Here is a 51,151-nt window from a genome sequence, read left to right as displayed (position 1 = left end):
GTGGTTTGATCGCCAATTCAGGTACTAACTGATTGTTTTGCCTCGATCTGGCGTGAAAGCCACGCCCGACTGTAGGCAAGAACACGTCTGGCCATGTCAGTCGGGAAGTGGATAAAGCCATGGGCGGAAGAGGGCAGCAGATGTACTTCAACCGGCGCAGAATGCTGCCAGCGCTCAGCCAGTTCGAGCGTGTCGTCGCGTAGCGGATCCAGTTCACCGGTGAACATCAGTGCCGGCGGCAACCTGCTGAAGTCGCCGTACAGTGGAGAAAGCGGTGCCTGCCGGCGTTGCTCATCGCTCAATCCCGGTGTCAGCAAGCGCAGCGCCTGGGCCATGCCCGGGCCGTCGAGCACCAAAGTTTCAGCAGTAGCTGCGTGCACGCTCGGAGTACCCGCGAGGTCGTAGACACCGTAAAAAAGCAGCGCACCGCGGACCCGCTGCAGCAAACCGGGTGATGATTTAAGCGCCAACAGCGTTGCGGCGGCCAAGTGCGCGCCCGCCGATTCGCCGACAACGATCACCGGCAGGCCGGCGAACTCTGTGCAGTCGTCGCTCAGCAGCCAGCGAGCGGCGCAGAGGCAGTCCTCCATCAGCCCCTCAACCGGCGTATCGACCGCCAACCGATAGTCGACCGAGACCACGGCTACATTGCAGTCCTTGACCATGGCGATGTTGAGGTCGTCGTTCATCTGTGCATTGCCAATCACCCAGCCGCCACCGTGGTAATCGAGCACCACGCCTTGAGCGTTTCCTTGCGGGCGGATGATTCGGACGGGCACCGAAGCACCTTGCGAAAAAACCACTGTGTTCTGCGCTTGAAGGTCATGTTTGACCGGCTTGTCCGCGCTGACAATCTGACTGGCACGCAGCAGCCCTTGGACCAGACGTGGCGTCAGTCGATTGCGGATGCGAAACCGTGGCAGCCAGGCGAGCTTGCGGTTAAAGCGTTGCATCTGCGCCAGATCACTGTCGCTGAACTCAAGCGTGTTATTGGCCAAATTCCTTCCTCGAGTCAGAGGTTGTTGCGCAGGATCGAAAAATTGCGCCTCTCAAACCGTAGCGATAACTGCGTCGCGTCGGTCTGCCAATGTCTCCGGCACTGCCAGCCACAACAGCATAAACGCCAGCCCGGCAATCACCGCCAGGGTCAAAAACGCCGCGTTGTATCCGGCCTCTTGTAACACAATCCCCGCGACACTACTGCTCAATGCCGCGCCCAGGCCAAACACGGTCGAAAGGGCGCCGAGGCTGATGTTGAAGTGTCCGGTGCCCAAGGTCAGGTCTTTCACTACAACCGGGAACAGCGCGCCGAAGATCCCCGCGCCGATGCCGTCGAGCATCTGTACCGCCACCAGCCAGTAAGGATCCGCGGACAAGGTATAGAGCACGCCGCGCAACGGCAGAATCAGGAAGTCTGCGAGCAGCAGCGGCTTGCGTCCCCACACATCGGCCTTGGCCCCGACGAGCAACGCGACCGGCACCATGACCAGTTGCGCGGCGACGATGCAGGCCGAGGTCAGTGGCGTCGCCATCTGCAGATTGACCTGCGCCAGTTTCTGGCTCACCAGTGGCAGCATCGCCGCGTTCGCCAGGTGGAAGAGGGCACAACAGATGGCGAACATCAGCAACGCCTTGTTGGTCAGCAGCACCGCCAATCCCGAAGGCGCCTTGGCGTGTGTAGCGTCGCTGGGGTCAAGGCCTCGGGCGAGATCATGGTTGATCGCGTTGGCATCGACGAAGCTCACGGCGATCACACTGCATAGCGCCATGACCGCCATCAGATAAAACACCGCCACTGGCCCGAACAGGTAGGAAAAACCACCGGCCAGCAGCGCCGCGCAGGCGTTGCCGGCATGGTTGAAGGTCTCGTTGCGTCCGGTGCGCCGAGTGAACGCTCGTGGGCCGGTGATGCCGAGGGTGATCGCCGAAATGGCCGGGGCGAACACCGACGCCGCGGCGGCGCTCAAGGCTTGAGTAATCGCCACCAGACTGAAGGAGGTGACGAAGGGCAACACCAGACAGCTGCCGGTCACCAGTAACGCGGCAACCGCAATCACCGCCCGCTTACTCCGGGTGTTGTCGACAAGGGCCCCGGCGGGTGTCTGGGTGGCAAGCGCGGCGATCCCGGCGAGGGTCATCACCAACCCGATGCTGGCCGGCTCCCAGTGGTGAACCGCCAACAGGTAAATCGCCAGATATGGCCCTAGCCCGTCGCGCACATCGGCGAGGAAAAAATTGAGGCTGTCCAGCGAGAGCTTGTTGCGACGATCGGAGTGATTATCCACGCTGGCACCTTTGGTATCGAGGTCGCGCGAAAGGGCGCGATCTCCGTCAAACAATGCGGATTTGGTTGCACGCGGCGCCTATGTGGCCACTCGACTCCGATTCGAGTAACCACGCCGCGTACTCATTAGTTGATCCGCGGATGCTGCTGCACCAACTCCTTGCGCTTGGCTTCCAGTTCAGCGATCTCGGCGTCGATGTCTTCGATTTTCTGCTCGATGTTGTCGTGGTGTTCCTTGAGCAGTTCCTTGGCTTCTTCAAGGTCCGACGCGGCCGGTGCGGCACCGCGCAGCGGTTTGTTGGCGGTTTCCTTCATGGTCACGCCGGTGATCAGGCCGACCACAGCAATCACCATCAGGTAGTAAGCCGGCATGTACAGATTGTTGGTGCTTTCCACCAGCCAGGCCACGGCGGTCGGCGTCAGGCCGGCAATCAGTACCGAGACGTTGAACGCGGCGGCCAGAGCACTGTAGCGGATGTGCGTGGGGAACATTGCCGGCAGGGTCGAGGCCATGACGCCGATGAAGAAGTTCAGCAACACCGCGAGGATCAGCAAGCCGGAAAAGATCAGGCCGATCTTGCCGCTGTTGATCAGCATGAACGCCGGAATCGCCAGCAGGAACAGACCGATGCTGCCAACCACAATGAAGGGTTTGCGGCCGATCTTGTCGCTGATAAAACCAATCGCCGGCTGCACGAATAGCATGCCGACCATGATCGCGATGATGATCAGCACGCCACGGTTTTCGCTGTAGTGCAGGTTGTGCGACAGATAGCTCGGCATGTAGGTCAGCAGCATGTAATAGGTGACGTTGGTCACCGCCACCACACCGATACAGGTCATCAGGCTGCGCCAGTGTTTGGTCGCAACTTCCTTGAACGAAACTTTCGGGCCGCCCGCCAGGCCTTCGCGATCACCTTCCTCGAGCTTCTCGACATGCTGTTGAAACGCCGGTGTCTCTTCCAGTGCATGACGCAGATAGAGGCCGATCATGCCCAGTGGCAGCGCAAGGAAGAACGGCAGGCGCCAGCCCCATTCAAGGAATTTCTCTTCGCCGATGATCGTCGAAATCAGCACCACCACACCGGCGCCGAGGACGAAACCGGCAATCGAGCCGAAGTCCAGCCAACTGCCGAGGAAGCCGCGTTTACGGTCGGGCGCGTATTCGGCGACGAAGATCGACGCGCCGGTGTATTCGCCGCCGACCGAGAAACCCTGAGCCATTTTCGCCAGTAACAACAAGATCGGCGCCCAGATGCCAATCGATTCATAGGACGGAATCAGGCCGATGGCGAAGGTGCTCAGCGACATGATCACAATGGTCGCGGCGAGGACTTTCTGGCGTCCGTACTTGTCGCCCAGGGCGCCGAAGAACAAACCACCCAATGGACGGATCAGAAACGGCACCGAGAAGGTCGCCAGGGCAGCAATCATTTGCACGCCAGGATCGGCGCCGGGGAAGAAGATCTTGCCCAGCGCGTAGGCGACGAAGCCGTACACGCCGAAGTCAAACCATTCCATGGCGTTGCCCAGTGCGGCAGCGGTGATCGCCTTGCGCATCTTGGCGTCGTCGACAATGGTGATGTCTTTCAATCCGATGGGATTGACGGTGTTTTTCCTTGATTTCATGCGGGTCACTCATAGCTGAACGGATTCGATGCCATTGTTTTGCTGGCATAGGCTCTTTCCGTCAGATACAAGAAGACACGAAAAAATTCACTGCTCAGGGCACTTTTGTCGCTCGCCTGTGCCGATGCCCGGCTCAACGCGGCCGCCCACACGGCGGCGATTACGCAAAAGCACAAGACGTCAGGCTGAAAACCCGGATAATGGCCGCCAATTCGTTTCTGCTCTCTGGTAAACCCGCATGGAAATCAAGGTCAACTTTCTCGACAACCTTCGACTTGAAGCCAAGTTCGACGACTTCACGGTGATCGCTGATCAGCCCATTCGCTACAAGGGTGATGGCTCGGCACCGGGGCCGTTCGACTACTTCCTGGCGTCGTCGGCCTTGTGCGCGGCTTATTTCGTGAAGCTGTACTGCGAAACCCGCAACATCCCGACCGACAATATTCGCCTGTCGCAGAACAACATCGTCGACCCGGAAAACCGCTACAACCAGATCTTCAAGATCCAGGTCGAACTGCCGACAGACATTTCCGAGAAGGATCGTCTGGGCATCCTGCGTTCGATTGATCGCTGCACGGTGAAGAAGGTTGTGCAGACCGGCCCCGAGTTCGTGATCGAAGAAGTCGAGAACCTCGACGCCGATGCGCAAGCCTTGTTGATGCCACATTCGACCTCTGAAGCGGGTACCTACATTGCCGGTAAAGATCTGCCGCTGGAGCAGACCATCACCAACATGTCGGGGATTCTCGCCGATCTGGGGATGAAGATCGAAATCGCCTCGTGGCGCAACATCGTGCCCAACGTCTGGTCTCTGCACATCCGCGATGCGCATTCGCCGATGTGTTTCACCAACGGCAAGGGCGCGACCAAAGAGGGCGCACTGGCCTCGGCATTGGGCGAGTTCATCGAGCGCCTGAATTGCAACTTCTTCTATAACGACCAGTTCTGGGGCGAGGACATCGCCACCGCCGAGTTCGTGCATTACCCGAACGAACGCTGGTTCAAGCCCGGCCCGAAAGATGAACTGCCGGCAGAGATTCTCGACCAATACTGCCTGGACATTTACAACCGCGACGGCGAGCTCAAGGGCTCGCACCTGTTCGACACCAACTCCGGTAACACCCAGCGCGGTATCTGCTCACTGCCGTTCGTGCGCCAGTCGGATGGTGAAGTGGTGTACTTCCCGTCCAACCTGATCGAAAACCTGTTCCTGAGCAACGGCATGAGCGCTGGCAACACCTTGGCTGAAGCACAGGTGCAATGTCTGTCGGAGATCTTCGAGCGCGCGGTCAAACGCGAAATTCTCGAAGGCGAAATGGCTTTGCCCGACGTGCCGCAGGAAGTGCTGGAGAAGTACCCAAGCATTCTCGCCGGGATCAAGGGGCTGGAAGAGCAGGGCTTCCCGGTGCTGGTCAAGGATGCGTCGCTGGGCGGTGAATTCCCGGTGATGTGCGTGACCCTGATGAACCCGCGCACCGGCGGCGTGTTCGCCTCGTTCGGCGCGCATCCAAGCCTGGAAGTGGCGCTGGAACGCAGCCTGACCGAACTGCTGCAGGGCCGCAGTTTCGAAGGCTTGAACGACTTGCCGCAGCCGACTTTCTCGGGCCAGGCAGTGACCGAACCGAACAACTTCGTCGAACACTTCATCGATTCCAGCGGTGTGGTGTCATGGCGCTTCTTCAGCGCCAAGTCTGATTTTGAATTCGTCGAATGGGACTTCTCAGGTCAAGGCGAAAACTCCAACGCCGAAGAAGCCGCAACCCTGTTCGGCATCCTCGAAGACATGGGCAAAGAAGCCTACATGGCGGTCTACGACGACCTCGGCGCCAATGCCTGCCGGATCCTGGTGCCGGACTACTCAGAAATCTATCCGGTGGACGACCTGATCTGGGACAACACCAACAAAGCCCTGCAATTCCGCGCCGACATCCTCAACCTGCACAGTCTGAGCAAGGTCGGCCTGCGTAACCTCGCTCAAGGCCTGGAAAACAGCGAGCTGGATGATTACACCGACATCACCACGCTGATCGGCATCGAGTTCGACGACAACACGCCGTGGGGCAAGTTGACCATTCTGGAACTGCGCCTGCTGATCTACCTCGCCCTGCAGAAATTCGAGCAGGCCAAGGATCTGGTCGAAGCCTTCCTGCAATACAACGACAACACCGTCGAGCGCGGCTTGTTTTATCAGGCGGTAAACGTGTGTCTGGAAATGGAACTGGACGAAGACCTGGAACTGGCCGACTACGAGGCCAACTTCCGCCGCATGTTCGGTGACGAGCGCATGGACGCGGCGATTGGTTCGGTCAACGGCAGTGTGCGTTTCTACGGCCTGACGCCGACCAGCATGAAACTCGAAGGGCTGGATCGTCACCTGCGTCTGATCGACAGCTATAAGAAGCTGCACGCGGCGCGGGCTAATGCGGCGGCGTTGAATCGCTGATAGCAGACGGTCACTTTTGCTGAGTAAACCTGTAGTGAGGGGATTTATCCCCGATGGCGCGCGAAGCGGACCCGGCTTCTTCAACCGAGCAAGAAGCGGCCTGCTGCGCAGTCCATCGGGGATAAATCCCCTCGCCACGGGTGAGTGTTCTGGGGACATGGAGATACAAGGATGGAAGAGAAGGTCGTGAAGTCGAAGCTGGTCAACTTTCTGGTGGCTGACGTCGAGGTGGATTACGAAGGAGTCGGCGATTTCTACGATGTTGCCGGCAGTGGCCATGTCAGCGCGTTGGCCGGTGTGCTGGAGGGGTTCAAAGAGGTGTACGGCGGGCTGTGGGTCGGCGGCAAAATGACCCTGACCAATACCGCTGTGTACCTGAATGCCAACGCCATGAACCGCATGGTTCAGGACGGCACACTGGACATCAGAGTGCCGCTGGGGATGATCCGCAAGGTCACGCTTGAAGGTGGCTTCATCACCAAAATCGTCTGCCTGGATACGGATGCTGGCAGCATTCTGTTCCGTTGTTATGGGGCGAAGGACATCGTTGCACTGATCGAAAAGTCGATCCAGCCACGGGTTTCGACGGCGGTGCTCAAGCGCGGTGTTTAGCCGTTGGTCTATTGCGGCGCCAGATCGCCGTACCAATACGCCGCCGTCACACCCCCATCCATCAAGAAATCGCTACCTGTAATAAACGTGCCTTCCGGCCCCATCAACAACGCACCGACCGCGCCGACTTCATCTGGCGTGCCACCGCGTCCAGCGGCGCTGAGGTTGATCATGCGCTGGTAGCCCGGGCCGCGCGGGCCGCTCAGTTCGTCCCGCGCCAGCGGGGTGAAGATGATGCCCGGGCTGATGGTGTTGACCCGCGCCCCGCGCTTGCCCCAGCGTACGGCCTCGGCCATCACCCGCAAGGAATTGCCGCGTTTGGAGATCTGGTAGGCGTGCAACGGATCACTGATCTGATCGGCCTGCAGCATCGGTAACGCCAACAGTTCTTCCACCGGCGTGATGGCCAGCGCCTTGTTCTGCTCGGCACTCAAAGCCGGCAGGCGATGGCCAGACTGCGAGGCGATCACCACCGCCGAGCCGCCGTTGGCGATTACGTTGCCAAATTCCTCCAGTACCAGCGCCGTGCCATAAAGATCCACCCGAAGAATGGTCGCGACTGGCGCCTGCGATGGGGAAACGCCAGCGGCATGGATCACGCCGCTGATTTCGCCGATGGCGGCGGCGGTCTGCACCAGTGCCTGCACCGATTCGCGAGAGGCGATGTCGACAACCGTCGCGGTGACCTCAAACCCTGCATCGAACAGGACTTTGGCCGCCGCGTCGGCGTTCTCCTGCTTCAGATCGGCCAGCACCACATGCTTGCCGGCACTGACCCGGCGGGCGATGGCCTGGCCAATAGAGCCGGGGCCGATGACGACGATCACTTGCGCAGGATTTTTCATGGTGGGCAGCTCTTTTCAGGTGATGCGTCACCTTATAGGGCGGCTCATTGCTCAACAATACGGGTTTGATTGCTAGGGCTCATGAGCAGAACTCATCAATTGCCCTCAGCGTTTGCACTGCGCCTGCACAACCTGGCAGGTGTTCGGCGTACCTCCGGAGCGGCTCGCATAACGCATGCAGTTATTCAGTGATTTCTTCCGCGCCATGCTCAAGGTATCGCCCCAGGCCAGACCCCCTTCGCCGGAAGTGGGTACGGCTTTGGCGTAGCAGTTCGAACCGTTGGTGGCGTAGCGCTTGCTTGAACATCCCGCGGTCAGCGTCAGGGTGGTGGCGAGCAGGGTGAGCAGCAGCCATGAGGTGCATCGGCGTATGTTTGTTGCAGTCATCACGGTTCCCCGTTGGGTCAGGCGCATTGATTGCCTGTCTGTCAGGCGTTGGGCATTATCCCGCAATCGACATAAGGAAGCGTCCCCAATGCGTGCACCCACCCTCCACCTGATGTGCGGCAAGATCGCCTCGGGCAAATCCACACTGGCCCAATCACTGGCTGAGCAGCACGGCGCGCTCGTGCTCAGTGAAGATCAGTGGCTGTCGCGGCTGTATCCGGAGCAGATCAAATCCGTGGCGGATTACGTTCGATGTGCGCGGCAGATTCGCGGGGTGCTGGGGCCGTTGGTGATCGATGTGCTGACAGCCGGGGTTAATGTGGTGCTGGATTTTCCGGCCAATACCGTGGCGGATCGGCAGTGGCTGCGAGGGCTGGCGGATACTGCAAAAGTGCCGCATTGCCTGCACTATCTCGCGGTGGATGACGATACTTGCCGCGGCCGGCTGCATGCGCGCAATGCGCTGGCGGAGCATGAGTTTGCCGCTTCGGATGCAGAGTTTGATTTGATCTCCAGCTACTTTCAGGTGCCGGAATCGGGCGAGGAGATTGAGATCGTCATGCACCTAAATCGCTAGCAGGCTAGCTCCCACTTTGGATCTCTGGCAGCCGCCAACCCTGAGCTCATCGCAAAAACTGTGGGAGCTGGCTTGCCAGCGATAGGGCCGTGTCAGTCGCCATTACTCCTGGCTGACCCACCGCCATCGCTGGCAAGCCAGCTCCCACAGGGTTACCCGTTGCTCCCGAAATTTATGCAACAACCTGATGCCATACGGACAAAAAACGCAGCCCACGGCCCATTCGCGCAGGCATTTGCGTGCGCAGTCGTTCTGTCATATTCAGTATCAGTTGATTGCAGATAGTAGCCAGCCCAACGCTAATTCCAATGAGGCTGCACTGTGTTCCAACGTCTTGTGTGTTCGCTGTCCGTTCTGAGCCTGTCCATCGCTGCTGCCCACGCTGCCGAGCCCGTCGCGCTCGACACGCCGCGCCTGAAAAGCATCGACAACTTCCGTGACGTCGCCGGCCTCACCACCGCGTATACCACGGCCCATGACGGCACGATGCGCGGCGGTGTGTTCTACCGTTCCAACGCGATCACACCGTCAGCAGCGGATCTGGCGACGCTCAACAGCCTGGGCATCAAAGCCGTCTACGACCTGCGCACGCCGAGCGAAATCGCTGGCACGCCGGACACCCTGCTGACCGGCGCGACCTACCAGAACATCGACATCATCGGCAGCACCACCTCGGGTGCGAACATCACCACCGTGTCGTTCAAAAGCGCGGCCGACGCCATTGCCATGATGGAACAGACCAACCGTGCCTTCGTCAGCGACGCCGGGATGCGCGGTCAGTTCGGCAAGCTGTTCAACGAACTGGCCACCACCGACGGTGCGCAGCTGTTCCACTGCACCGCCGGCAAGGACCGCACCGGCTGGACCGCCGCTGTGTTGCAGAGCATCGCCGGGGTCGATAACGCGACCATCATGGCCAACTATCTGGCGACCAATGACTACACCGCCGCCCGCGTCGCCGCGACTCTTAAAGCAATGCCGCCAAGCATGGCCTCGGTCTACGCGCCGTTGCTCGGCGTGCAGGCTAGCTATCTGCAGGCCGGGCTCGATGAAGTCACCGCCGAATACGGCAGCATGGACAACTACCTCAAACAAGGCCTCGGTCTGTCGCAGGCAACTATCTACGTGCTGCGCGGCAAACTGGTTGAGTACAACAGTCTGCCGGGTCAGGCCGGGTTGACCGGCAACGCCGCTGCCGGTGCCGAATTGTTGCGCGAGTTGCAGAATTCCAGCCTGTCCGGCACCTACAGCGCCTACAACTACTACCTGCAATCGGCGATCGACGCCGGCACCCTCGGCGGTGTTGAATCCCAGGTCGGCGATCAGGTTCACGCTGACGCCGCCAGCTACCTGCTGCGGCAGAATGCGCTGATCGAGCAAGCCGCCGCGCCTTACGCCAGCGGCACCGATCTGAAAGTCGGCCAATACCGGTTGTGGACCACCGCGCTCGCCGGATACCTCGGCACCGACGGCTCGTCCCACGCCGAGAGCAGCAACGAACACAGCCAAGGCCTGATGGTCGGCATCACCCAGCGCTTCTCCGAACAACTCAGCGCGCGTGGCGGTTTCGGCTACAGCAAAGGCACCGTCGGCGGCGCGGGTGGCGAGGCCGATACCGACTTCACCTTCTTCAACCTCGGCGCGCGCTACGGCTTCACCAGCCTGGAACGGGGCTTGTTCGTCGACGCCAACGCCAGCGCCGGCTACGTCGATTACGACAGCAAACGCGAACTGGGCGGCGGCCTCGGCACGGCCAAGGGCGACACCCACGGCAACCTCACCGGCGCGACGCTGGCGCTGGGTTACCGCGCACCGGTCAACGGCATGGTCCTCGAACCTAGCCTCGGCCTGCGCGTCAGCCACCTCGACCTCAAAGGCTTCAAAGAGAAGGGCAGCGAACTGTCCCTCGACATCGACGACAACACCGCCACCCGCCGTAGCGCCGTCGCCAACCTCAACGTGGCGTTCGCCCCGGTCGCGATGGGCGCGTGGCAGCTGGTGCCAGGCGTGCAAGTCGGCTACGAACGCACGCTGGGCAACAACGACGTCAACAGCCAGAGCCATCTGCTGGGCCTCGACATCGAACAGCGCGCCGCCTTCGACAACCGCGACCAGTTCAGCGGCGGCGTCAACCTGATGGCCAGCCTCGGCGCCGTCAGCGTCGGCGCCGAAGTCGGTGCCAGCGGCGGTGGTGACAGCCACGGTTTCAGTGGCAGCCTGAAGGCCAGTTACGCGTTCTAAAGAAGGGGAGGACTAACAAGTCAGGGATGACCTCAATCCTCAAGGCACCCCAAAAACAGAAGGTGCCCCCCGAACCTGTGGCGAGGGAGCTTGCTCCCGCTGGGCCGCGAAGCGGCCCTGAAAACAAACCTTGTCAAATACACCCAACCAGCTCACCGACCTGACCATGCAGTTCCGCAGCCCTCCCACAACGCTCCCCAACAAACCCCAAAAACTCCCCCGCAGGCATCGGCTTCGCAAACAACCAACCCTGCCCGAAATCCACCCCACGACTGCGCAAATAATCCAGCTGCGCTTCCGTCTCAATCCCTTCAGCCACCACCTTCAAACGCAAACTCTTGGCCATGTCGATGATATGCGCGGTCACCGAACTCGCCTCCGGATCACGCCCGATAGTGTCGACAAACGACTTATCGATCTTCAACACATCCAGCGGCAGCTGCTGCAAATGCTGCAGGCTGGAAAACCCGGTGCCGAAATCATCGATGGCTGCCAGATGCCCCGCCTCGCGTGCCTGATTCACTGTCTGCCGCGCCGATTCGATCTGCACAAAACCGCGCTCCGTGGCCTCCAGCCAGATCTGGCTCGGCCACACATCAGCCTTGCTCATCGCCGACTTGAGCCGTGGCAGAAAGCGCCCGCTGCTGATATCCGCCGCCGCCAGATTGATCGCCACATGCAGGCTGCGTTCTTTCACCAGCAGCGGCCCGAGATCCTGCATGACGTGATCGATCACCTGATCAGTGATCGGCAGAATCAGCCCACTCTGCTCAGCCAGCGGAATGAACAGATCGGGCCGCACCAGGCTGCCGTCCGGATGCCGCCAGCGCACCAGCGCTTCGGCCCCGACACAGGCGCCATCGCTCAAATCAATGATCGGCTGATAGTGCACGATGAACTCACGATTACGCACCGCCAGTTCCAGCTCGGCCAGTGGCGACAACCGCTTGCGCGTACGCCGCACAATCACCAGCGCAAGCATCCCGGCAATCAACCCGCCGATCGGCAGCAACAGCATCTCCCGGCGCACCAGACCCAGCAGCAACTCATGGCGCGACACCGCCGCAATCGCCACCCAGTCACCGCTGTGCACCAACGTATACAGATAACCGTCCTCCAGCGCCGAAGCGGGGCCCAGGTGCACCCGACTCATGAAGCGCTCAGCCCCCGGCCGCGTCACGCCGACCAGTTGCCCGGCAGCGGTGCCGACCATCAAATGCACATCGTCCTCAACCAATACCTGCAAAAACTGCTCAGGGTCGACCAGCACATTGAACGCCGCATACTGCAGCGCCATCATCGGCTTGGCCGGCACAATCCGCGCCTGCACGCCGAGCGACACGCGCACCCCGTCAGCGGTGACAAAATCTTCCTTCCACGGCGTCACCCGATGGCCCACCGGCCCCCAAGAGCCACAGGCATAAACCTCTTCCTCGACATAGCCGATCGACTTCACCGCAAACGTGTTGATCGTCAGCAGACGCATCTCGTCGATGCTCTCCGGCGTACACGGCGCAAGGCTCGACGCGGCGACGCTCTTCAGCACCCCGGCGGCTTCATGGAAGGTATTGTTGGCGCGGCTGGAGGCCACGGACGCCAGCGATTCGAGACGTTGCTGCGCCGCTGCCAGGTTCAACACCCAGGCGACGTAACCCATCAAAAGTACTGGAAGCAAGACACACGGAAGGCCCAGGAGAATGCTCCCCCAGACAATGCGTTTTTTGTTCATTTGACGCCACCTTGGCCCACGGCCCGTGACGTGCGGCTGCACGGCTGATTAATCAGCGACTACAGATTAGCGCTGGCGCCATCGGCCGATCTTGCCGCAGATCAATACTCCTGCCGCCAACGCCTGTCAGCGTCGCGGGCGCGCGCCCGAGCGCAAATCCGCCGGACTGACCCCGTACGCCTGCTGAAAATACTGACAAAACCGCCCGACATTACTGAAGCCAAAGCGCAACGCCACCTCCGTCACCGACGCCGAATGCCGCTGACCCAGCGCCTCGAAAGCGCGCTCCAATCGCACCTGCCGCTGATACGCCACAATCGTCATCCCGACAAACCGCCGAAACCCATCCTGCAATGCGCGCTGACTGACATTGCTCAACCGCGCCAACTCAACCCCACTCACCAGTTGCTCCGGATGCGCCTGAATAAACTCCACCGCCAACTTCACATGCCGCGGCGCCACCCTCGGCGCGGGCTGGCGCAACACCTCGGTAAAATTGTGCGGCCACGCCTCCAGCACCGCATCAATCAACATCTCGCGCAACCGCGACGGCATCAGCGTGCCGCTGTTGAGCAACAAATCAAACTCCGTCCCCGTCGCCAGATCAATCAACGCCTTGATCCCCTGAAACGCCGCCGAGTGCAGATCCACCGCCGGCTCAAACACAATCTTCTGCACAATCGGCCGCCCCAACAACGCCGCCAACCGCTCCGTGAGCTGCCCCCGATTCACCGAAATCCCGTGCTGCGCATGATTGTCGAGAAACCGCATCGAACGGATATCCGCCTTATCAATCGCCAACCCCACCTGGGCCATGCCGACGGACTCGGTGCGGTGGTTGAACACAATCTTGCCCGCCGTGGGAATCACGAACGTGATCTCATCCTGCGGGTCGGGGAAGGTGACGGTGAAATCACCGTGGTAATGCATGCGCCGGAAACTGACGCCGTCGTGCCTGCCGTAGACGCCGCTGATGATGATGTTGGAGGGGATCGGCGGGGTGTCGGCGTAGCGATTGCCGAAGAGCCGGGAGAAGAGGGCGCCGAAGTCTTCGGAGTGGAGGTTTTCGGAGCGGAGGATGATTTTTTGGTGGGGGCTTGGGGACACCTTGGGGGGCACCTTGGGTTGGGGGCTCTTGGATAAGGGAGGCGGAGGGATGTTAGCAGTTTGGGGGTGACAGATTTGTGACCGAAAATGAGTCACTGGAAATAGGTACGCTTTCGGCCAAAAGCAGCCTTTCAGCCAAGTTTTGATCGGACTCAATTCCGCGGCTTTGAAAGTAATGCGTCGTAGCAGCAGTGGTTTCCCACCGAACGGGATAGAGGACATGATCAGATTCTGTCAGCTATTGCTGCTCGCAAATCTGTCCGTTTGATCGACACTCTTGTCAATTGCCCACTCGAGAAACCCGTCTATAGTCAATGCTGCATTCCGCACAGGTAGAAAGGTCAAGTCGATGTCAGCAGTCTTCTACGCTCGTAATGTTCCTGCGCCACCCTACGCGTTTCATGTTATGGCCAAGCCCAGCGGGGCTGATTGCAATCTGGATTGCGATTATTGCTTCTATCTAGAAAAGGCCGCGCTGTATCGTGACGAGCGTCGTCACCGAATGAATCTGGATGTGCTGGAAAGTTACGTCGCAAACTACATCGCTTCGCACACCGACCAGACCGAAGTAGCGTTCACTTGGCAGGGCGGCGAGCCAACACTGATGGGGTTGGAGTTCTACCAGCATGCGATAAGAATGCAGGCGGTTCATGGCGCTGGCCGCAAGATCACCAACAGCTTCCAGACCAATGGGTTATTGATCGACGACAAGTGGAGTCAATTTTTAGCCGAGCATGATTTTTTAGTGGGCTTGTCACTAGATGGTCCGGCCGATATTCACGATGAGTACCGTGTCACCTCCAGCGGTCATGCAAGCCATGCCTTGGTCCTGCGTGCCCTTGAGTCGCTGAAAAAATATAAGGTTCGTTTCAACATCCTCGCATGCGTCAACCGACGCAGCTCCCAGGATCCCCTCAGGGTGTACGAGTTCTTCCGTCAGCTCGGCGTCGAGTACATCCAGTTCATCCCCATCGTCGAAAGGCTTCCCGACGTGGCGGATGCCGCCATGGGTTTCACCTTGCACGGTCCGGACAGTGATCTGGTTTTGAGTGCTTCGCACAAGGCCGAACCAAATCTGACCTCCTGGTCTGTTGGCTCGGAAGACTACGGCACGTTTCTCAACGCGATCTTCGATGTCTGGATCAAGCGTGATGTGGGCCGGATTTACGTCATGAATTTCGAGTGGGCGCTTGCGAACTACATGGGCGAGCCCGGCGCGGCCTGTCACCACCAGCCCACCTGTGGCCGGGCGGTGGTCGTCGAGCATAACGGCGATGTTTTTTCCTGTGATCACTACGTGTATCCAAAATTCCGCTTGGGCAATCTCACCCAGCAGTCCCTGTCCACTTTGCTGCAATCCCCGGAGCAACAGAAGTTCGGCCAGGACAAGCTGACCTCACTCCCCAAGCAGTGCCAGCAGTGCAACATGTTGAAAGGGTGTTGGGGCGGCTGCCCAAAACATCGTTTCATCGAAACAGATGAAGGCGAACCGGGGCTCAACTATTTGTGTAAAGGCTACTACCAGTTCTTTGCCCATACAGCGCCTTATCTGCGAGCCATGTCCGGATTGATTGCTCAAGGCCGTTCACCCAGCGAGATCGTGGGTGCCACGTTGATGATTACCAGGCTTGGCTGAGTTTTATCAGCTGATTGCCTGAGACTTTTGAATGCAAAGGGAGTTGATGCATGTCCAAACCGAGTAAACCGTCATTCATGCTGGCCACCGCGTTACTTGGCAGTGTCGGCTCGCTGACCGCCCAAGCCGCCCCCGCAACAGCGGGCGCCAGCCTGCCGCTGCCGACAGCACCGTTCGGTGGCACCGTCGGTGAAACCTACAAAACGTCCAAGTCCGACTTTCCGCAACCTGTGACCCCGCCCAAGGATGCACCGAATGTTTTGGTCATCCTGATCGACGATCTCGGGTTCGCCGGTACTTCGGCTTACGGCGGCCTGACGCCAACGCCCAACTTTGATCGACTGGCCGAGCAAGGCGTGCGTTACAACGAGATGCACAACACCGCGTTGTGCTCACCGACTCGCGCCGCGTTATTGTCTGGGCGCAATCATCATCAGGTCGGGATGGGCGGCATCACTGAAGGCGCAACGGGGTTCCCGGGCTACAACAGCGTCTGGGAGGACAACAACGCCGCCATCGGTCAAGTGCTCAAAGATCACGGCTACACCACCGCTGCGTTCGGCAAGTGGCATGACACGCCGGACTGGGAGACCAGCTCGGCCGGGCCTTTTGATCGTTGGCCAACGGGCAAGGGCTTCGGTTATTTCTATGGTTTTCAGGGGGGCGAAACCAGTCAGTTCTACCCTCAGCTTTTTGAAAATACCGTGCCGGTAGAGCCGTCAAAAACTCCGGAACAGGGCTACAGCTTCAACGAAGACCTGGCCGATCACGCGATCAACTGGCTGCGCGAGCAACAATCGGTAGCCCCCAAAAAACCTTGGTTCGTCTACTACGCTCCCGGTGCCATGCATGCGCCGCATCAAGTTCCTGCGTCCTACATAGAACCGTTTAAAGGCAAGTTCGACATGGGCTGGGACAGCTATCGCGAGATGGTGTTTGCCCAACAGAAAAAACTGGGGATTGTCCCTGCTTCAGCCAAGCTCACCCCGCGCCCCGCAGAACTGCCGGCCTGGGACACGTTATCCGACGATCAAAAGCGCTTGTACAGTCGGCAGATGGAAGTCTTCGCCGGTTTTCTGACTCAGACTGATGAGCAAGTAGGGCGAGTACTGGATGCCGTGGCTAAAAGCCCGAATGCCGATAACACTCTGGTCATGCTGGCACTGGGTGACAACGGCGCCTCTGCCGAAGGCGGATTGAATGGCACGGTCAACAACATGGCCACGCAAAACGGTATCCCGGACAACGTGCCGAACATGCTGAAAGTCATCGACGAAATCGGCAGCCCCAAACATGAGAATCACTTCTCAGTGGGCTGGGCATGGGCTGTGGACACGCCGTTTCAGTGGACAAAGCAGGTGGCGAGTCACTTCGGCGGCACGCGCAGCGGTTTCACCGTCAGTTGGCCTGCCCGTATCAAGGCGCACGGCGAGGTGCGTGACCAGTGGCATCACATGATTGATGTGGCGCCGACCATCTACGAGGCGGCCGGCATCAAAATGCCGGAGACCGTCAACGGGCAGAAACAGGTTCCGCTGGCGGGTGTCAGCATGCTCTACAGCTTCAACGATGCCAAAGCGTCGACCCGGCACACCACCCAATATTTCGAAATCATGGGCAATCGCGCGATCTACCATGACGGCTGGGTAGCGGCCGCCCGCCACGGTTTGCCGTGGGAATTGCTGGGGCGCAAGGGTGACTTCGAGAACGACAAGTGGGAGCTTTACGATCTGAGCAAGGACTTCAGTCAGGCGGATGACCTGGCGGCGAAGAATCCGGCCAAACTCAAACAGCTTCAGGCGTTGTTCGAATCCGAGGCCAGGAAGTACAACGTACTGCCGCTGGACGACCGTTTCGTGGAACGTGGAAATGTTCCGGACCGCCCGAGCCTCTCACGCGGGCGTGACCATTTCACGTTCTATCCAGGAACTGTGCGTGTGCCGGAAGGGACAGCGCCGAACGTCAAGGCTCGCTCTCACACGGTGACAGCTGTGTTTGAAGTCGACGCGAAAACCGAGGGCGTCATCGTCGCCCAAGGGGGCAGCGCCGGATACACGCTGTTCGTCAAGGACGGTTACCTGGTGTACGAGAACAACTTCTTTGGCAAGGAACGCGATCAGATCAAATCCCCGGAAAAACTGCCTGCAGGGAAGGTGGTGGCCGAATTCCAGTACACGCATGAAGACAAGACCTTTGGCGGTGGCGGTACTGGTGTGCTGCTGATCAATGGCAAGGAGGTCGGGCGCGCCCATTTTGCCCACGTGCCGCCGATCCGCTACAGCGCAACCGAGACCTTCGACATTGGTCGCGATACTGGCGAAGCAGTCTCCAACGACTACGAGGGGCCGTTCCCGTTTACCGGCACTCTCGAAAAAGTGGACATCAACATCCAGCCACAGCAGTTAAGTGCAGAGGCTCAAGAAAAAACTAAAAAGCTGGAACGTGACGCAGCCATCGCTACGCAATAAGGAGCAGCTATACCGGAGCCTGAGTCAGGCTTCGGTTTGTTCCGTTATTTATAAACGCGGATGGTAGCTTCTGGCGAAAGCTGACGATTCTCGCGTGTCGGTTTCTGGCAGATCCCTCCTTGGGCGCTCACCATAGAGCGCCAAGGAGGGAGCGTTCGTTATGCCGTCGGCACAACATTATCCAACGCCTGATTCACCGCCAATTCCCCCAGCATCACCACCTGCGCAATGCCCAGCAGCGTCTTGCGAATCGGCCCCTCAACCAGCGCCGCGACATCCCCCAACATCACCGTCGCCGAACCCAGTGATTCACTGGCGTTCGCCAATAATTCCTCGGTGGCAATTTTGGGGTTGGCGAGGAACATGGCGTTGGGTGTGTAGGGCGTGGCCATGATTTGGCTGGCGGGGTTCAGGTAGTGGTCGAGGGCGCGTTCGGCGGCTTCGCTGAGTTTTCGGGAATCGGGGGATTCGTAGGGGGAGACCGTTTCGGTTTCGGGTGGGTTTGGTGTGACCTTGAACATAGTGACGCTCCATATGTGGCTAAGGGAACCATCACATTCGCTACCAAACGAGGGTGGTGGCCATTACGAAGGTTGGTAGACCGGCACACATGGAAAAACCGGCGCGCTCGAAAGCGCCCTGCGCATGGCCACCATAAAACACAGGCGCCAGAAAGCATCTGCGTAAGGTGACGTTTTGCGCCATGTGTGAAACCGGGCTACCAAACCCGATCGCTGCTTTTCAGCGACCGACCCACGATAGAACCCGCACCCTGGGCGCACAAGCCGGCGGATTCTGGCGTAGTCGTAGGCAATGGCGCAAGGCGTTGTAGCCTTGGGGACGTAACACCGGGTGTCATATAAACAACTCTGTTTAAACGCGTCATCGCGCGCCATTGGTAGGGTCGCCCTCGGCCAGCATGTGTTTCATGTATTCGCGTTCTGGCGCGCCGGGCAGGACGCCGGTGGTGATAGCTTCGAGCACGGTGATGTGTTGTTCGTTGAAGACGCTGACTTCGGCTGTTGCGTGGCCTCGCTCGTCGATGCTGGTGATGAGCCAGTGGCAGGTGATGGTTTCGCCGGGATAGACGGGGCGCTTGAACTGGAGGTTCATGCCGGTGGCGAGCCAGCCGATCTGGCCGCCGATTTCGGTCATCAGGCTGGCCGTGAGCAGGCCGTGGGTGATCGGCGCTTTGAATGCTCGCAGTTGCGCATAGTGCGCGTCGCAGTGGACGGGGTTGTAGTCGCGGGACAGTTGCGCGAAGTGATGGACGTCGTCGGGTGTGAAACGGCGGACGACGTTGAAGCGGTCGCCCACCTTGAGGCCTTCGGCGGCGCGTTGTCTCGGGGTTTGCATGGGGGCCTCCTGCTGCTGGCGGTTGGTTAAAAGGTGTGTTCGGGGCCGGGGAAGGTGCCGGCCTGTACGTCGTCGGCGAAGTCTCTGGCCGCCGTTTGCAGGACGCTGCGCAGGTCGGCGTACTGTTTGACGAAGCGCGGCAGACGTCCCTGGCGCAGGCCGGCCATGTCTTGCCAGACCAGCACTTGCGCGTCGCACTGATTGCCGGCGCCGATGCCCACAGTGGGGATCGCCACCGCTTGAGTGATCGCTGCGCCAACGTCGCCGGGCACCATTTCGATCAGCAGGGCGAACGCGCCGGCGGCTTCCAGCGCTTTGGCGCTGTCGATCAGGCGCTGCCCGTCTTCGCCCCGACCTTGTACACGATAGCCGCCCAATTGATGTTCCATCTGCGGGGTGAAACCGATGTGGGCCATGACCGGGATGCCCGAGACGCTGAGCTTGGCGATGTGTGGCAGCAATTCGACACCGCCCTCGATCTTCACCGCATGGGCGCCAGCCTCCTTCATGAAACGCACGGCGGTTTGCAGGCATTGTTCGGGTGAAACCTGGTACGAGCCGAAGGGCAGGTCGGCGATGACCAAGGCCCGCCGGGTTGATCGGGTGACGGCGCGCACCAGCGGGAGCAGTTCGTCGACGGTCACGGCCAAGGTCGAGTCGTTGCCAAACACGTTGTTGGACGCTGAGTCGCCGACCAGCAGGACGGGAATGCCGGCGTCCTCGAAAATTACTGCGCTGTACATGTCGTACGCGGTCAGCATCGCCCATTTGCGCCCTTCGACTTTCATCTGTTTGAGCTGCGGGATGCGCAGGCGTGTTGCCGGCTTGGTTAGGGCAGTGGTGTCGTAGGGTGAGGTGTGTTCGGTCATTGGCAGATCTCGTCAGGAGGAAGAATCAGGCGTGCAGCTGTTCGATCAGCAGCCCCAGCGCAATCGCAATCATGATCAGCCCTGAAACTCGACTGACCCTGCGTGCCGCTGCAGGCCGGGCGCGCAGTACCACCTGTGAGCCAAACCCGACCAGCAGATAGATCACCGCGCAACTGGCGGTATGCACCAGGCCGAGCGCGACCATTTGCAGCGGCACGGGCCACGGCGCGCCGGCGTCGGTGAATTGCGGCAACAGGGCGAGAAACAGCAAGAACACTTTCGGGTTGAGCCCGCTCACGCAAAGACCCTTCAAGGCCCAGCGCGCCCATGAGTCGCTGGTCTGGCTCGCTGCGGCGTGCGGAGTGGAAGGGCGGGCGAACAGATTGGCGCCCAGCCACAGCAGGTAACCGGCGCCGGCTACGGTCAGTGCTGTCAGGGCCAGCGGATGTCCGGCGATCAGCGTGCCTACCCCGGCCGCCACAATCAGCGTCGCGAGTAAGTGCCCGGACAGCAGACCGCCCACGGCGGGGAGTACGACGCGGTGCTTCAAGCCTGCGGAAATCGCGTAGGCCCAGTCGGCACCGGGGGTGATCACAAACAGAATCGATACCGCCCAGAAAGCGGCGAATACGCTGAAGGTCATGGCGTCACCCATGGCCGTTGACGTGGCGTTGCTTTGCTCATGTTGGTTTTCCATCAATCAAGTGCCGCGCCGGTTGCAGCGGTGCGGCAGTTTTTGGTTGAGGGAGAATAAGCAAACTCGGCTAGAATATTTTTCCAAAGATGGTCGTCATGGCGCATCAGATTAGAAGGTTTTATTGCGTGGACAGAACTGATCGGAAGATTCTTGCTGAGCTGCAAAAGGATGGTCGGCTGTCGGTCACCGAACTGGCCGATCGCGTGGGCCTGAGCCTTTCACCCTGCCACCGCCGCGTGCGGGCGCTGGAAGAGTCCGGGGTGCTGCTCGGCTACCGGGCAAAACTCGACCCCGCCGCGCTGGGCCTGAACTTTTCCGCGATGGTCTTCGCCACGTTGCGCGAAGGCGACCGGCAAGCGGTGGAGGCGTTCGAGGCGGCGCTGGTGGAGATTCCGCAGGTGGTGGATGCGCAACGGTTGTTCGGCGAACCGGATTATTTGCTGCACGTCATCGCTCAGGATTTGCCAGCGTTTCAGCGCCTGTATGACGAGTGCCTTTCGACTTTGCCGAATGTGCAGCGGCTGACCTCGACGCTGGTGATGAAGCGCGTGGTGCAGGATCGACCGTTGCCGTTGTAAACAGAGTGATACGATCGTGGCGCGCCACCCACGCCAAAGAGCAGAATCGGTCACCATGAAACCCAGTTTCGAAAAAATCCCCACTGAAGCCACTGCCTCTTGGACGATGCTGAACCGGCGGCTGCCAGAGGCAATTCCGTTTGAATGGCATCACCATCCCGAGTACGAACTGACGCTGACCTTGAACAGTCGTGGCCATCGCTATATCGGCAATGACGTCGCGCCTTACGATGACGGCGATCTGATTCTGGTCGGGCCGAATGTGCCGCATAGCTGGTCGTCGGCGGAGCGGGTCGACGCCGGGCAACCGCATGTGGCGTTGGTGATCTGGTTTTCGGCGGCGTGGGCGGAGTCGCTGGTGACGTTGTTTCCGGAGATGGGGTCGCTGCGGCAATTGCTTGTGGCGGCGCGGCAGGCATTGAGTTTCAGTGCGGCGGCGTCGCGGGAGATTCGGCCGCTGATTGAGGCGATGGTCGAGCAGGAGCTGCCCGAGCGTTTGATCGCGCTGCTGACCGTGTTGAGCAAACTGACACGGGACGTTGATGCCAGGCAAATCCTGTCGGCGCCGGACTCTCAGATTGGCAGTCAGATCGTTGAGGATCCCCGTATACATCGGGTTCTGGATTACGTGCATGGACACTACGCCGAAGCCATCAGCATTCCGGCGTTGGCTGAGATGGCGTGCGTCAGCGTGTCGGCGTTTCATCGAATGTTCCGTCGGCATACGCGCTGCACGGCGCTGGACTACATCGTACGGCTAAGAGTCGGACATGCCTGTGCGCTGTTGATGCAGGGACATTCGACGGTTTCGCTGATTGCCGAGGCAGTGGGATATTCGTCGCTGGCGCTGTTCAATCGGCAGTTCAAGGCGTTGAAGGGGCTGACGCCTTCGGAGTTTCGTCGTCAGCACGGTCATCACTTTCAGTAAGCAGCGCGCCGCTACAACGCCACAATCGTATTACTCGACGCGGCAAATCAGGCTGCCGCCGACACCATCGGAAGTGGTCCCATACCTGCACCCACAACAAGGTCTGCAGGTCCCACGATGAGCAAATACCAGGCATTCGAGAGCGCAACGCTTCCGGAGAATTACCGCGACAGTATCGTCAAAATGAAACGCACCTTGCGCGCGCAGATTGGCGATGTGCAGGGGCTGTTCGCCGAGGTCAGTGAGTTTATTGCCGGCGAGATTGCGTCGGTCAAAGCCCAGGAGGTGCAGACCGGGTCGGGCTGGCCGGTGCTGGAGTTCGCTGATATCGCCGCTGGCACAGTGACTGCCGAGCAGTTGGCTTTGATCAAGCGTCGCGGTTGCGTGGTGATCCGCAATCACTTCCCCCGCGAGCAGGTGCTGCAGTGGGACCAGGGCTTGCTGGATTACCTCGACAGGAACCGGTTCGATGCGGTTTACCGTGGGCCGGTCGACCAGTTTTTTGGCAACCTGGAGGCTTCGCGGCCGGAGATTTTTCCGATCTATTGGTCGGCGGCGCAAATGCAGTTGCGTCAGCATGAGCGGATGGGCACGGCGCAGGCGTTTCTCAATCGGTTGTGGAAGACTCATTCGCACGGTCAGGAGTGGTTCAATCCGGACATCAACGCGCTGTATCCGGATCGGGTACGTCGGCGTCCGCCGGGCACGCACTCGAAAGGCCTTGGCCCGCACACCGATTCCGGGGCGCTGGAGCGCTGGCTGCATCCGGCGTATCTGAAGGTCTTCGACAAAATCTACAGCAACGACTTCGCGGCCTACGACCCGTGGGATGCGGCGTTTCGTACCGAGGTCGATGAATACGCCTACAAGGACACGGTGAAGTGTTCGGCGTTTCGCACGTTTCAGGGCTGGACTGCGCTGTCGGATATGCAGGCCGATCAAGGCGTGCTGCACACCCTGCCGATCCCCAAGGCGATGGCGTACCTTCTGCTGCGGCCGCTGCTCGATGACGTGCCAGAAGACGAATTGTGTGGAGTGGCGCCGGGCAAGGTGCTGCCGGTATCGCGGCAATGGCATCCGTTGCTGGTGGAGGGGCTGAGTCCGATTCCGGATGTGCAGGCCGGCGATTCGGTTTGGTGGCATTGCGATGTGATCCATAGCGTCGCGCCGGTGGAGAATCAGCAGGGCTGGGGCAACGTGATGTACGTGCCGGCGGCGCCGATGTGTGCGAAGAATCTGCGCTATGCGCGGGATGTGTTCAGGGCGTTTGAGCGGGGTGCTTCGCCGGATGATTTTCCGCGGGAGGATTATGAGCGGGCGTGGGTGGAGCGTTTTGCTGTGGAGAGTCTGAACCCGTTGGGGCGTGCGGGGCTTGGGCTGGAGTAGGTATTTGGAAATTGCGGCCGATTCGCGGCCCCTCCGGACGGTGCGATGTTTCGTTAAAACTTTCGCCATGGGTGTTGTGTTGTCTGATCGCTGGCGGTGGTCTCGGGTAGTTTGTTGGCTGAGCTGGCGCCTTCGCGAGCAGGCTCGCTCCCACAATGGTCTTGCGGTGTTCGCGAATGTGGTGGCGGGCACAAAACCTGTGGGAGTGAGCCTGCTCGCGAAAAGGGCACCCGCGGTGCCTGGACTTATTCATCACCATTCTGGACACAGTGTTTGTCCAGCCGACCGATTTTTGCCGTGCGCTTGAACCCCTAACATCGTCTCCACTCCGTGAACAAACACGGTTCCCCACGAGACGGTGAACATCATGAAACTTGCAAAAATCGCTCTTCTTCTGGTCCTTGGCGGTATTGGCGCGCAAGCCTTTGCGGCGGATGAAACCGCACAAGTCGAGGCGTACAACTCCGCCAGCCAACTCGACATTGCTCACGTGGTGTCGATCTCCGACACTGCCAATCAGTGCGGCGTGGTGCCGGTGCAGATGACTTATGACGACTCAACCGGCGCGCAACACGTCGTGCAATACCAAGTGATGGGCAGCGGTTGCTCTAACGGTTAATGGTCGATGCCGGTGCTGGAGGGTCGACACTCCAGGTCTGCGGCACTAAGCATCAGCGAGTTGCTTGGCCCCAGCCATGTCTTCATCGGATGCCAGCAGTTGCGGGATGGCGGTTTTCAGGAACTCCACCCAAGTCTTGATTTTGGCGTCGACGAATTTGCGCGACGGGTAGATCGCGAACAGGTTGTATTCCTCCAGGCGGTACTGCGGCAGTACCCGCACCAGCGTTCCGCCGACCAATCCTTCGACGGCTGATGCCAGCGGCTGAATGCCGATGCCCATGCCATTTCTGATCGCGGTGGCCATGCCGTCGGCGGTGTTGATGTGGAACGGCGAGTCGGGGATATTCTGGGTTTCCATGCCTTGTGGCCCTTCGAACACCCAGTTTTCTGCGGGCATCACCGTGTTGACGATGCGCAGGCAGTCGTGCGCGGCGAGGTCGGCGGGTGTGGCGGGGTGGCCGCGTTTGGCCAGGTACGACGGCGAGGCGCAAAGGATGCTGTAAGTGGTGCCCAGGCGTTGCGCGACGAAGCCGGAATCGGGCAGGTCGCGGGCTAGCACGATGGACATGTCGTAGCTTTCTTCGAGCAGGTCGGGCAGGCGATTGCTCAGGGTCAGGTCGAACATCACCGTCGGGTGAATCTCGCGGTAGCGGGCGATCGCATTGATCACGTAGTGGTTGCCGATGGCGGCCATGGCGTGGATCTTCAGGCGCCCGACCGGCAAAGTCTGCGCGGTGCCGGCTTCTTCGTCGGCTTCGCGCAGGTCATCGAGGATTTTTTCAGCGCGCTGCAAATAACGTACACCTGCTTCGGTCAGGGCGAGGCGGCGGGTGGTGCGGTTGATCAGGCGTGTGTGCAGCCGGGTTTCGAGGTTGGAGACGGCTTTGGACACGTTGGTCGTGGTGGTGTCGAGTACATCGGCCGCGGCGGTGAAGCTGCCGCTCTGGGCCACGGCGACGAAGCAGCGCAGGGTCTGAATGACGTCCATCGTTGTGGTTGGCTCTGTGGCTGGGATGGCCATTCTAGGGTTTGTCGTGGGTGGTGTTGCAAATGTTTGCGAACGAGGGGCGCGCGCATGGCGGGTGAAGGGCTTGAAGACATTCTGGCGCCGGGGCTTTCGGTAGTGTTCTGCGGGATCAATCCGGGATTGCTCGCGGCGGCGCAGGGGCATCATTTTGCCGGGCGCGGGAATCGCTTCTGGCGCACCTTGCATCAGGCCGGGTTCACCCCGTATGAAGTGCGGGCGGAGGAGGATCGAAGCATCCTGCAATTTGGCTGCGGGTTGACGGCGGTGGTCGAGCGGCCGACGGCGCGGGCGGATCAGTTGGCGGCGCAAGAGTTCGCCGCTGCGGCCCTGGGCTTTGAGCAGAAAATCAGCTGCCATGCGCCGCGCTGTGTGGCGTTTCTTGGCAAGGCTGCTTATGCGGCGTTGTCGGGGCAGAAGGTGGTGGCGTGGGGGGCGCAGGCAAGGACCTTTGGTGGCGCGCACGTGTGGGTGTTGCCCAATCCCAGTGGGCGCAATCGGGCGTTCTCCCTTGAGCAACTGGTCGCGGCATATCAGGAGTTGCATGAGTCCCTGATCGCTAGAGGGTAAATCATGCGTCCAGCGTTTTTCGGTTGGCCAGCTACGATTGATGCAGTCAAATCGCCGAGGAGGACGCCCGCCATGAAGCCCGAAAACCCAAACATCGACGCCTCGGCGCTGATCGACGCTCGAATCGCCGAACTCGCCGATTGGCGCGGCGCCATCCTCGGCGAGATTCGCAAGGTCATTCGCCAGGCCGATCCCGAGGTGGTGGAGGAGTGGAAGTGGCGGGGCGTTCCGGTGTGGTCGCGGGGCGGGATCATTTGCACCGGGGAGACTTACAAGGCGGCGGTGAAGATGACCTTCGCCAAAGGCGCGGCGCTGGCCGATCCGGCGGGGTTGTTCAACGCCAGCCTTGAGGGCAACACCCGCCGGGCGATTGATTTTCACGAGGGCGACCCGGTCGATGAGCAGGCCCTGAAAGCGCTGATTCGCGAGGCGATTGCGTTGAATTTGTCGAAGTGAATCGCGGCGTTTGCCTTGGCTCAGAAATAACTGGCTGTTTTAAAACAAATTTTTTTGCATTCAGGGCTTCCCAGATCCAAAAAAGGTTGGTAAATTGCGGCCCATTCTCGCAGAGCTTGTTACAGAGCTTGAGATACAGGGGCGTCGCCAAGCGGTAAGGCAGCAGGTTTTGATCCTGCCATGCGTTGGTTCGAATCCAGCCGCCCCTGCCATATTCAGAAAAAACGCCAGTCCGAAAGGGCTGGCGTTTTTTTATGCGCGCGATTTGGGTCTGGCATCGACAGTGGCCTGAGCCGGAGCGGGGACTGATGTAAACTGCCCGCGCAAAAGTCCCGGTGCGTCGTTGGCCGGCGACCCTCAATCTCTCCAGACAAGAGACTTTCATGGCTAATCAAGACCTCAGCTTCACCCCTGATCCGGATGCAGATTCGATTTCCTCCGACGTTGTCGGTTTCAACGGCATTCTGGTTTCGACCCAGATCCCGACCCGCGCCGACGGCAGCCTGGAGCTGGGCGACATCACCCTGCAAAGCGAATGCACCCTGCAGGCGCTGAAAGTAGCGCTGGAGCGGGCCGGCAGTTCGATGGATCGGGTCATGCACCTGACCATCTACCTCACCGACATGGCCGACCGCGCGGCGTTCAACGAAGTCTACAAGCGCTTCTTCGCCAAGCCATGGCCCGTACGCGCGGCTGTGGGCGTGGCGTCGCTGGCGGTGGAAGGCATGCGCGTGGAAGTCACCGCAATGGCCGCCAAGGCCTGATCTAACGCCAGAACCTCTGTAGGAGCTGACGAGTGCAACGAGGCTGCGATCTTTTGATCTTGAAAATCAAAGTCAAAAGATCGCAGCGTGCCGCGGCTCCTACAGAGGCAGGGTGAGTTGCCGTTTGGCAGCGATCTCCTGATCTAACGCCAGAACCTCTGTAGGCGCTGACGAGTGCAACGAGGCTGCGATCTTTTGATCTTGAAAATCAAAGTCAAAAGATCGCAGCGTGCCGCAGCTCCTACAGAATCGGGGTGAGTTGCCGTTTGGCAGCGATCGTCTGATGTAATGCCAGAACCTCTGTAGGAGCTGACGAGTGCAACGAGGCTGCGATCTTTTGATCTTGAAAATCAAAGTCAAAAGATCGCAGCGTGCCACAGCTCCTACAGAATCGGGGTGAGTTGCCGTTTGGCAGCGATCGCCTGATCTAACGCCAGAACCTCTGTAGGAGCTGACGAGTGCAACGAGGCTGCGATCTTTTGATCTTGAAAATCAAAGTCAAAAGATCGCAGCGTGCCGCAGCTCCTACAGAATCGGGGTGAGTTGCCACTTGGCAGCACAGGCGTGCCGCTCGGGCGTTTCGCGGCTACAATGCGCGCCTTAACCGTGACAGCCTGACTAAAAAAACTATGTCCTTGCCCAAGCATCATCTGGAATTGCTCAGCCCCGCCCGTGACGTGGCGATTGCCCGCGAGGCGATCCTGCACGGCGCCGATGCCGTGTACATCGGTGGCCCGAGCTTCGGCGCGCGCCACAACGCCTGCAACGAGGTGAGTGAAATCGCCGAGCTGGTGGAATTTGCCCGCCGTTATCACGCGCGAATTTTCACCACCATCAACACCATCCTGCACGACAACGAACTGGAGCCAGCGCGCAAGCTGATCCACCAGTTGTACGATGCCGGTGTCGACGCGCTGATCGTCCAGGATCTGGGCGTGATGGAACTGGACATCCCGCCGATCGAGCTACACGCCAGTACCCAGACCGACATCCGCACCCTTGAGCGGGCGAAGTTCCTCGATCAGGCCGGCTTCTCGCAACTGGTACTGGCCCGCGAGCTGAACCTGAAAGAAATCCGCGCCATCGCCGACGAAACCGATGCGGCCATCGAATTCTTCATTCACGGTGCGCTGTGCGTGGCGTTCTCCGGGCAGTGCAACATTTCCCACGCGCAGACCGGGCGCAGCGCCAACCGTGGCGATTGCTCCCAGGCCTGCCGTTTGCCGTACACCCTGAAAGACGAAAAGGGTGGGGTGATCGCCTACGAAAAACACCTGCTGTCGATGAAGGACAACAACCAGAGCGCCAACATCCGCGCGCTGGTCGAGGCCGGTGTGCGCTCGTTCAAGATCGAAGGTCGCTACAAGGACATGGGCTATGTGAAGAACATCACCGCCTATTACCGCCAGCGCCTCGACGACGTGCTCGAAGATCGCCCGGACCTGGCCCGCGCTTCCAGCGGCCGTACCGCGCACTTCTTCCTGCCGGACCCGGAAAAGACCTTCCACCGTGGCAGCACCGACTACTTCGTCACCGATCGCAAGATCGACATCGGCGCGTTCGACTCGCCGACCTTCACCGGCCTGCCAGTGGGCACCGTCGAGAAAGTCGGCAAGCGTGACATGCAGGTGGTGACGCAGGAACCGCTGTCCAACGGCGATGGCCTCAACGTGCTGGTCAAGCGTGAAGTCGTGGGTTTCCGCGCCAACATCGCCGAGCCGAAGGGCGAGTTCGAAGAGGACGGCGAGAAGCGCTATCGCTACCGCGTCGAGCCGAACGAAATGCCCGAAGGCCTGTACAAGCTGCGGCCGAATCATCCGCTGAACCGCAACCTCGACCACAACTGGCAACAGGCGCTGCAGAAGACCTCTGCCGAGCGTCGTATCGCATTGAGCTGGGTCGCACGTCTGCGTGAAGAACAGCTGGAAGTGACCGCGACCAGTGAAGAGGGGATCAGCGCCAGTGTGACCCTCAACGGCCCGTTCGGTGTCGCTAACAAGCCGGAGCAGGCGCTGGAGCAATTGCAGGATCTGCTCGGTCAGCTCGGTACCACGCAGTACCACGCCACCGACATCAAGCTCGATGCACCGCAGGCGTTCTTCATCCCGAACTCGCAGCTCAAGGCCCTGCGCCGCGAAGTGATCGAAGCGCTGACCGCCGCCCGTGTCGCGGCGCATCCGCGTGGCAGCCGCAAGGCTGAAACCACGCCGCCGCCGGTGTACCCGGAGTCGCACCTGTCGTTCCTGGCCAACGTCTACAACCAGAAGGCGCGCGACTTCTATCACCGTCACGGCGTGAAGCTGATCGATGCGGCCTACGAGGCGCACGAAGAGGCTGGTGAAGTGCCGGTGATGATCACCAAACACTGCCTGCGTTTCTCGTTCAACCTGTGCCCGAAACAGGCCAAAGGCGTGACCGGCGTGCGCACCAAAGTCGCGCCGATGCAGCTGATTCACGGCGACGAAGTGCTGACCCTGAAGTTCGACTGCAAGCCGTGCGAGATGCACATCATCGGCAAGATGAAAGGCCACATCCTCAACATGCCGCAACCGGGCAGCGTGGTCGGCCACATCAGCCCGGAAGACCTGCTGAAAACCATCCCGCGCGCGCCACACTGAGTGACGGGCGGGCGTGGCGCTACGGTGTCACGCCTGCTCCGGCTCTCGCTCCGCCAGCTCCTCAAGCAGGTCGGCTGACGGTACAAAGAACAACCCCCCGGTGACTGCGGTGCTGAAGTCGAGCAAACGGTCGTAGTTGCCGACGGGTTTGCCGACAAACATGTTCTCCAGCATCTGCTCGATCGGTTCCGGCGAACGCGCGTAACCGATGAAATAGGTGCCGAACTCGCCAGCCCCCGGACGACCGAACGGCATGTTGTCGCGCAGGATTTTCTGCTCCTGGCCGTCCTTGGTGATGGTGGTCAGGGCGCTGTGGGAATTGCTCGGTTTCACCTCTTCACCCAATTCGATGTCGGCCAGTTTGGTCCGGCCGATCACCTTCTCCTGAGCTTCGACGCTCAAGGCATTCCAAGCGTCCATCTTGTGCAGGTACTTCTGCACCAGCACATAACTGCCGGATTCGAACGCCGGGTCTTCGTTGCCGATCAGGGTGAAGTGGTCTGCCTTGCGGCCCACCGGGTTCTCGGTGCCATCGACAAAACCGATGATGCTGCGCATGTCGAAGTAGCGGAAACCCTGCACCTCATCCACCACGGTGATCGCGCCATTGAGTGCGCTGCACAGCTGCGTTGTCAGTTCGAAACACAGGTCCATCTGATCGGCACGGATGTGCAGCAGGATGTCGCCCGGGGTCGCCACAGCACGGCGGCCCTCGACGCCGAATTCGCGGAATGGATGCAGCGAAGCCGGGCGCGGACTACCGAACAGGGCGTCCCAGGCGTTGGCGCTGAACCCACAGACACACGACAGGTTACCGCTGGGCACGCGTTTGCCAACCGAACGGGTGAGGGCGGCGATGTCGCCGCACCAGCCGCGCACCTGGCTGGCGGCGTCGCTCCCGGGCAGCAGCGTGGCGACGATGAAGATCGCGCTGCTGGTGATCGGGTTGCAGATTGCTTGCGGCTCGGGTGTCTGGGTATCCATTGATGAGGTCATAGTCGGTTCCATATGCGCTGGGCCAAGGTCGGCGCTCAGTATGAAACCAAAAACGTTTCATCGATATCTCAGAAGCGACCGAGTCGATAGGCATCCAGTGTCGGCAAGCCGGAGTTCGCTGAGGGTGATACCAGATGCGCGACCATCTCTGCAGTCACCGCCGCTTGAGTCAGCCCCAGATGCTGATGACCGAATGCGAGCAGTACCTTGCCGTCGCAGACCTTGTCGATGATCGGCAGCGAGTCCGGCAGCGACGGACGAAAGCCCATCCACGGCGTCGCGTCTTCAGCGTTCAAATCACGGCGGAACAAGCCCTTGCTCAAGCGATGCAACTGCCAGGCGCGTTCCATAAACGGCGGGCGCTCCAGACCGGCGAACTCTACGGTACCGGCCAGGCGCAAGCCGCCGGCCATCGGCGTCATGATGAACTTGCGCTCCAGCGAGGTAACGGCGAACGGCAGGCGCTCGTGCTCGTGGGGCAACATCAGGTGATAGCCGCGCTCGGTGTCCAGCGGCACGCGTTTACCGGTCAGCGCGGCGGTGAGTTTCGCTGAGTGCGCGCCGCAGGCAATCAGCACCTGTCGCGTGGTAAAACGGCCCTGATCGGTGCGCAGCGACACGCCATGCTCCTGCAACTGGCCGTCCTGCACCTCTTGTTGGAGGAACTGCACGCCGGCTGCTTTCGCCGCGCTCACCAGTTCACACACCACCCGGAAAGGGTCGAGAAAATGCCCGGTGCGCGGGTAGAACAACCCGCCCTGAATCTGTTCGCTGAGCTGCGGCGCGCTTTCTCGCACGGCGCTGGCCGACCAGAAATCCACCGGCACCTGTTGCTGACGCATGCGCGCCTGCAAGGCGTCGATCGCTTGCCGCGACTCGGCGCGCTCGAACACCAGCAGCGAGCCGTCCTCCTTGAGCAGGTCGGGGCGGGCGATGCTCTGCAACAGGCGCTTCCAGGCATCGAGGCTGCTTTCGTTGAGCGCGCGCAAACCGGCCACGGTGCGCTGAAACGGCGCCGGACGCAGGTTCAGCAACAATCGGCTGAACCACGGCACAGCGCGCGGCATGTACTTCCAGTCCAGGCGCAGCGGCCCCATCGGGTCCATCAGCATCGCTGGCAGACGCTTGAGGATCGACGCATCGGCAATCGGAAACACCTGCTCGGTGGCCAGATGCCCGGCGTTGCCAAACGAGGCGCCCTGACCGGGCGGCTGCTTGTCGATGACCACCACCCGCTGACCCTGACGCGCCAGCTGCAGGGCACAGGCGACGCCGATGATGCCGGCGCCGATCACCGCGATATCGGCGTTGTCCGCTGTGAGGTTGTCGGGCATGGTCAGGCTTCCCTCTGACCGTCGAGCAAGCGCCGCAATTGCAGCGGATTCGCTTGTTTCAGCGGCGGCGGCAACAGGCTGTCGGGGAAGTCCTGATAACACACCGGCCGCAGGAAACGCAGAATCGCCGCCGTACCGACCGAGGTGCTGCGCGAATCCGAGGTGGCCGGAAACGGCCCGCCATGCACCATCGCATCACACACCTCGACCCCGGTCGGCCAGCCGTTGACCAGCAGGCGTCCGGCCTTGCGTTCCAGGGTCGGCAACAAGGCCCGGGCGCGATCCAGATCGGCGTCATCCAGGTGCAGGGTGGCGGTCAGTTGGCCTTCGAGGTGTTCGCAGACCTGACGGATTTCATCGTCGTTGGCGCACTGGACGATCAGTGATGCTGCACCAAAGATTTCACCTTGCAGGCGTGCGTCGGCGAGGAAGTCCTGCGCCTGGGTCACGAACAGCTGCGCCTGACACTGGTTTGGCCCTTCAGCCGCTAGACCGATGGCCACGCGTTGCGCTTGCGGATGTTCGGCCAGCGCGCCGACGCCAGTTTCATAGGCGCGGAAGATTCCCGGCGTGAGCATGGTCTGCGCGGGACTGCGCTGGATCAGCTCGGCGGCCGCTGCGATGAAAGCGTCCAGTGCCGTCCCTTGGCGAGCAATGACCAGCCCGGGATTGGTGCAGAACTGCCCGGCGCCCTGAGTCAGCGAGGCGACAAAACCCTGCGCCAACGCCTCACCGCGTGCGGCAAGCGCTGCGGGAAACAGCAGCACCGGATTGATCGAACTCATTTCCGCGTACACCGGAATCGGCTCGGGCCGTGCCTGTGCCGTTTTACTCAGGGCGAGACCGCCACTGCGCGAGCCGGTGAAGCCCACCGCCTTGATGCGCGGATCGCTGACCAGGGCGATGCCGACCTCGTTGCCGGAACCGAACAGCAGCGAGAACACGCCGTCGGGCAAACCCGATTTTTTCACTGCACGCGTCAGCGCCTGGCCGACCAGTTCACTGGTGCCGGGATGCGCGCTGTGCGCCTTGACGATCACCGGGCAACCGGCGGCGAGTGCCGAAGCGGTGTCGCCGCCCGCCACCGAGAACGCCAGCGGAAAGTTGCTGGCGCCGAACACCGCCACTGGCCCCAGCGCGATCTGCCGCTGGCGCAAATCAGAACGTGGCAGCGGCTGGCGCTGGGGTTGTGATTGATCGACGCGAACGTCCAGCCACTCGCCAACACGCACGGTGCGGGCAAAGGTGCGCAGTTGCCCGCAAGTGCGTCCGCGTTCGCCCTGGATGCGGGCGCGTGGCAGGCCGGTTTCGGCCACGGCACGGTCGATCAGCGCATCGCCAAGGGCTTCGATCTCATTGGCGATGGTTTCGAGAAATTCGGCGCGAGCGTTGAGGGAGGTCTCGCGATAACGATCAAACGCTTGCCACGCCAGTGTGCAGGCCTGTTCGACATGCTCGCTGCTGCCCCCGGCATAGGCCGGTTCCAGCACCGCGTCAGTGGCGGGATTGATCGCGCGGATCGCTTCACGGCTGCCGGCAATGGCTTGGCCGCCGATCAGCATGTGGCCTGTCAGAGTCATGGCGCTTCCTTGATAAAAAAGGTGAAGCCCCGGCATCACACCGGGGCAGGGACTGCGGTCAGGCGAGGTTCTGTTCGGCGGACCAGTTTTTGTACCACTGGCGGAACAGCGCGTACTGGGTCTCGGCGTAACGGCGCTGGGCATCGCTCAAGGCGTCGGTTTCGTTGAAATGCAGGGCGTATTCGCGGTCGCCGTTGAGCACCATCAGGTGCTTGTAATACAGCACCAGGTCGCAGCCTTCATCGAACGACGACAGCACTGCCAGCGCCGCTTCCAGTTCGCGCGCCAGACGCCGGGCCTTGGCGTCGCCCTTGGCCGCTTGCTTGCTCAGCGCCACCAGTTGCAGCACTTCGCGGGGCAGGGCGTTGCCGATACCGGTGATCGCGCCGGTGGCGTTGCAGTTGACGAAACCGTGCACCACTTGCGTATCGACGCCGACCATCAGGGTCACGGCATCGTCCTGCGAGGTGATGTTTTCGGCGGCGTAGCGCAAATCGGCGCCACCGCCGAACTCCTTGAAGCCGATCAGGTTCGGGTGTTCACGGCGCAGTTCGAAGAACAGCTCGGCGCGGGTGGCGAAGCCGTAGTAAGGGCTGTTGTAGATCACTGCCGGCAGGTTCGGCGCGGCGTTGAGGATCGCGGCGAAGTGAGCTTTTTGCGCGGTGGCCGAGGCACCACGGGACAAGACGCGTGGAATCACCATCAGGCCATGGGCGCCGACTTTCGCCGCATGTGCAGCGTGGGATACCGCTTCACGGCTGTTGACCGCGCCAGTGCCGACGATGGTAGGAACCCCGGCGGCCACCAGACGCGCTACGCCTTCCTGACGCTCGGCCTCGGTCAGCAGCGGCCAGTCGCCCATCGAGCCGCAGTAGACGACGGCGCTCATGCCGATATCGATCAGCTCGCGACCCTTGGCCACCAGGGCGTCAAAGTCAGGTTTGCGCGCGGCGGTGCACGGGGTCATCAGCGCGGGAATGCAGCCAGTGAAGATGTTATCGCTCATTGTTGTAGCTCCTCGGGACATTCATTCGGATCGGTAGAAAAGCGGGGCACTCAGATGCCCCACGCGAAAGGGTCCTGCTCGTCGATCAGCAGAGTGGCGTCGGCGGTCATGTAGGCGCGGCCGGTAATGAACGGGCGCACGCGCTCGCCATGCCATTCGAAGCAGCCTTCGAACTGGCTACCGGTGATGCTGGCCTGGGTCCAGACCTGGCCTTCAGCGAGTTTGCCGTCAGCGGCCAGGCAGGCGAGTTTGGCGCTGGTGCCGGTGCCGCAGGGCGAGCGGTCGTAGGCCTTGCCCGGGCACATGACGAAGTTGCGGCTGTCAGCCTTGGGGTCGTCGGCAAACAGCTCGACGTGGTCGATCAGCGCGCCGTCCTCACCGTGAATGCCTTGGGCTTCCAGGGCCTTGAGCATCGCCCAGGTGTAATCGGTGAGGGCTTCGACGTTGCTCATCTGCAGGTCCTGGCCGTGCTCGGAGACGAGGAAAAACCAGTTGCCGCCCCAGGCGATATCGCCGACCACGCGACCGTAACCGGGCACGTCCACCGGCACCTGTTTGCGGTAGCGCCAGGCCGGGACGTTGCCCAGGGTTACCGCGCCGTCCTCGTGCAGGGTGGCGCTGACCGGGCCGACCGGGGTGTCGATCTTGTGCACGCCCGGTTCGATGCGGCCCAGGTAATGCAGCGAGTTGACCAGGCCGATGGTGCCGTGGCCGCACATGCCGAGGTAGCCGGCGTTGTTGAAGAAGATCACCCCGCAAGTGGCATCCGGCGAGACCGGCGCGCAGTACAGCGCGCCGACCAGTACGTCGTTGCCACGCGGTTCGAGCAGGCAGGCGCGGCGCCATTGATCGTGGCTTTCGCGTAGTGCGTCGCGCTGCTCGGCGATGCTGTTGCCGGGCAGCTCGGGGAAGCCTTTCATCACCAGGCGCGTGGGTTCACCGCCGGTATGGGAATCGATGATGTGCAGTCGTTTCATGAACGCATCCCTTCAATCAAAGTCAGGCGTGAGCAGGGCGCTGGCCCTGTGCCGAATGGGTGGAGGATTCAGCGGCTTCGCTTTCGTCGTCCTCGGTTTCCAGACGAATCAGGTGTGCCGGTACGCCGGTGGCGGCGCCCCAGTAGTAGATGCCCAGCGCGCAGACCGCGACGATCACGGTGTCGAACGGATGGCTGAGTACGCCGATACCGCCGAAGCTGCCGAGTTTGGAGAGGACGATGGTCACCGCGTAGAAGCCGATCAGCCACGCCGACGAGCGAACTTGCTGGCCGAGGTTCAAGTGCGCGGTCGGCACCATGCGCCCACACAGCAGATAGATGACGAACATCAGGATCTGCAAACCGAGCAACCACGACACGGTGCCCCAGCCCGACCAGTAGACGATCAGTGCGGCAATGATGAACGACAGCGGCCCGAGCACACGCATGCCCTTGACCCGGAACGGACGCGGCATGTCCGGCGCGTTGCGGCGCAGTGCGGCCACCGTCACCGGGGCCACCGCATAGCTCAACACCAGCGCGGCGGAGACCACGTTGATCAGCGCTTCCCACGACGGGAACGGCAGGGTCCAGAACACCGACAGGCCAAAGGTCAGCCACAGCGCCGGGCGCGGAATGCCGGATTTTTCATCAATGCGGGTGAAGATCTTGAAAAAGGTCCCGGTCTGCGCCCAGCCGTAGATCACCCGTGGCGTGGCGTTCATGTAGATGTTGCCGCAGCCGCTGGGCGAGATCACCGCATCGGCCACCACCAGATACGCCAGCCAGCCGACGCCCAGTGCCAGGGCGATGTCGCGATACGGCAGGGCCAGTTCCTTGGCGACGCCGGCCCAGCCATTGGCGAGCATTTCGGTCGGAATGCCACCGAGGAAAGCGGTTTGCAGCAACACGTAAATCGCGGTGGACAGCAGCACCGAAAGGATCAGCGCAATCGGAATCGTGCGTTGCGGGTTCTTCACTTCGCTGGCCACGGAAATGATCGGCGTCAGGCCCAGATAAGCGAAGATCACCCCGCCGGCCGACACGGCCATTTCGATGCCGGACAGGCCGAACGGCGCAAAGCCGTGCACCTGGAAGTTGGCCGGTTTGAAGAAGGTGAACAGCACGCCGATCACCAGCAGCGGCACGATGAACTTGAACACGCTGACCAGATTGTTGGCCATGGCGAAGGTCTTCACGCTGCGGTAGTTGAGCAGGAAAAACAGGCACAACAGCCCGAACTGCACGAACCAGCCAAGCACGGTCGGGTCGCTGGAGCCGACCTTGGTCAACTCGGGAAACCACGCTGCCGCATATTGCCGCGAGGCAACCACTTCGATCGCCACCAGACTGGAAAACGCGATCAGCGTGATGAAGCCCATCAGGTAGCCGAGCAGCGGGCCGTGGGAGTAAACCGGGTAGCGCACTACACCGCCGGCACGGGGCAGCGCGGCGCCCAGTTCGCAGTAGACGATGCCCAGCAGCAACACGGCGAAACCGCCGAGCAACCAGGAAAAGATCCCTGCCGGGCCGGCGATGGCCGACACGTGACTGGCCGCGAACAACCAGCCCGAACCGAAGATCGCCCCCAGTCCGATGAACGTGAGGTCTATCAGTGAAAGTTGCTTCTTGAACTTGCCTTGGCCTGTCATAGCGTCGCCTTCTTGTTGGTTGTTGGAGGGGCGTGCAGTGGCGCTACAGTGAACTCAACAGGCGATCCGCGATTGATGTTTTTTGCCGGTGACGATGACGAAATCAGCACAGTGGTCAACGGCAAAGGCCCGGCTCGACAGGCTGTCGGCCATCGGGCAATCTGCGCGCAAGCCAATGCGCACCGTGGGGAGTGACAGTCATGACGCAGAATGCGTTTGCGATCCTGAGCCAGCAGAACGAGGCGAGCCGACCGCAGAGCCTCGACGATCTGCTCGCCAGCATGGCGCTGCTGTTGCCCATGCTCGACGTGATTCCCAACGCGGCGATCTTCATCAAGGATCTGCAGGCGCGCTATGTCATGGCCAACCAGACGCTGGTGCAGCGCTGCGGTTTGAAAGACCTGCGACCGTTACTGGGCAAGACCAGCGCCGAGGTGTTTCCGGCGCAATTGGGGCCGGGCTATACCGAGCAGGATCGGCGGGTGCTGGAAGAAGGGTTTGTGTTGGAGGATCAGTTGGAGCTGCATCTGTACGGCAGCCGCGAACCGGGTTGGTGCCTGACGCACAAGCGCCCGCTGTACGACCGGGATAATCGGATCATTGGCCTGGCGGGAATTTCCGTCGACCTGCAAACCGCCAGCGAAACCCATCCGGCGTATCAGCGACTGGCGGCGGTGGATGAATACATTCGGGCGAATTTCAATCGCCGGGTCAGCCTCGGCGAACTGACGCGCATCGCCGGGATTTCAGTGGCGCAACTGGAGCGCTACTGCAAGCGCGTGTTCCACCTGACGCCGCGGCAGATGATCCAGAAAGTCCGTCTTGAGCATGCGCATCGGCTGTTGCACGGCGAGTTGCCAATCACCGAAGTGGCGCTGCAGTGCGGCTATACCGACCACAGCGCGTTCACCCGGCAGTTCAAGGCGTCGACCGGATTTACCCCGCGCCAGTATCGGTTGGCGACGGAGCAGTGAGGTTTGCCCGTCAGGCCTTGACCCAGCGCTGCCGGCTCCAGGCGCTCAGTGAATCCACGCCCAGCACCAGAATCAGCATCGCCAGAATCACCGTACTCGCCTGCGCTTCCTGAAACAGGCTCAGGCTGACATACAGCATCTGCCCCAAACCACCGGCACCGACGAAGCCCAGCACGCTGGCCATGCGGATGTTGTTTTCCCAGCGATACAGGCAATACGCGAGCAATTGCGGGGCGAGGTTGGGCAGGGTGCCGTAGCAGAACGCGAGCACCGGGTTGCCGCCTTGCAATCGGATCGCTTCGGCCGGTTCTGGCGGGGTGTTTTCCAGCGCTTCGGCGAACAACCGGCCGAGGACGCCGGTGGTGTGCAGGGCCAGCGCGAGGGTGCCGGCGTTCGGGCCGAGGCCGGCGGCGAGCACCATCAGCGCCGCCCACACCAGTTCCGGAATCGCCCGCAGGCCGTTGAGCAGCAGGCGCGAAGCGCTTTGCAACGGCCAGCCGAAACGCCCGGCCGCGGGCAGCGCGAGGAGAATGCCGAACACCGCCGCGAGCAGGGTGCCGAGGGCCGACATGGCGAGGGTTTCCAGCGAGCCCTTGAGGATCGCCTGCAAATGCGTGGCGCTCAGGTCCGGGCTGAGAAAGCGCTGCGCGTAGGCACCCATCTGCTTGAGGCTGGTGGCGCTGCCGAGTTCACCGAGGTCGAGTTCGAGGTAACCGAACGAGGCGATGACTGCGACGCCAATACCGACGATCAGCAACAGATTGATCAGGCGATTCATGTCAGCCTCCAGCGCAGCAGACGGCTGAGTTGGTCGGCACCGAGCACCAGAATCAGGAACGTCAGCAACATGCTCGCCACTTCACCGCTGGCGAACATGCGCAGTGACAGGTCGATCTGTTGGCCGAGGCCTCCGGCGCCGACAAACCCCATCACCACCGACGCACGAATCGCGCACTCCCAGCGATACACCGTGTACGACAGCAACTCGGCCGCGACATTCGGCAGAATCCCGTAGGCGAACGCCGCGAGTCGTCCGCTGCCGGCCTGCATCAAGGCGTGCGCCGGGCGTTGGTCGGTGGATTCGAAAATTTCCGCGTAGACCTTGCCGAGCATGCCGCTGTAGGTGATGGCGATCGCCAGCACACCTGCCGCCGGGCCGAGGCCCACGGCACGCACAAACAGCAGTGCCCAGACGATCTCCGGCACGCTGCGCAAGAAGATCAGCAATCCGCGCACCGGCCAGCGCAGCAAGCGCCCGACCCGACTGGGAATGCCGCTCCGGGACGCCGCAGACAACGACAGTGCGCGGCTGGCAATCAGGCTCGCCGGCACCGCCAGCAGCAGCGCCAGAGCCATGCCGGCGGTGGCGATGGCCAGTGTTTGCAGGGTGGCTTTGAACAGTAACTGGAGAAAGTCGTGGTCATGCGCCGGTGGCCAGAATCCGGAGATGAAGCGGCCCATTTCGGTCTGGCTGTCGCTGTGCAGCAACACCCCAAGATCCAGTTCGCTGAGCTGGATGCCCGGCCACAGCAAGGCCAGCGCCAGCAGAGTCAGCAACAAGCGCGGCGCGGCGGCCGGGTCGCGTGAATCAGCCCTCAGCATCGCGGGATCTGCACAATCAGCGGCGCACTGGGCGTCGTCGGGCTTTGCAATTGCTCGTTGGCGTACAGCGTGTCGAGCATTTCGCGGCTGACCTGTTCGGCAGGGCTGTCAAACAGGATCTGGCCGTCGCGCAGGCCGATGACCCGCGGGAAATGCGCCAGCGCCAGTTCCACCGCGTGCAGGCTCGCCACCAGTGTGACGTTGTGCGCCCGCGCGTGCTGCGCGAGGATCGACAGGGTGTGCCCGGCGAGCACCGGGTCCATCGCCGACACCGGTTCGTCCGCCAGCAGAACCTCCGGCGCCTGATACAGCACCCGGGCGATGCCTACGCGCTGCAATTGGCCGCCGGACAATTGCTGGCAGTAAGCGAAGAGTTTGTCGCCCAGATCCAACCGGGCGAGGGCCGCACGGGCGCCGGGAATGTCCGTGGGATGCAGCAGATTCAGCAGGCTTTTGCCCAGGCTCCACTGCCCGAGTTTGCCGGCCAGCACCGCCGTCACCACCCGTTGGCGCGGCGGCAGCGGCGGTGCTTGGTGAACCAGGCCGATGCGCGCACGCAGGCGTTGCCGTTGATGGGCGGATAGGTGCCAGGGACGCTCGCCCAGCACCTCGATTTCACCGCTGCTGGGGCGCAACGCGGTGGCCAGCAGATTCAACAGACTCGACTTGCCAGCCCCGGAAGGGCCGATGATCGCTACCTGTTCACCCACGCCAATCTGCAGGTCAACGCCGCGTAACGCGTCGACCCCGTTGGCGTGGTGCAGGCTGGCGTGTTTGAGGCTCAGGGTCATTTCAGCAGGTCGGCAGCGCGAGCGGCTTCCTCGATGCCCTTGTAGTTCTCGGGTTTGGTGTCGATGAAGCGGCTGGCCGCCTGCAGATCAAGAATCTTCTTCTGCTCAGGGTTGGCCGGATCGAGGTCGAGGAAGGCTTTCTTGATCTTCGCCGCCAGCGCCGGGTCGAGGGTGCCGCGCACGGTCCAGTTGTAATCGAAGTAGGCCGGGGTGGTGGCGAACACGTGGACTTTGCTGGTGTCGACCTTGCCGGCATCCACCAGTTTCTGCCAGACGCTGGCATTCAGCACGCCTGCGTCGACCTTACCGGCCTGGACCCAGGCCACGGTGGCGTCATGCGCGCCGGAGTAGGCGACGCGGCTGAAATAGGCTTCAGGCTTGATGTTGTCGTTCTTCAGCATGAAATAACGCGGCATCAGGCTGCCGGACGTCGACGACACCGAGCCGAAAGCGAAGGTCTTGCCCTTGAGGTCGGCCAGACTCTTCACGTTCGGGTCGGCGGTGATGAACTTGCTGGTGAACTGCGCATCCTGCTCGCGCTGCACCAGCGGGATAACCGGGGTGGTGGCGTCGGTCTTCAGGCGCGCCTGAACAAAAGTGAAACCGCCCAGCCAGGCCATGTCTAGGCGATCGGTCGCCAGCGCTTCAACCACCGCCGGATAGTCGGCCACGGGAACGAACTGCACTTTCATGCCCAACTGCTGCTCCAGATACGCGCCCAGCGGCTCGAACTTGCGCAGCAATTCGGTCGGGGCTTCATCGGGAATCGCGCTGACCCGCAACACATCGGCGGCATGCGCCACCAGAGCAGAAAAAGACAGGGCCAGACCAGCAGTCAGTGCCAGGGTTCGTTTGAGCATGGAAATCTCCGTTTCATGAGCGTCGCATTCTAAGTGCAGGGCGCGAGGTGTCGCGCTCGGGCGCTCAATCAGGTTAGACGAAACGGCGAGGTTATACGCAGCCGGGCAGTCAAAGGCCAGCGCGGGTACCCGGGGATGTTTTGCTCCACGTTTCATGCCAGCGGATGGGGCTGAGATGAAACAACTGATTCAGGAACGCTCGGTGCCGCTTTGGCGGTCGCTGATGCGCTGTCGGGTGTCTTGGTCGATCAGCTCGCGCAGGGTGGCGAAAACCGGGTCGGCGCTGGTGTATTTCTTTCCGTAGCCCAGATTGAAACCGTAGTCGAAATCCGCCGGGTTCAAACCTTGATTGTGCTGCAACAAGGTCTCCAGCTTATCCAATGCCTTGACCGCTTTGGCTTCGGCGGACTGCGCATTTTCGTAGTCGTCCCACAGCGCCAGAATCTCGTTGCGCAGTGCTTCATCGAGCGAACGGGTCAGCAGCAGAAGGTCGTTGCGCTCCTGTTCGCCCTTGTCGGGGAACGCGGCTTGATTGACCGCAGGAATATCGCCATTGATGGCTTCGCCCATATCGTGAATCACGCACATCTTCAGGACTTTGAGCAGGTCGAGGCCGGCCAGTTGATCGGCGAAGACAATCGCCATCAGGCACAGGCGCCAGCTGTGTTCGGCGGTGCTTTCGGTGCGGCCGCTGGAGGTGTGCGCGCTGCGCAGGATGTCCTTGAGTTTTTCTGCTTCGCGCAGAAAATCGAGGCGGCCCTTGATGATTTCGAGGTTCATGTGTCTGCCTGGCTGAATACGCCGAAAAGCTCAGCCTAGAACTGAAGACACTTGGCGTCCACGCATAAAATATGCGTTCAGAGGGTTTCCACCAGACGCGCGGCGCTGCCGTCAGACAGCGCAATGCGCGTCCAGCGGCACAGGCTGGGACGAATCGGCACGAGGTCGGAGGCATTGCTGCCGGTGCTGAATTCCACGGCCGGCGGCGCCTGAATCTCGTGCCAGCCAGTGCTCGTCAGGGCTGACTCTCTAAGCACAATTTCCGGCGTTGCGAAGCGCCACAGCGACTGTCCCAGCAACGTACTCAAGGGCTGGGTGAACTCGGCAGTACGCGCAGGAGAGCAGGCCAGCAAACGGTGGGTGAGGTCGCAGATCAGGTGCATCGGCCGCTGACTTTCCCCGACCAGACGCGCCAATACCTGATCGGCCGCGCTGTCCAGGCGCGCAGCCAGCAAGCGCTCCAGCTGTTGCTGTGCGGCCGGCTCCAGCGCCTGCACACCGCTTTCCCAGCGGGAAATGGTCGACTGGGTGACGTTGAACAACTGCGCCGCATGCGTCTGTTTGACGCGATGCAGCAGGCGCCAGCGTCGCAAGGCGATACCGGGCAGGGCGGGCTTCAATAGCAGGTCTGACATGGAGGGTGTCGGGAAAAGGTGGCCGGCCGGACAGTCTGAAGACTGCCGACCCCCGGTGCAAATCCGCCAGACGATCAGGCCGTTTCGCGCAGCCTGGCGATCACCTTGATCTCGAACTGAAACCCGGCCAGCCAGGTCACGCCGACCGCAGTGATCGTCGGATACGGCGCGCTGCCCCAGAACTCCGGCACCACTTCCCAGATGGTTTCGAAGGTCGATTGCGGATCGACCATAAACACCGTGACGTCGACCGCGTCGGCGAAGCTGCCACCGGCGGCGTCGAGAATCGCATTGAGGTTGTTGAAGGCCAGGCGCACCTGGTCCTGCAGATCCGGCTCGGGCGAACCATCTTCACGGCTGCCGACTTGTCCCGAGACGAACAGGAAACCGTTGGAACGAATCGCCGGCGAATAGCGATGACGCTCGTAAAGCGCATGGCGGGCTGGCGGGAAAACGACGTCGCGCTGGGTCATGGGTGTCTCCATCATTGTTTGGTCATTGACGATGGAGTGACTTTAGGGACTTGCGCAGCCGCGATAAACGCGCAACCTTGGCGTTCACTGTTTGCAAAATCCAAACAATCCGAGGGCGCAAAGTGGACCGTTTCGATGCAATGCAGGCGTTCGCCCGGGTGGTCGAGGCGGGCAGCTTCACCAAGGCTGCCGAGACCTTGCACATGAGCAAGACCACCGTGACGCAACTGGTGCAGCAACTGGAGGCACGGCTGCGGGTCAAGTTGCTCAACCGCACCACACGCAAGGTCAACGTCACTGCTGATGGCGCGATTTACTACGAGCGAGTGATCAAGTTATTGGCCGATATGGACGACGCTGAAACCGGTCTGTCCGGCGCCTCGGCATTGCCCCGAGGGCGCTTGCGCGTCGATGTGCCAAGTCCGCTGGCAAGGCTGATCCTGATGCCGGCGTTGCCTGAGTTTCACGCGCGTTACCCGGATATTCAGATCGACATGGGCGTCAGCGACCGCATCGTCGACATCATCGATGAGAACGTCGATTGCGTGGTGCGCGGCGGCGAATTGCTCGATCAGTCACTGATGGCGCGGCGGGTTGCCGATCTTCAGCTTGGGGTCTTCGCCGCGCCGAGTTATCTGGCCCGCGCCGGCACGCCGCTGCACCCACGGGAGCTGGAAGACTCGCATCATCGGGTGGTCGGCTTTCTTTGGGCGCGCACCGGCAAACCGGTGCCATACGCCTTGCACCGTGACAGCGAACACCTGCAGATCAAGGGGCGTCACGTGCTGGCGGTCGATGACGGCAATGCCTACCTTGCGGCAGGTCTGGCCGGCATGGGCGTGCTGTGGTTACCCAGGTATATGTCGGACGCACATCAGGCCCGGGGTGAGTTGGTGCCGCTGTTCGAGGACTGGCAACTCGAACCGATGCCGCTTTATGTGGCATATCCGCCGAACCGGCATGTCAGCCTGAAACTGCGGGTGTTCATCGACTGGATCATCGAGCTGATGGCGCAGCATGCACCGGTCATCGAGCGCCGAGGTTTTTGATCAGCCACTCGCTGAAGCATCGCGCCATCGGGTCATTCTCGCTGTCGCGATGCGTCAGCAGCGCCCAGTTCGGGCCACGAATGGTTTGCTCCACCAAGGGTTGCAGCAGCCCGTTTTCCTGCGCCTGACGGCTGAGCAACTGACTGACCAGCGCAATCCCCAACCCCGCCGCAGCGGCATCGAGCAACAAGCCTGGATCGGAAAAATTCAGCCCCTGATCCTGCTGCCCGACATCGACGCCAGCCTCCACCGCCCAGTGGCTCCAGTCCATTTCACGCTCACCGTGCAGGGTGGTGCGCTGCGCGGCAGGTTGCGCCAACACGCTGGGATGACACGCCGGAAACAGGCGGTCGGCATGCAGCACCTTGAAGCTGCATTCAGCCTGGGAGCTGATGTCGTCGCGCACCGCCAGATCGATGGTTTGCGTGGCCATGTCCGGCACTTCATCGGTGCTGAAAATCCACAGATCGACCTGCGGATGCTGGCGCCGAAAATCCGCCAGACGCGGCAGCAGCCAGTGCCGGGCAAACGCTGGCGTGGTGTTGAGCACCAGTTGGTTGGGCTTCTGATATTGCCCCAGACGCCGGATGCCGACCGCCAGTTGCTGCAGCATCGCCTGGGTGGTGCTGAGCAGATCGTGGCCGGCATCGGTCAGCGACACGCTGCGACCGCTGCGAAAGAACAGCGGTTGTTCGAGATACGCCTCAAGGCTGCGGATCTGCTGGCTGATCGCCGATTGGGTGAGGCTCAGCTCATCGGCGGCCTTGTGAAAACTGCCGAGGCGCGCAGCCGCTTCGAAGCCGCGCAGGGAGCTGAGCGGCGGCCAGTGCTTGAGCATATCGATAAGTTCCTCTAATCAGTTGTGCGCTAAATCCATCGTTTGTTGGCGCGGTTTCAGCTCAGTAGCATTCACCTCAAGCCAAATCACGGCAATTTCCATTGAACACAATGGCTTAATCGAGAGGTGCTTGTCATGCCGCGCAACGAGAATAACAACAACGCTTGGATGATGCCTGCCGAATGGGTGACGCATGCCGCGACGTGGATGGTCTGGCCGCATAACCAGGCGCTGTGGGAATCGGGATGGCGCGTGACCTTGCCGCTGGTGCAAGAGGATTTCGCCCGGGTCGCCAACGCCATCGCACGCTTCGAACCGGTGAAAATGGTCGTTGATCCGTCGGCGCTAGCGAGCGCCAAAGCCCTGTGCGGGCCGAACATCGAGCTGATCCCGCTGGTGGTCAACGACAGTTGGTGCCGCGACTCTGGCCCAAGCTTCGTCTGCCACCCGCAACAAGGGCTGGCCGGTGTCAGCTGGCGCTTCAATGCCTGGGGCGGCAAGTCGGCGCATGAGCTGGACGAAAGCCTCGCGCGGCGCGCGCTCAATCATCTGGGGCTGGAATGCTTCGGCACGCCGCTGAGCAACGAGGGCGGGGCGATTCATGTCGACGGCGAGGGCACGCTGATCACCACCGAGTCGGTGCTGCTCAACCCCAATCGCAACCCGGGGATCGGCAAGGTCGAGATGGAAGAAATCTTCAGCCGTCTATTGGGCGTGAAGAAAACCATCTGGTTGCCGGGCGATCCGGATTACGTCACCGGCGACATGACCGACGGCCACGTCGATGGTGTCTGCGCCTTCGCCCGTCCCGGCGTGTTGCTGGTGGATGCGACGCATGACCAGAGTTCGGTGTACGCCGAAGTGGTGCGGGAAAATCGCCGCGCATTGGAGTTGGCGACCGACGCCCAAGGGCGCAAGTTCGAGCTGATCGAACTGTTCGAAGCCAGCGAAGCGGTGGACAGCGACGCCGAAGTGTTCTGCGCCTCGTACACCAATTTCTACATCGCCAACGGCGCGATCATCATGCCGGCCTACGGCATCGAGGCCGACGAGGCGGCGGCCAAAGTGCTGGCGCAGGCGTTCCCCGGACGCGAAGTGGTGCCGGTGCGCATCAATCATCTGGCCCATGGCGGCGGCGGGGTGCATTGCATCACCCAGCAGCAGCCCGCCTGGCCGGTGGAGGGTTGAGCGATGAGCCATCTGACCATCGCCACCACCCAGATGCCGTGCACCTGGGATCTGCCGCGCAACCTCGATCAGGCCGAGCAACTGGTGCGTGAGGCCGCCGCGAAGGGCGCGCAGGTGATCCTGTTGCAGGAGCTGTTCGCCACGCCGTATTTCTGCATCGAACAGAGCCACAAACATCTGGCGCTGGCCGAGGAATACCGTGACAGCCGCGTGCTGCAGCGTTTCGCTGCGCTGGCCAAAGAGCTGGGCGTGGTGTTGCCGCTGAGCTGGTTCGAGAGGGCCGGCAACGCCTTCTTCAATTCGTTGAGCGTGGCCGATGCCGACGGGCGTCTGTCGGGGGTGTATCGCAAGACCCACATCCCCAACGCCATCGGTTATCAGGAGAAGGAATATTTCAGCCCCGGCGACAGCGGTTTCCGCGTTTGGGACACCGCGTTCGGTCGCCTCGGCGTGGGTATCTGCTGGGATCAGTGGTTCCCCGAGACTGCACGTTGTCTGGCGTTGATGGGTGCTGAAGTGTTGCTGTTCCCCACGGCCATTGGCTCTGAGCCGGGATGCACGGGGCTGGATTCCCGCGATCACTGGCAGATGACCATGCGCGGTCATGCTGCCGCCAATCTGCTGCCGGTGGTAGCCGCCAACCGGGTCGGGCGAGAAGTTGCAACCACTGATTCGTCGCTGCAAATGAGCTTTTACGGCTCGTCGTTTATCAGCGATCACAAAGGCCGATTGCTCGCCGAAGCCGATCGCGACAGTAGCGGCGTGCTGGTGCACCGCCTCGATCTCGACGCGATGCGCGAAGAGCGCCTGAGCTGGGGCATCTACCGCGACCGGCGGCCGGACATGTACGGCGCGCTACTCAGTCAGGACGGCCGCCACCTCCATGCACGCTGGAACACTCAAGGGGTTTGAACATGGCTACGCACCACAAAAGACTGCTGGGCGCGCTGGGTCTGGCGCTGACATGCGTGATCCCGTCGCTGCACGCCGAGGACAAAACCCTGCGGCTGTACAACTGGGCCGATTATTTTGCCGAAGACACCCTGAGCCGCTTTACCGCGGAAACCGGGATCAAGGTGATTTATGACGTCATGGACGGCAGTGAAACCCTCGAAGCGAAGATGCTCTCTGGTGGCAGCGGCTATGACCTGATCTTCCCCGGCGACACCGTAGCCGAGCGCCTGATGCGGGCCGGCAGCCTGTTGCCGCTGGATCAATCGAAGCTGACGGCGCTGGCCGACATCGAACCCGGTTTGCAGAAATTGCGCAGCCATTACGAACACTCCAGCCAGGCCACCGTGCCCTACACCTGGGGCACCATCGGCCTGACGTACAACGCGGCGCAGATCCAGCAGCGCATGGCCGACGCACCGGTTAATAGCCTGGACATGCTGTTCAAACCGGAGCTGGCGGCGAAGTTTGCCGACTGTGGAATTTCGCTGATCGACTCGCCGGATGAAGTGCTGGCGGTGGTGCTCAATTATCTGGGTCGCGATCCGCGCAGCGCGAAACCGGAGGATCTGGCGGCGGCCAGTGAGGTGCTGATGAAGCTGCGGCCTTACGTGCGCAAGTTCCAGTCGCAACCGGTGACCGATCTGGTCAACGGCAACCTGTGCCTGTCGCTGGGTTACAGCGGTGACATGACCCAGGCCCAGCGCACCTCGGACAGCGCCGGCAAGACCACCCGATTCGAATACCGCATCCCCCGCGAAGGCACCACGGTGTGGATGGACACGATGGCGATTCCGGTCGATGCGAAACATCCGGAATACGCCTACGCGTTCATCAACTTTGTGATGCTCCCGCAGAACATGGCGGCGATCAGTAACTTCACCGGTTACCCGACTTCCAACGTCAAGGCGCGGGCCAGCGTCGATGCGGCGATGCGCAACAACCCGGATATCTACCTCGATGAGGTGACCTACGCTCGATTGATCCCGGGCAAGGACATTCCTCAGGCCGATATGCGTGCACGGATGCGCACCTGGACCAAATTCAAAACCGCCACTCAGCCATGATTCAACCGCCGGCGCCCGGTCGCCGGCTCTTTTCAGGAAAACCAGATATGTCGACGCGTCGAGAGTTCATCAAACAGGTATCAGTCGCCGCAGGTGTCAGCGCCGCGGTCATGGGCCTTGGCCTGACGCCGGGCAAATTGCTGGCGGCCAGCGCGGGGGATTGGTTCATGCCGGACGAGGGCGACAAGCACGAGCGCGCCTTCATCGCTTTCGGCGCACAGGATGCGATCTGGGAAGATTTCACCGCGGATGTGCAGGCTGCGCTGGGCCGCATTGCCCGCACCATTGCCCGTTATGAACCGCTCACGGTGTTCTGTCGCAGCGGCGAACGCAGCCTCGCCGAAGAGTACTGCGGCACCCGCAACGTCACCTACGTGACCGCCGCGCTCGACGACATCTGGATGCGTGACATCGGCGCCAATTTTGTCATCGACGACAGGGGCGGACTCGGCGCCGTGGACTTCAATTTCAACGGTTGGGGCGACAAACAGCGGCACAGCAAGGATGCAAAAATCGCCGCGCGCGTGGCCGCCGACGCACAGGCGGCTTACCTGCGCAGCGAGCTGGTGGGCGAGGGCGGCGGCATTGAAGTCGACGGTCACGGCACCGGGATCATGACCGAGAGCAGCTGGATCAACAGCAACCGCAATCCGGGCTGGAGCAAGGCCGAGGTCGAGGCTGAATTGAAGGCGCGTCTGGGTCTGCGCAAAATCATCTGGCTGCCGGGGATCAAGGGCAAGGACATCACCGACGCTCACGTCGATTTCTATGCGCGGTTCATCAAGCCCGGTGTGGTGATCGCCAACCTCGACAGCGACCCTGAATCCTACGATCACCAAGTCACGCTGGCGCACCTGGAGATTCTCCAGAAAGCCACCGACGCTGATGGTCGCAAACTGCAGATCCACACGATTTCGCCGCCGCTCAAGCCGCGCAAAAGCAAGTTCAATCAGAACAACCCGGATTTCGCTGCCGGTTACATCAACTACTTCGTGATCAACGGCGCGATCATCGCCCCGGAATTCGGCGACAAGGCAGCCGACCAGAAGGCTTACGACCTGCTGTCGAAGCTGTATCCGGAGCGCAAAGTCGAGTTGCTGAACATCGATGCGATTGCTGCCGGTGGCGGCGGGATTCACTGCGTGACCAGTCATCAGCCGCAAGCGTGATTGACTCTTTGGCCCGGCAAGCCAACTATCGGCGGATAACAACATGACCGATGGGCCAGACCTTGATCGAACGACGTCAATTCAGCGGAGGCATGAAGGGTAAAAACCTCCGCTATCTGAATGAGCAAGCCGCCGAGACCCGCATCACCCGCACCGGTTTCCTGTTGCTGGAGCACTTTTCACTGCCGGCCTTCACCCAGGCGCTGGATACCATCATCACCGCCAATCTGTTGCGCGCCGGACTGTTCAGCTCGCGCACGTTCGGTCTGGGCGAGGGAGAGGTGATCAGCGATCTGGGACTGGTGATTCGTCCGGACTCGCGGATTGACCCGGCCAGTCTTGCTCAGCTGGATCTGCTGGTGGTGTGTGGCGGCTACCGCACCGAGCTGAAGGCCAGCGAGGAGTTGATCAGCCTGTTGCGCTGCGCCGCAGAGCGCGGTGTCGGTCTGGCCGGATTGTGGAACGGTGCGTGGTTTCTCGGCCGCGCTGGGCTCCTTGATGGCTATCGATGTGCGATCCACCCGGAACATCGTCCGGCGCTCACGGAAATTGCCAAAGCCACCCAGGTCAGCAGCGAGCCGTATGTGATTGATCGTGATCGACTCACCGCGTCGAGTCCGTCCGGGGCGTTCCATATGGCGCTGGACTGGATCAAAGGCCTGCACGGCAAGGCGCTGGTCGAAGGCATCGAGGATATTCTGGCGTTCGAGGAGTCGCGGTACCGGCGGATCAAACCGGACGAAAACCTCTGCGTCAGCGCACCCTTGCGCGAGGTGGTGAAACTGATGGATGCCAACCTCGAAGAGCCATTGGAGCTGGAGCAACTGGCGGTGTATGCCGGCCGATCGCGGCGTCAGCTGGAGCGTTTGTTCAAGGAGCAACTGGGCACCACGCCGCAGCGCTATTACCTCGAATTGCGTATCACCGAAGCCCGGCGCCTGTTGCAACACACCGAGCTGTCGCAGATGGAAGTGCTGGTGGCCTGTGGTTTCGTTTCGCCGAGCCATTTCAGCAAATGCTACAGCGCGTTCTTTGGCTACCGACCGTCCAGGGAAAAACGCCTGGTCAAATAACCCGCGCTGTTTCTACTGCCAGCCACAGACCCAACCCCTGTGATTGGTGTCAGAGCCAATGGCTGAGCGCAGACCAATGTGGGAGCGGGCTTGCTCGCGAAAGCGGTGTGTCAGTCAGCATATGAATTGGCTGACGCGGCCCCTTCGCGAGCAAGCCCGCTCCCACAGGTTTAATTGAGTGGTGTCAGAGCCACTGGCTTAGCGCACCAATGTGGGAGCGGGCTTGCTCGCGAAGGCGGTGTGTCAGTCAGCATATGAAGTGGCTGACGCGGCCCCTTCGCGAGCAAGCCCGCTCCCACAGGTTTAATTGGGTGGTGTCAGAACCACTGGCT

At 61.3% G+C, this 51,151-nt stretch carries 47 protein-coding genes and 1 tRNA gene; 22 read left to right on the top strand and 26 right to left on the bottom strand.

The annotated features are described in order from the left end of the window. Positions 1-17: 17 nt before the first annotated feature. The 3 genes from AC27VU_RS25040 to proP form a co-directional block, all read right to left on the bottom strand. On the bottom strand, positions 18-953 hold the full coding sequence (locus AC27VU_RS25040; RefSeq protein ID WP_488725143.1) for an alpha/beta hydrolase fold domain-containing protein: 936 nt from the start codon (positions 951-953) through the stop codon (positions 18-20). 96 nt (positions 954-1,049) lie between these two features. Continuing rightward, positions 1,050-2,285 carry an MFS transporter gene (locus AC27VU_RS25035; protein WP_488725142.1) on the bottom strand — a complete coding sequence of 412 codons (1,236 nt, stop codon included), beginning with the start codon at positions 2,283-2,285 and terminating at the stop codon, positions 1,050-1,052. Positions 2,286-2,410: 125 nt separating this feature from the next. Continuing rightward, positions 2,411-3,913: a glycine betaine/L-proline transporter ProP gene (gene proP, locus AC27VU_RS25030; RefSeq protein ID WP_003224336.1), complete on the bottom strand. Its 1,503-nt coding sequence runs from the start codon at positions 3,911-3,913 to the stop codon at positions 2,411-2,413. 238 nt (positions 3,914-4,151) lie between these two features. Here proP and AC27VU_RS25025 point away from each other — a divergent pair, with 238 nt between their 5' ends. Next, positions 4,152-6,356 carry an OsmC domain/YcaO domain-containing protein gene (locus AC27VU_RS25025; protein WP_488725141.1) on the top strand — a complete coding sequence of 735 codons (2,205 nt, stop codon included), beginning with the start codon at positions 4,152-4,154 and terminating at the stop codon, positions 6,354-6,356. A gap of 171 nt (positions 6,357-6,527) precedes the next feature. Beyond that, positions 6,528-6,968, top strand: a complete 441-nt coding sequence (locus AC27VU_RS25020) for a hypothetical protein (protein WP_338801643.1) — start codon at positions 6,528-6,530, stop codon at positions 6,966-6,968. Between the two features lie 8 nt (positions 6,969-6,976). Here AC27VU_RS25020 and AC27VU_RS25015 read toward each other — a convergent pair whose 3' ends face one another. Both AC27VU_RS25015 and AC27VU_RS25010 read right to left on the bottom strand, forming a co-directional pair. Further along, entirely contained in the window at positions 6,977-7,813 is an 837-nt protein-coding gene (locus AC27VU_RS25015) for an SDR family oxidoreductase (protein ID WP_488725140.1), read from the bottom strand. 105 nt (positions 7,814-7,918) lie between these two features. Beyond that, a complete protein-coding gene (locus AC27VU_RS25010) occupies positions 7,919-8,200 on the bottom strand; it encodes a hypothetical protein (protein WP_488725139.1) in 282 nt (93 codons plus the stop codon). 88 nt (positions 8,201-8,288) lie between these two features. On the opposite strand from AC27VU_RS25010, the gene AC27VU_RS25005 reads away from it, so the two are divergent. After that, on the top strand, positions 8,289-8,777 hold the full coding sequence (locus AC27VU_RS25005; protein WP_488725138.1) for a P-loop nucleotide/nucleoside kinase family protein: 489 nt from the start codon (positions 8,289-8,291) through the stop codon (positions 8,775-8,777). Positions 8,778-9,098: 321 nt separating this feature from the next. Next, on the top strand, positions 9,099-11,018 hold the full coding sequence (locus AC27VU_RS25000) for a tyrosine-protein phosphatase (RefSeq protein WP_488725137.1): 1,920 nt from the start codon (positions 9,099-9,101) through the stop codon (positions 11,016-11,018). A gap of 133 nt (positions 11,019-11,151) precedes the next feature. On the opposite strand, the gene AC27VU_RS24995 is transcribed toward AC27VU_RS25000, so the two are convergent. Together AC27VU_RS24995 and AC27VU_RS24990 are read right to left on the bottom strand one after the other, a co-directional pair. After that, positions 11,152-12,675: an EAL domain-containing protein gene (locus AC27VU_RS24995; RefSeq protein ID WP_488725136.1), complete on the bottom strand. Its 1,524-nt coding sequence runs from the start codon at positions 12,673-12,675 to the stop codon at positions 11,152-11,154. Positions 12,676-12,873: 198 nt separating this feature from the next. Next, positions 12,874-13,854, bottom strand: coding sequence for an AraC family transcriptional regulator (locus AC27VU_RS24990; protein WP_488725135.1), 981 nt, complete (start codon positions 13,852-13,854; stop codon positions 12,874-12,876). A gap of 349 nt (positions 13,855-14,203) precedes the next feature. Between AC27VU_RS24990 and AC27VU_RS24985 the strand changes: the two genes are divergently transcribed. Further along, positions 14,204-15,490 (top strand): anaerobic sulfatase maturase, encoded by a 1,287-nt coding sequence (locus AC27VU_RS24985; protein ID WP_338801651.1) that lies wholly within the window; start codon positions 14,204-14,206, stop codon positions 15,488-15,490. 50 nt (positions 15,491-15,540) lie between these two features. Continuing rightward, on the top strand, positions 15,541-17,958 hold the full coding sequence (locus AC27VU_RS24980) for an arylsulfatase (RefSeq protein ID WP_488725134.1): 2,418 nt from the start codon (positions 15,541-15,543) through the stop codon (positions 17,956-17,958). Between the two features lie 158 nt (positions 17,959-18,116). Here AC27VU_RS24980 and AC27VU_RS24975 read toward each other — a convergent pair whose 3' ends face one another. The 4 genes from AC27VU_RS24975 to AC27VU_RS24960 form a co-directional block, all read right to left on the bottom strand. Then, positions 18,117-18,479: a DUF6124 family protein gene (locus tag AC27VU_RS24975; protein ID WP_103520857.1), complete on the bottom strand. Its 363-nt coding sequence runs from the start codon at positions 18,477-18,479 to the stop codon at positions 18,117-18,119. A gap of 361 nt (positions 18,480-18,840) precedes the next feature. Next, positions 18,841-19,314 (bottom strand): MaoC family dehydratase, encoded by a 474-nt coding sequence (locus AC27VU_RS24970; RefSeq protein WP_098968367.1) that lies wholly within the window; start codon positions 19,312-19,314, stop codon positions 18,841-18,843. 26 nt (positions 19,315-19,340) lie between these two features. Further along, positions 19,341-20,183, bottom strand: coding sequence for a 3-methyl-2-oxobutanoate hydroxymethyltransferase (gene panB / locus AC27VU_RS24965; protein WP_003224363.1), 843 nt, complete (start codon positions 20,181-20,183; stop codon positions 19,341-19,343). Positions 20,184-20,208: 25 nt separating this feature from the next. Beyond that, a complete protein-coding gene (locus AC27VU_RS24960) occupies positions 20,209-20,826 on the bottom strand; it encodes a LysE family translocator (RefSeq protein WP_098968506.1) in 618 nt (205 codons plus the stop codon). Positions 20,827-21,005: 179 nt separating this feature from the next. Between AC27VU_RS24960 and AC27VU_RS24955 the strand changes: the two genes are divergently transcribed. The 4 genes from AC27VU_RS24955 to AC27VU_RS24940 all read left to right on the top strand — a co-directional run bounded on the left by AC27VU_RS24955 (position 21,006) and on the right by AC27VU_RS24940 (position 24,391). Continuing rightward, complete coding sequence (locus AC27VU_RS24955) at positions 21,006-21,458, top strand: Lrp/AsnC family transcriptional regulator (RefSeq protein ID WP_045122414.1); 453 nt, start codon at positions 21,006-21,008, stop codon at positions 21,456-21,458. Between the two features lie 55 nt (positions 21,459-21,513). Beyond that, positions 21,514-22,386, top strand: a complete 873-nt coding sequence (locus AC27VU_RS24950) for a helix-turn-helix domain-containing protein (RefSeq protein WP_488725133.1) — start codon at positions 21,514-21,516, stop codon at positions 22,384-22,386. Positions 22,387-22,503: 117 nt separating this feature from the next. After that, complete coding sequence (locus AC27VU_RS24945) at positions 22,504-23,772, top strand: DUF1479 domain-containing protein (protein WP_488725132.1); 1,269 nt, start codon at positions 22,504-22,506, stop codon at positions 23,770-23,772. 367 nt (positions 23,773-24,139) lie between these two features. Next, a complete protein-coding gene (locus AC27VU_RS24940; protein WP_488725131.1) occupies positions 24,140-24,391 on the top strand; it encodes a DUF2790 domain-containing protein in 252 nt (83 codons plus the stop codon). Positions 24,392-24,436: 45 nt separating this feature from the next. On the opposite strand, the gene AC27VU_RS24935 is transcribed toward AC27VU_RS24940, so the two are convergent. Further along, on the bottom strand, positions 24,437-25,381 hold the full coding sequence (locus AC27VU_RS24935) for a LysR family transcriptional regulator (RefSeq protein ID WP_488725130.1): 945 nt from the start codon (positions 25,379-25,381) through the stop codon (positions 24,437-24,439). A gap of 87 nt (positions 25,382-25,468) precedes the next feature. Here AC27VU_RS24935 and mug point away from each other — a divergent pair, with 87 nt between their 5' ends. From mug to AC27VU_RS24910, 5 genes are all read left to right on the top strand, one after another. Continuing rightward, the gene (gene mug, locus AC27VU_RS24930; protein ID WP_488725129.1) at positions 25,469-25,987 is read left to right on the top strand and encodes a G/U mismatch-specific DNA glycosylase; all 519 of its coding nucleotides are present in this window, start codon (positions 25,469-25,471) and stop codon (positions 25,985-25,987) included. A gap of 72 nt (positions 25,988-26,059) precedes the next feature. Then, complete coding sequence (locus tag AC27VU_RS24925; RefSeq protein WP_488725128.1) at positions 26,060-26,443, top strand: DUF1801 domain-containing protein; 384 nt, start codon at positions 26,060-26,062, stop codon at positions 26,441-26,443. Positions 26,444-26,580: 137 nt separating this feature from the next. Continuing rightward, positions 26,581-26,655 (top strand) — tRNA-Gln (locus tag AC27VU_RS24920). 171 nt (positions 26,656-26,826) lie between these two features. Continuing rightward, on the top strand, positions 26,827-27,207 hold the full coding sequence (locus AC27VU_RS24915) for a RidA family protein (protein WP_003224376.1): 381 nt from the start codon (positions 26,827-26,829) through the stop codon (positions 27,205-27,207). 629 nt (positions 27,208-27,836) lie between these two features. Then, entirely contained in the window at positions 27,837-29,825 is a 1,989-nt protein-coding gene (locus AC27VU_RS24910; RefSeq protein ID WP_096796873.1) for a peptidase U32 family protein, read from the top strand. A 27-nt stretch (positions 29,826-29,852) separates the two neighbouring features. On the opposite strand, the gene AC27VU_RS24905 is transcribed toward AC27VU_RS24910, so the two are convergent. From AC27VU_RS24905 to AC27VU_RS24880, 6 genes are all read right to left on the bottom strand, one after another. Next, on the bottom strand, positions 29,853-30,821 hold the full coding sequence (locus tag AC27VU_RS24905) for a Dyp-type peroxidase (RefSeq protein ID WP_488725127.1): 969 nt from the start codon (positions 30,819-30,821) through the stop codon (positions 29,853-29,855). A gap of 68 nt (positions 30,822-30,889) precedes the next feature. After that, entirely contained in the window at positions 30,890-32,155 is a 1,266-nt protein-coding gene (locus AC27VU_RS24900) for an NAD(P)/FAD-dependent oxidoreductase (RefSeq protein WP_488725126.1), read from the bottom strand. Between the two features lie 2 nt (positions 32,156-32,157). Continuing rightward, positions 32,158-33,735, bottom strand: coding sequence for an aldehyde dehydrogenase (NADP(+)) (locus tag AC27VU_RS24895; protein ID WP_488725125.1), 1,578 nt, complete (start codon positions 33,733-33,735; stop codon positions 32,158-32,160). 58 nt (positions 33,736-33,793) lie between these two features. Further along, the gene (locus AC27VU_RS24890) at positions 33,794-34,741 is read right to left on the bottom strand and encodes a dihydrodipicolinate synthase family protein (protein WP_041072540.1); all 948 of its coding nucleotides are present in this window, start codon (positions 34,739-34,741) and stop codon (positions 33,794-33,796) included. A 50-nt stretch (positions 34,742-34,791) separates the two neighbouring features. Next, positions 34,792-35,718, bottom strand: coding sequence for a 4-hydroxyproline epimerase (locus AC27VU_RS24885; protein ID WP_488725124.1), 927 nt, complete (start codon positions 35,716-35,718; stop codon positions 34,792-34,794). A gap of 22 nt (positions 35,719-35,740) precedes the next feature. Beyond that, positions 35,741-37,369 (bottom strand): APC family permease, encoded by a 1,629-nt coding sequence (locus tag AC27VU_RS24880; protein ID WP_103485019.1) that lies wholly within the window; start codon positions 37,367-37,369, stop codon positions 35,741-35,743. 200 nt (positions 37,370-37,569) lie between these two features. Here AC27VU_RS24880 and AC27VU_RS24875 point away from each other — a divergent pair, with 200 nt between their 5' ends. Then, the gene (locus AC27VU_RS24875) at positions 37,570-38,343 is read left to right on the top strand and encodes a PAS domain-containing protein (RefSeq protein ID WP_488725123.1); all 774 of its coding nucleotides are present in this window, start codon (positions 37,570-37,572) and stop codon (positions 38,341-38,343) included. Between the two features lie 10 nt (positions 38,344-38,353). Here AC27VU_RS24875 and phnE read toward each other — a convergent pair whose 3' ends face one another. From phnE to AC27VU_RS24840, 7 genes are all read right to left on the bottom strand, one after another. Next, positions 38,354-39,121: a phosphonate ABC transporter, permease protein PhnE gene (phnE, locus tag AC27VU_RS24870; RefSeq protein ID WP_003224391.1), complete on the bottom strand. Its 768-nt coding sequence runs from the start codon at positions 39,119-39,121 to the stop codon at positions 38,354-38,356. Beyond that, complete coding sequence (locus AC27VU_RS24865) at positions 39,118-39,945, bottom strand: PhnE/PtxC family ABC transporter permease (RefSeq protein ID WP_103520759.1); 828 nt, start codon at positions 39,943-39,945, stop codon at positions 39,118-39,120. The genes phnE and AC27VU_RS24865 overlap by 4 nt, the downstream gene beginning before the upstream one ends. Continuing rightward, positions 39,939-40,736: a phosphonate ABC transporter ATP-binding protein gene (locus tag AC27VU_RS24860; protein ID WP_003224395.1), complete on the bottom strand. Its 798-nt coding sequence runs from the start codon at positions 40,734-40,736 to the stop codon at positions 39,939-39,941. The genes AC27VU_RS24865 and AC27VU_RS24860 overlap by 7 nt, the downstream gene beginning before the upstream one ends. Then, complete coding sequence (locus AC27VU_RS24855) at positions 40,733-41,596, bottom strand: putative selenate ABC transporter substrate-binding protein (protein WP_041072554.1); 864 nt, start codon at positions 41,594-41,596, stop codon at positions 40,733-40,735. The genes AC27VU_RS24860 and AC27VU_RS24855 overlap by 4 nt, the downstream gene beginning before the upstream one ends. A gap of 189 nt (positions 41,597-41,785) precedes the next feature. Then, positions 41,786-42,376, bottom strand: a complete 591-nt coding sequence (locus AC27VU_RS24850; RefSeq protein ID WP_488725122.1) for an HD domain-containing protein — start codon at positions 42,374-42,376, stop codon at positions 41,786-41,788. 77 nt (positions 42,377-42,453) lie between these two features. Further along, positions 42,454-43,011: a helix-turn-helix domain-containing protein gene (locus AC27VU_RS24845; protein WP_488725121.1), complete on the bottom strand. Its 558-nt coding sequence runs from the start codon at positions 43,009-43,011 to the stop codon at positions 42,454-42,456. 74 nt (positions 43,012-43,085) lie between these two features. Further along, on the bottom strand, positions 43,086-43,484 hold the full coding sequence (locus AC27VU_RS24840; RefSeq protein WP_338801669.1) for a RidA family protein: 399 nt from the start codon (positions 43,482-43,484) through the stop codon (positions 43,086-43,088). A 122-nt stretch (positions 43,485-43,606) separates the two neighbouring features. On the opposite strand from AC27VU_RS24840, the gene AC27VU_RS24835 reads away from it, so the two are divergent. After that, positions 43,607-44,533: a LysR family transcriptional regulator gene (locus AC27VU_RS24835; RefSeq protein ID WP_488725120.1), complete on the top strand. Its 927-nt coding sequence runs from the start codon at positions 43,607-43,609 to the stop codon at positions 44,531-44,533. Here the strand turns inward: AC27VU_RS24835 and AC27VU_RS24830 are convergent. Beyond that, positions 44,511-45,371: a LysR substrate-binding domain-containing protein gene (locus AC27VU_RS24830; RefSeq protein WP_045122417.1), complete on the bottom strand. Its 861-nt coding sequence runs from the start codon at positions 45,369-45,371 to the stop codon at positions 44,511-44,513. The two genes, AC27VU_RS24835 and AC27VU_RS24830, sit on opposite strands and share 23 nt — an antisense overlap. Before the next feature lie 135 nt (positions 45,372-45,506). On the opposite strand from AC27VU_RS24830, the gene AC27VU_RS24825 reads away from it, so the two are divergent. Genes AC27VU_RS24825 through AC27VU_RS24805 form a run of 5 tightly spaced genes read left to right on the top strand, consistent with a single transcriptional unit; the run spans position 45,507 to position 50,819 of the window. Continuing rightward, positions 45,507-46,559: an agmatine deiminase family protein gene (locus AC27VU_RS24825; protein WP_488725119.1), complete on the top strand. Its 1,053-nt coding sequence runs from the start codon at positions 45,507-45,509 to the stop codon at positions 46,557-46,559. A gap of 3 nt (positions 46,560-46,562) precedes the next feature. Then, on the top strand, positions 46,563-47,471 hold the full coding sequence (gene aguB, locus AC27VU_RS24820) for an N-carbamoylputrescine amidase (RefSeq protein WP_488725118.1): 909 nt from the start codon (positions 46,563-46,565) through the stop codon (positions 47,469-47,471). Positions 47,472-47,473: 2 nt separating this feature from the next. Beyond that, a complete protein-coding gene (locus AC27VU_RS24815) occupies positions 47,474-48,577 on the top strand; it encodes an extracellular solute-binding protein (RefSeq protein ID WP_488725117.1) in 1,104 nt (367 codons plus the stop codon). 47 nt (positions 48,578-48,624) lie between these two features. Continuing rightward, on the top strand, positions 48,625-49,746 hold the full coding sequence (locus AC27VU_RS24810) for an agmatine deiminase family protein (protein ID WP_488725116.1): 1,122 nt from the start codon (positions 48,625-48,627) through the stop codon (positions 49,744-49,746). A gap of 50 nt (positions 49,747-49,796) precedes the next feature. Continuing rightward, positions 49,797-50,819 carry a GlxA family transcriptional regulator gene (locus AC27VU_RS24805; RefSeq protein WP_103520607.1) on the top strand — a complete coding sequence of 341 codons (1,023 nt, stop codon included), beginning with the start codon at positions 49,797-49,799 and terminating at the stop codon, positions 50,817-50,819. The last annotated feature ends 332 nt before the right edge of the window (positions 50,820-51,151 follow it).

It is taken from the genome of Pseudomonas sp. 14P5.3.2 (assembly GCF_057799175.1).
Note: the sequence above shows the minus strand (reverse complement) of the source record. Positions and strands in the feature narration are given on the sequence as shown.

Bases quoted from the DNA above. Each gene is read 5' to 3' on its own strand.
- AC27VU_RS24825 (WP_488725119.1), top strand. From the start codon at position 45,507: ATGCCGCGCAACGAGAATAACAACAACGCTTGGATGATGCCTGCCGAA.
- proP (WP_003224336.1), bottom strand. From the start codon at position 3,913: ATGAAATCAAGGAAAAACACCGTCAATCCCATCGGATTGAAAGACATC.
- panB (WP_003224363.1), bottom strand. From the start codon at position 20,183: ATGACCGAACACACCTCACCCTACGACACCACTGCCCTAACCAAGCCG.
- AC27VU_RS25040 (WP_488725143.1), bottom strand. From the start codon at position 953: ATGCAACGCTTTAACCGCAAGCTCGCCTGGCTGCCACGGTTTCGCATC.
- AC27VU_RS24935 (WP_488725130.1), bottom strand. From the start codon at position 25,381: ATGGACGTCATTCAGACCCTGCGCTGCTTCGTCGCCGTGGCCCAGAGC.
- AC27VU_RS24845 (WP_488725121.1), bottom strand. From the start codon at position 43,011: ATGTCAGACCTGCTATTGAAGCCCGCCCTGCCCGGTATCGCCTTGCGA.
- AC27VU_RS24805 (WP_103520607.1), top strand. From the start codon at position 49,797: ATGGGCCAGACCTTGATCGAACGACGTCAATTCAGCGGAGGCATGAAG.
- AC27VU_RS24945 (WP_488725132.1), top strand. From the start codon at position 22,504: ATGAGCAAATACCAGGCATTCGAGAGCGCAACGCTTCCGGAGAATTAC.
- AC27VU_RS24880 (WP_103485019.1), bottom strand. From the start codon at position 37,369: ATGACAGGCCAAGGCAAGTTCAAGAAGCAACTTTCACTGATAGACCTC.
- AC27VU_RS24980 (WP_488725134.1), top strand. From the start codon at position 15,541: ATGTCCAAACCGAGTAAACCGTCATTCATGCTGGCCACCGCGTTACTT.
- AC27VU_RS24840 (WP_338801669.1), bottom strand. From the start codon at position 43,484: ATGACCCAGCGCGACGTCGTTTTCCCGCCAGCCCGCCATGCGCTTTAC.
- AC27VU_RS25010 (WP_488725139.1), bottom strand. From the start codon at position 8,200: ATGACTGCAACAAACATACGCCGATGCACCTCATGGCTGCTGCTCACC.
- AC27VU_RS24830 (WP_045122417.1), bottom strand. From the start codon at position 45,371: ATGCTCAAGCACTGGCCGCCGCTCAGCTCCCTGCGCGGCTTCGAAGCG.
- AC27VU_RS24895 (WP_488725125.1), bottom strand. From the start codon at position 33,735: ATGACTCTGACAGGCCACATGCTGATCGGCGGCCAAGCCATTGCCGGC.
- mug (WP_488725129.1), top strand. From the start codon at position 25,469: ATGGCGGGTGAAGGGCTTGAAGACATTCTGGCGCCGGGGCTTTCGGTA.
- phnE (WP_003224391.1), bottom strand. From the start codon at position 39,121: ATGAATCGCCTGATCAATCTGTTGCTGATCGTCGGTATTGGCGTCGCA.
- AC27VU_RS24995 (WP_488725136.1), bottom strand. From the start codon at position 12,675: ATGGGTTACGTCGCCTGGGTGTTGAACCTGGCAGCGGCGCAGCAACGT.
- AC27VU_RS24865 (WP_103520759.1), bottom strand. From the start codon at position 39,945: ATGCTGAGGGCTGATTCACGCGACCCGGCCGCCGCGCCGCGCTTGTTG.
- AC27VU_RS25025 (WP_488725141.1), top strand. From the start codon at position 4,152: ATGGAAATCAAGGTCAACTTTCTCGACAACCTTCGACTTGAAGCCAAG.
- AC27VU_RS24875 (WP_488725123.1), top strand. From the start codon at position 37,570: ATGACGCAGAATGCGTTTGCGATCCTGAGCCAGCAGAACGAGGCGAGC.
- AC27VU_RS24910 (WP_096796873.1), top strand. From the start codon at position 27,837: ATGTCCTTGCCCAAGCATCATCTGGAATTGCTCAGCCCCGCCCGTGAC.
- AC27VU_RS25005 (WP_488725138.1), top strand. From the start codon at position 8,289: ATGCGTGCACCCACCCTCCACCTGATGTGCGGCAAGATCGCCTCGGGC.
- AC27VU_RS24850 (WP_488725122.1), bottom strand. From the start codon at position 42,376: ATGAACCTCGAAATCATCAAGGGCCGCCTCGATTTTCTGCGCGAAGCA.
- aguB (WP_488725118.1), top strand. From the start codon at position 46,563: ATGAGCCATCTGACCATCGCCACCACCCAGATGCCGTGCACCTGGGAT.
- AC27VU_RS24960 (WP_098968506.1), bottom strand. From the start codon at position 20,826: ATGACCTTCAGCGTATTCGCCGCTTTCTGGGCGGTATCGATTCTGTTT.
- AC27VU_RS24985 (WP_338801651.1), top strand. From the start codon at position 14,204: ATGTCAGCAGTCTTCTACGCTCGTAATGTTCCTGCGCCACCCTACGCG.
- AC27VU_RS24855 (WP_041072554.1), bottom strand. From the start codon at position 41,596: ATGCTCAAACGAACCCTGGCACTGACTGCTGGTCTGGCCCTGTCTTTT.
- AC27VU_RS24950 (WP_488725133.1), top strand. From the start codon at position 21,514: ATGAAACCCAGTTTCGAAAAAATCCCCACTGAAGCCACTGCCTCTTGG.
- AC27VU_RS24815 (WP_488725117.1), top strand. From the start codon at position 47,474: ATGGCTACGCACCACAAAAGACTGCTGGGCGCGCTGGGTCTGGCGCTG.
- AC27VU_RS24860 (WP_003224395.1), bottom strand. From the start codon at position 40,736: ATGACCCTGAGCCTCAAACACGCCAGCCTGCACCACGCCAACGGGGTC.
- AC27VU_RS24970 (WP_098968367.1), bottom strand. From the start codon at position 19,314: ATGCAAACCCCGAGACAACGCGCCGCCGAAGGCCTCAAGGTGGGCGAC.
- AC27VU_RS24905 (WP_488725127.1), bottom strand. From the start codon at position 30,821: ATGACCTCATCAATGGATACCCAGACACCCGAGCCGCAAGCAATCTGC.
- AC27VU_RS24885 (WP_488725124.1), bottom strand. From the start codon at position 35,718: ATGAAACGACTGCACATCATCGATTCCCATACCGGCGGTGAACCCACG.
- AC27VU_RS24900 (WP_488725126.1), bottom strand. From the start codon at position 32,155: ATGCCCGACAACCTCACAGCGGACAACGCCGATATCGCGGTGATCGGC.
- AC27VU_RS25020 (WP_338801643.1), top strand. From the start codon at position 6,528: ATGGAAGAGAAGGTCGTGAAGTCGAAGCTGGTCAACTTTCTGGTGGCT.
- AC27VU_RS24925 (WP_488725128.1), top strand. From the start codon at position 26,060: ATGAAGCCCGAAAACCCAAACATCGACGCCTCGGCGCTGATCGACGCT.
- AC27VU_RS25015 (WP_488725140.1), bottom strand. From the start codon at position 7,813: ATGAAAAATCCTGCGCAAGTGATCGTCGTCATCGGCCCCGGCTCTATT.
- AC27VU_RS24940 (WP_488725131.1), top strand. From the start codon at position 24,140: ATGAAACTTGCAAAAATCGCTCTTCTTCTGGTCCTTGGCGGTATTGGC.
- AC27VU_RS24915 (WP_003224376.1), top strand. From the start codon at position 26,827: ATGGCTAATCAAGACCTCAGCTTCACCCCTGATCCGGATGCAGATTCG.
- AC27VU_RS24975 (WP_103520857.1), bottom strand. From the start codon at position 18,479: ATGTTCAAGGTCACACCAAACCCACCCGAAACCGAAACGGTCTCCCCC.
- AC27VU_RS24810 (WP_488725116.1), top strand. From the start codon at position 48,625: ATGTCGACGCGTCGAGAGTTCATCAAACAGGTATCAGTCGCCGCAGGT.
- AC27VU_RS24890 (WP_041072540.1), bottom strand. From the start codon at position 34,741: ATGAGCGATAACATCTTCACTGGCTGCATTCCCGCGCTGATGACCCCG.